The organism is Caulobacter sp. (assembly GCF_049283275.1).
Classification (GTDB): Bacteria; Pseudomonadota; Alphaproteobacteria; order Caulobacterales; family Caulobacteraceae; genus Caulobacter.
In genome coordinates, this window is sequence record NZ_JBAPVS010000180.1 from 1 (window position 1) to 43,673 (window position 43,673).

The window sequence follows — 43,673 nt, forward strand, 5'->3', positions numbered from 1 at the left end:
ACTCCGGGCTGGGCGTTTGTTGGCGAAGCGGAGTCGGCGACCCTCAGGGTGACGCGGCCGGCGGCGCCGGAGAGCCGCACAGCGCCGGGGCCGACCGAGGTCACGCGCCATCCGGCGAAGGTCTGGCCCGGTCGGGCGACGGCGGTGGCGCCGTCGGCGGCGCGCAGCACCGCGCTGGGAAAGCGACCGCCGGTCGTGACGCCCACCAGGGTCAAGGCGCCGGAGGTCACCCCGCCGTTTCCGCCGCCGGGCGCATTGTCATGGTTGATCCGGTCCGGCGAAAAGACCGGCGCGGCGAGTATGGCGGCGTAGTCCGGTGTGGGCGTCGCGACGAGAGGACGGCTCCGGCGAGGGGCGAGACCAGCCGCTTCGGCCGGCATGTCGCCGCCCGGCAGGGCCAGTTGCAAGGCGATGGCCGCAACGAGCGCCAGACAGGTCAAGGCGGGCACGATCTCGCCGCTATCGCGGCGGAGCGGCGCGAACCAGCGCCGAGACTTGGAGGCGGACGTCGAGCGACCCGTATTGCGATTGGGGTCGGTCCGCGCCGACCAGCGTGTATTCGACGACGAGGTAGGGCTTGTCATTCTGTAGTCGCCTTAAGCTATCGTCCAACTGGGTCAGGGTGATGCGTGCGTCCGCGCGTGCGCTGACCCAGCCGGCGGGGATGTCCGCCCGAACCTCCTGCAGTCCGCTGACCTGGCCCCCCGAGGCCGTGAGCGTCGCATTCAGCCTTTGCTTCAGCGCCTCGGCGGCCTGGCTCGCGCTCGGCGCGCTGATCTTGAAGTCACGGCCGGTCCGGCGTTGATCCAACGCCTCGGCGCGCAGCAGGGGGATCGCCTGAAGCAGGTGTTGGTCTCGCCGCCAGGCGCCGACCAGCGCCTCGCGCTCGTCCCGCCGCGCCTGGAAGCCGGCGAGGACGGGCGCGGCGATCAGCAGCCAGGCAAGGCCGACCACCAGGACCAAGAGGCCCACGGCGATCAGCTTGCGTTCACGGGGCGCCAGCGTCCTCATGATGGCTTTCGGGCGTCGACCATCACGTCGAACGGCTCCTTGCCGGTGGGCGTGCGGGTGGGCATGTCGGAGAGCAGCGAGCGCGGATTGGCCAGCCGTGTGGAGCCGCGCAGGGCCTCGATCAGGTCGAAGCCAGGGTCCTTGAAGCCCACCAGCCGCGCCGAGCGTCCGTTCCATTCCAGGCGTTGGAGCCATTGGCCCGACGGCAAGGCGCGGGTGACCGTGTCGATCAGGGCCAACGGGTCGTTGGCGCCCCGCCGGTCGAGAAGGTGCGTGCGCGTGGCGCGCTCGGCCCGAACGGCGCCCTGCAGTCGGGCCGCCAGGGCCGCCGTCGGACGCTGAGCTTCGACCCGCTGACGCAGGCGTGCGGTCTCGCTGATGTCGCGGCCGATGGCCACGCCGAGATTGGCCGCCGCCAGGACGCCGCAGGCCGTCCACCACATCGCCCGCCGGCGACGCGCCGGATCGCCGCCTTGGAGCGCCTGGATCGGCTTCAGGAGGTCCAGGACCGGCGCCGCGTCGCTGGGCGGGCGGTCGACCAGACGTTCGACAACCAGGCCCAGCGCCTGGGCTTCGGCGAGCAGGGCCGTGGCCTTGGCGCGAAGCATCACGCCCAGCCGGGCCGGCCTGGGGCTCTCCGCGCCTTGCGCCTGGAGGAACACCACGTCGTAGAAGACCTGATCGGCGGTGAAGGGCGTGTAGCGGTCGAGATTGAGCGCCAGCATGCGCCGCAGGTCGGGGAGGGCCAGCGGCGGTGCGTCGAAGTCCCGGATCAGGATGAGATCGTTGGGTATCAGCAGGTCGACGGCGCGCGGGCGCACCGAGGTGGTGTCGATCAGGGCGGAGACCTGGCCGGCGCGCAAGAGGCGTGCGGAAGGCGGCGTCTGGCGCAGGAGTTCGGCGAGCGGGCGTCCTCGATCCGAGCGTCCGCGAAGGGGCGCCGGGACGAGTTCGACCAGCTCGCGCCCCCACCAGGCCAGGCCCTCGCCCAGCCATCGCCCGATCGTGGAGAGATCGGCGTTCAGGACTTGCTGCGGCGTCATCGGCCCCGGCACCCGCCGCCGGGCTGCAGGACGCATTCGGTATCGACGTCCGCGAGCGGGCGAACCAGCAGGTCGGGCCAAGTCCGGGGGGCGCCATCGGCGAAGCCCACGCGGACGCGGACCAGTTCCGGCGGCGTGGCGTGCTGGCTCCAGCGCGGCCGCCAGCGCCGCACCCCGTCGGGCGGCGCGGCGCCGTAGTAGGCCAGATCCAGGGATCGAACGTTGCGCAGCAAGGGCTCGGGCGACGACCAGGCGTTCGGATCGATCGCCAGGTCGCTGACCCATTGGAAGGCCAGGGTCTCGTCGCTGGTCAGCGCCAGCCGGTATCGACGCAATCCACCGTGCTGGCCCGAGCGCTTCGGCGGCGCGAAGAAGACCAGGCTGGACGTCTCGCCGTCAAACTGCGCGCCGGGCGTGGTCTGGGCGTATCGGGTGACGGGCCAGACGTGTTCCAGGCGATCGCGCAGCGCGGTCTGGGCCGCTTCGACGGCCTCGCCGCGCATCGTTCTCGCATCGCTCGCCAGCCACGCCCTGCGGGGGGCGTCCAGGCCCAGCAGCAACATGGCGCTGAGCAGGCCCAGGACCATGAGGCTGACGAGCGCCTCGATCAGGGTGAAGCCGCCGTCGCTCTTCATGTCAGCCGCCCGCAACCAGTCGCCGGCTGGCGAGAGTGACGAGCGGACGCTCGCCGTCCGTCCGACGGACGGACACGGTCGCGCAGCGCAGGGCTCCGGCGGCGCTTTCACCGTCCTCCGGGCAGTCTTCCACCTTGAGCGACCAGACATAGTCGCCATCGACGCCGCCAATGCGGCCCGGCGTGGCGGGAAGCGCCGCGCCCACGGCGGTTAGCTGACTGCGTGCGACCATCAGCGCCGTCCGCCGATCCTCGATCCCGCGCTGGCGCATCGCGCTGTCGGCCATGACACGGAACGCCGCCGTCAAGATCAGGGCGACCAAGGCGGCGGCCACCAGGGCCTCCACCAGGATCGATCCTTCCTCCCGGTTCATGATCCGCCCCGCAGCAGGCCCGTGGCCGGATCGATCGCGAAGACCTTGCCGCGCCGGCCGTCCGTCAACCGCACGGACGCGTCCGTCGCCGAGGAGGTGGCCAGTGATCCATCGGACAGGAAGGCGACGCCGGCCCCGGCCGCGATCCGGAGATCGCCCACCAGGACCCTGCGGGGACCATTCGCCCAGCCGTAATGACGTTCGTCCTGCTCGACCTGCAAGGTCACCGGCCGGTCCGTCCGCAAGGCTTGGGCGCGCGCCATGCGCAAGTCCGCGCGCAGGCCGGCCGCAGCCTGTTCGAACATCGCCCTTTGCCCTCCCGATCTCAGGTTCGGGAAGACGATGGCGCCGATCATGGCCGTCAAAGCGACCACCACCAGGGCCTCGATCAGGGTCGCGCCGGCTTGGGGGTCACCAGTTGCCGACATCGCGCGCCTCCCCGGCGCCGCCTTCGGCCTTGTCCGAGCCCAGGCTGTAGACATCGGCCTCGCCGTGCTGGCCAGGGATCCTGTAGCCGTACTCCTGGCCCCAGGGATCGATCAGGGCGGTGGGCTTCTGCAGATAGGGGCCGTTCCAGCCGCCCGCGGTGGAGGGCGCGGCGACCAGCCCCTTCAGGCCCTCCTCCTGGGTCGGGAAGCGGCTGACGTCGAGGCGGTAGAGGTCCAGGGCCGCGCTGATGTTCTGGATCTGCACCTTGGCGGTCTGGCTGCGCGACGTGCCGAGATATTTCAGCACCTGCGGCGCGACGATGGCGGCCAGCAGGCCGATGATCGCCAGGACCACCAGGAGCTCCAGCAGGGTGAAGCCCTCTTCGCCCGGGCGGGCGAGGGCGTGATCGGTTCGGGTCTTGGTCATGAGGGGAGCGCCAGATCGTTGAAGCCAAGGATGGCGGACATCACGGAGGCGATGATGCCGGCGACGGCGGCCCCCAGGACGATGGTGATGGCGGGCGTCAGCAAGGCGATGAACCGGTCGAGCGCGACCCGCACGTCGCGGTCCAGCACGTCGGCCAGACGGTTGAGCATCAGCGCCAGTTGGGCGGTCTCTTCGCCGGTCCGCAGGAAGCTGATCGCGATCGGCGGCAGAAGGCCGGTGGCCGCGAGGGGGCGGGTCAATCCGCCGCCTTCCTTGAGGCCGGCGTTCACGCGGGCGACAGCCTGGGCCATGTGGCTGTTGGTGAGGGAGCGCTGGGCGATGCCGAGGGCGGTGGGCAGCGGCACGCCGCCCTCGACCAAGCTGCCCAAGACGCGCGCGAGCCGGGCCGTCTCCGCCGCCTTGATCAGGTCGCCCAGGCGCGGGACGGCCAGCAGGTTGCGATCCAGCACCAGGCGCGTGGCGGGCCTCTGCAGCCAGCGCAAACCCGCGAAGCCGCCGACGGTCAGCCCCACCAGCGCAGCCCAGCCGAACCGCCGCACCAGATGGCTGGCGCCCAGCACGACCTGGGTCGCGGCCGGCAGCTTCGCCTTCTGATCGGAGAACAGGCCTTCGAACTGCGGCACCACGAACAGCAGCATCATCAGGATGACGCCGGCGGCGACCGTGGCGAGCAGCACCGGATAGATCATCGCCGAGGCCACGGCGCGCCGCAGGGCCTCGGCGCGCTCGAGGGTTTCGGCCAGGCGCGTCAGGGACTGGTCGAGGCGACCGTTCGCCTCGCCGGCTTCGGCCATGGCCGAGGCCATCGGCGGGAAGAAACCCTTAACCTCGCTCAGGGCGCGCGACAGCGGAGCGCCCTCCTTGACCCGCTTGAGCAGGCGAACCAGTTCGGCCTTCAGCGCCGGCTCCGCTGCGTTCTCGACGCAGACGGCCAGGGCGCGGTCCAGCGGCAGACCCGCGCCCAGCAGCACCGCCAGTTCGCCCATGGCGTTGACTGTGGCCGCGCGCGGGGCGGCGCCGTGTGAAGCCTTGACCCGGGGCTCGGCGCTGGGCGTGGCCTCGATGGGGATCAGGCCCGATTGGCGCAGCCGCTCCATCGCCTCGTGCCGCGACGCGACGTCCAGGACGCCGGTTCGAACCTGGCCGGAGGGCGTGGCGGCGCGATAGGCGAAGGCGGCCATGCTCAGCCCTCCCTCGTCACGCGCAGGACTTCCTCGAAGGTGGTGAGGCCGGCCCGCGCCTTTTCCAGGCCGTCCTGCAGCATGGTCCGCATGCCCGCGCCGACCGCGGCGCGCTCGATGTCGCGGGCCTCGGTCTGGGAGAGCACCAGCCGCGCGATCGTGTCGTCGACCGGCAGAAGTTCGAGGATCGCCAGGCGTCCCTTGAACCCCGCGCCGCCGCAGGCCGCGCAGCCCTTCGCGCGCCATAGCCGCACCGCCCCCCCGTCACCGGCGCCCGGAAGTCCGACGGCGGCCAGTTCGTGCGGGGCGGCGTCATAGGACTGGCGGCAGTGGGGACAGAGGCGGCGGACGAGGCGCTGGGCCAGCACGCCGTTCAGGGTCGAGGTGATCAGGAACGGCTCGACGCCCATGTCGATCAGGCGCGTGATCGCCGCCGCCGCGCTGTTGGTGTGCAGGGTCGAAAGGATCATGTGGCCGGTCAGGGCCGCCTGGACGGCGACCTGGGCCGTTTCCAGGTCGCGGATCTCGCCGACCATCACCACGTCGGGATCCTGGCGCAGGAAGGACCGCAGAGCGGCGGCGAAGGTCAGCCCGATCTGCGGACTGACCTGGGTCTGGTTGACGCCGGCCAGACGGTATTCGATCGGGTCCTCGACGGTCAGGATCTTGCGCTCGGCGCTGTTGAGCGAGGCCAGCGCCGCATACAGCGTTGTGGTCTTGCCGCTGCCGGTGGGACCCGTGACCAGGACGACGCCGTGCGGCCGCGACAGGATTTGCTGAAACGGCGACAGGATGCGGTCGTCGAAACCCAGCGAGGCGAAGTCCAGGGCGAGGTTCGAGCGGTCCAGCAGGCGCAGCACAACGCTTTCGCCGTGCAGGGTGGGGGAGGTGGCCACCCGCAGGTCGATTTCATGGCCACGCACGGCCAGCCGCATGCGGCCGTCCAGCGGCAGGCGGCGCTCGGCGATGTTGAGATTGGCCAACACCTTGATGCGCGAGACAAAAGCGGCCTTCATCTGGGCGGGCAGCGACGTCTGTTCGACCAACGCCCCGTCGATGCGAAAGCGAACCTTCAGCGCGTCTTCGGTCGGCTCCACGTGGATGTCCGAGGCTCGCAGCTCGGCGGCCTGGGCGATCAGGGCGTTGACCGCGCGGACCACAGGTGCGTCGCTGGCCATATCCTTCAGGCGTTCCAGGTCGGCCTCGTCGGCGCCGTCGTCAGTCTCATCCGCAACCTGGCCGGCGATGGGGCCATAGAGGCGATCCAGCGCCGCCTCGACGTCGCCAAGACGGCCGACCAGCGGGCGCACAGGCCGCCCGAAAGCGAAGCCGAGCGCATGGACGGCGTAGGGGTCCAGCGGATTGACGAACGCGACCTCCACCTCGTCATCGACCTCGCGCAGCGGCGTGGCCTTGATCTCGTGAAGGAAGCGCGGAGAGGTTGGAACGCGCAGGGGCTCAGCCGGAAAATCGTCGATCGAGGCCAGACGCAGGCCGGACGCGTTCGAAATCGCCTCGGCCAGAGCGCTTTCGGACACCAGGCCCAGGCGTGTCAGGACGGCGTCCAGGCGTTCGCCGCTCTCGTCCTGCACCAGGATCGCGCGGGCCAAGGTTTCGCCACCGACCAGCCCGCGGTCCTGGAGCACCTCGGATAGAGTGGGATGTCGAACGCTCACAGCGATCTTCGCCTTCAGTACAATTGAAGTCGTTACTGCAATCGCCGACGCGCCGGCTGATCAAGTAATCGTCGCCAGCAAGCACTAAATATATATCTTTCGAAAGATAAAATTATAAGAATATTTTGTTACGGTGATTATATATTCAGGTAATAGAAATCTAACTCCAGTTATATGGAGCGCCAGCGTGAGTTTCTATTTTGGCTTCTAATCTGCCGTATCGTGAATGGTTAGGCAGTGTGCTTAAGCACAGGGCATGCGCCGTTTCCGCTTTCACCTGAGCCTCCGCGACGTTGAGGAACGGCTGGCTCAGCGGGGATCGAGGTCAGCTACGAGACATCCGCTGCCGGACGATCAACCTCGGCCCGCAGATCGCTCGGAACCTCAAACGGCGGCGGTGCCGCGGCGAAGCTAGGCGCGCCTGAGCCGGGTGTATCGCGCCGACGCGGGTAATCTGACGATGTCGGCATGATGCTGGCCAGGCGTTGCGGGTCATCCACCCCGTTTGCCCTGCCGCTCGTCCCGGCTCACCCGATTCGCGCGAGAAGCGGATTCACCTTCAAAATCGAAAGTGGGACCGTCGATGTCGTCAATATAAATTCTTGAATAAAAGCAACGCAATGCTTGGGGCGATGGCGGTGAGAGAGGGATTCGAACCCTCGATAGAGTTTCCCCTATACACGCGTTCCAGGCGTGCGCCTTCAACCACTCGGCCACCTCACCATGCGCATCAGATGCGGAAGGCGGTTGAGGCCCCCGACGCAGGAAGGGGCGCAATATACTCAGGAAGGTTGAGGTAGCAAGCGGCCATACGAGGTGAAACGAGATCGCGAACACCTTAGTATCGGCGGTTCAATTTCGATCCCGAGATCCCGCCATGGCTTCCGTCCCTAAAACCCTCGAAATGCCGACCGTCGACACCGCCCTGCCGGGACGTGCGGCGGCGATCCCGACGGCTCGGATCAGGGGTGGCGCTTTCAGGATTGAGCCATGACCCCCGAGGCCTTTGACGCCGCCGCCCTGGCCCTGCCGGGGGCGACCATGACGATCCAGTGGGGTGATGACCACGTCTACAAGGTGGGCGGCAAGATGTTCGCCGTGCTGGGTGGGGCGGTCGGCCGCAACGGCTTTTCGCTAAAGGCCTCGGACGTGGCGTTCGAGGTGCTGAGCGAAAGCGGCCGCGCCGTCCCTGCGCCCTATCTGGCCAGGGCTCAGTGGTTGTACTTCTCCGACCTGGCCGCCGAGGACGCGGACGAGGTCGCCGACTGGCTGAAGACGGCGCACCGCTTGATCGCCGCCAAGCTGACCAAGAAGGCGCGCGCCGAGATTGGGCTCTAGGCCTGTTCGTTGCTCTTGCCCGCCATATGCGGGCCGATGACCACCGGCTGGCGTTCCAGGATCTGGCGCACCTTGCGCACGGCGGCCGAGGCCGGGCTGCGGCGCTGGCGCCAGAGCAGCAGCATCATCGCCCCGCCGGTCGCCAAGGCGAAGGCGATGGGACCCAGCAGCCAGGCCGCCGCCGCCAGGGCGAAATAGTAGCCGCGAACCCCGGCGTTGAAGGCCGACAGGGCAGGATTGAGCATCGCGCCAGCCGCCTCGGCGTATTCCTCCAGCACCGCGCGCGGCGCCCACATCGGCGTCGCGCCGATGGCGGCCAGGCAGTAGTTCATCTGGCGGATGGCCCAGATGAAGTCGAGCAGGCCGCGCGCCAGGGCGATCAGCACGACGCCCAGCTTGATCTGGAAGACCAGGGCCGAGGCCGGAGCCAGGACGGCCAAGCCCTCGATGCTCTTGAGCGCGTTGTCGCCGCCGAACAGCACACCGGCCGCCGCGGCGATCAGGATCAGGTTGGACGAGGCGAAGAACGAGGCTGAATTGATCGCGTGGCCCAGCAGCTGGCCGTCCAGCAGGGCGATCTCGCGCACCGCCATCTCGGCCATCCAACGACGGCGGATCACCGTCATGTCGGTGTTGATGACGTTCTTCTCCTTGCCCAGCCGCTTGAGCATCGGTTCGTAGAACAGCCAGCAGAACAGGAAGAAGCCCAAGACCGCCAGATCGATGATCGGCAGGGCCAGGAACTGCTTGGACAGGGCGTGGGAGAGCGTGGAGGGCATGGAGCGAACTTAAGGCCGTAACGAGAGTCGGTGAAAGGGGGCGGTGTCAGTCCTCGAGGATCAGGCTGTGCTTGCCGGTGTCGCGCAGCAGCAGCGAGACGGTCAGGCCCACGGCCATGATCGCCGACACATACAGGTAGAAGCCGCTCTCCAGGCCTTCGTGCTTGAACCACAGGGCGACATATTCAGCCGTGCCGCCGAACGCGGCGTTGCCGATGGCGTAGGGCAGGGCCACGCCCAGGGCGCGCACATGGGTGGGGAACAGCTCGGCCTTCACCACGGCGCTAATCGAGGTGTAGCCCGACTGCACGAACAGAGCCGCGAAGATCAGGCCGAAGGCGACGGCGGGGCTGGTCGCCTTGGCGGTCAGGCTGAACACCGGCCAGGCGATCAGCGCGCCCACCCCGAAGGCGAAGACCAGCATGGTCTTGCGGCCCAGGCGGTCCGACGCCCAGCCGAACAGGGGTTGGATCAGCATGAAGCCGGCCAGGGTGGCCAGGTTGATCGCCCCGGCCGTGGCCTTGTCGAAGCCCGCCGTGTTGACCAGGAACTTCAGCATGTAGGTGGTGTAGGCGTAGAAGGCCAAGGAGCCGGCGGCGGTCAGGCCGATGATCGCCAGGGTCTGCTTGGGATGGCGCGAGACCAGCGGCGCGGCCAGGGCCGCATAGGTCGCCACCAGCAGCGCCACCGCCCCGTACTGCGCCGTCGCGGCGAACGGCGCTTGCGTGAAGCCCACGACCATGGACCCCACGGTCGCCAGCAACAGGCCGCCCACCCAGGCGATCTGCCGGCGGCTGACCGGGTCGTGGGCGGTCGTGACGTTCTGGTGGGAGACGCTTTCCTCGATGCCGGTGCGGATCCAGAACACCACCACGGCCAGGACCGCGCCCACGAAGAACGGGATGCGCCAGCCCCAATCGGCCAGGTCCTCCTTGCTGAGGGTGTTCTGCAGGATCACCAGCACCAGGGCGGCGACAAGCTGGCCCATGATCAGGGTCACGTACTGGAAGCTGGACCAGAAGCCGCGCCGCTTTCGGCCGGCCATCTCGCTCATATAGGTGGCGCTGGCTCCATACTCGCCGCCGACCGACAGGCCTTGCAGCAGGCGCGCGAGCAGCAGGATCATCGGGGCGGCGTCGCCGATCCTGGCGTGGCCGGGCGTGAGGGCGATGATCAGCGAGCCGACGCACATCAGGCCGACGGCCAGGGTCAGGCCGGCTTTGCGGCCCTTACGGTCGGCGTACAGCCCCATCAACCACGCCCCGACGGGACGCGCGCCGAAACCGACCGCGAAGATGGCGGCGGTCTGCATCAACTGGGCTGTCTGGTCGCCCTTGGGAAAGAAGACCTTGGCGAAATAGATCGAGAAGGCGGCGTAGGCGAACCAGTCGTACCACTCGACCAGATTTCCCGCCGAGCCGCCTAGGATGGCGCGGGTGCGGCGCCAGGCGCTCATAGGCGCGATGGGGGGCGGCGTCGCCGTAGCGGTGTCGGTCATGTCGCCCCCCTATCGCCCCGTGGGGCGTTGCGGGGACCTTAGGCGAACATGGGTCTTGGAGGAAAGGGCGCGCGAGCGGTCAGGGACGCACGCGGGCGTGCGTCCCTCGGATCCGTTCGGGCGCTGCTAGATCCTGCCCATCAGCACCAGGACGATCAGGATGACCAGGATCAGACCCAGGCCGCCGGAAGGATAGTAGCCCCACGAGCGGCTGTGGCCCCAGGTCGGCAGGGCGCCGACCAGGGCCAGGATCAGGATGATGATGAGGATCGTGCCGAGCATGTCCGTCTCCGTTGCATCCGAGCGCCCTGCGCGTCGGGGTTAGGCGGAGGGAATGCGAGAAGTGCGGCCAAGGTTCCGTGACGGACCGTGGCCTCCCCCTATCCGCCCGGGCAGTCCTCGGACTTGCGCAGGCCCACGGACCACAGGGCGCCGATCACCGCGCCCTTGACGCGGGGCAGCAGCAGCAGCGTCAGGGCGGCCAGCGGCAGCACCGTCAGCGGCACCACCAGCACCGGCGACATCTTCCAGATGAACGGGAACAGCAGCAGCGGGGCCACGACCAGGTGGCCGATGATCAGGATCGTGAAATAGGCCGGGCCGTCGTCGGCCGGATAGCGCGCCAGATCGTGACCGCAGACTTCGCAGTCCAGATCGACCTTCAGATAGCGCGTGTACAGCCGTCCCTCGCCGCAGTTGGGGCAACGATGGCGGACGCCGCGTTTCATGCCCGTCAGCATGCTGGCGGGCTCCGGGCTGCAGGAGGACGGCTGCTCGTTCATGGACGTGGATATGCCTCCGAGAGGGGCCTGGCGAAAGGGGGCGCTCGGTCGCATGCGCCATTTTGAACCAGTTTTCGTTGAGACGAACATTGATCGGTTAAAGAGTTCGCCTGAAAGGCGAGCCCTCAAAAGCGCCGTTGCTCGACCCGATTAACCACAACTGTCTCGTGACCTTAGCGGTAAGTCGTGATCAGCCTTGAGAAAAGCGCCGCGCAGCCGTTGTGGTGAGGCGCGGCAGCTTAACTTGTACCAAGGTTCATGGATTCCGGTCGTCTGAAGTCCGCAACCGTTGATCCTGCGACTATTTGGCGTCCTTGGCGGTGTGGGTGACGGCGCGGCCGGCGGCCGAGACGTCCTGGCCGACGCCGGCGACGGTGTTGCAGGCCGAAACCACCAGGGCGGCGGCCACGGCGGTCAGGATCACGATCTTGCGCATGGGAGGGTCCGGAAAGAGGGAGGAAACAGCGCCGAAGCTTAGCCTTGTAGAGCTTAAGCATTCAAGCGGCGGCCTATGTTTCCCGCCAAAATCGGGCCGCTTCATGGCCGGGCGATCGCTAGCGCTTTCCTGGCCGGTAGTCCTCCTTCACATGCCCGCGCAACTGGGCCTCCGTGAACAGCACCGGCTTTGTGCGCATGGCCGCGAACAGCGGGGTCTGGTCGGCATAGTGCGGGGAGGCGGCGTCCAGGGTGGCCGAGCCGAACTGGTGGATGCTGTCGGAATGCACCACGCCGCCCGCGTCCCAACGCACGAACATGATCAAGGTGTCGCCGGCGTCGGCGGTGAGCGTGCCGTCCTTCTGCGGTATGCCCCAGACCGAGCGATAGGTGTCGGCCCCGCCGTCGATCGGCAGGTCGACCTTGCCGCGCCGGATGCGGTTGACCTGGCCCCACTCGGGATCCAGGCGACCGAAGTTCGTCTTCAAGGTCACAATCGCCGCCTGCAGGCTTTCGAGCGGCGTGGGGACCGGATCGCCGTTCATCTGGGCCACCAGGATCGGCTGGATCGTCAGCGAGGCCAGGGCGGCGGCGCGGTTGTGGACATCGGTGCGCCGGTCCCAGCCGCGCAGGATCGCCTGGGCGTTCTTCAGGTCGGCGTCGGTCCCCGGATCGAGCGCCGTCAGCGTCTTGATCATCGCCACTTCGGACGAGTGCTCGCTATAGGTCAGGTCGAACTTGTAGCGACGGAAGGCCTCGTCGGTGATCGCGCGATCGGCGCCCACCCGTTCCTGGACGCGCAGGGCGCGGTTGGTGACGTTGGTCTGCAAGCCTTGGCTGGCCGGGAAGTCGGCGGGTTTCAGATTGTCGGCCGGGTCGCTGGCCAGGAACGGGCTGTTGTTGGAGTTGTAGACGTAGCCCGAGCTGGGATTCCACAGCTGGGGAATGGCGTCGACCGGGCGATAGCCGTGCCAGATCAGGTCGGAGCGGTCGCCAGGCAGCACGCCCTGCCAGTCCACGCCCTCGCGACGGTTGGGATACTGGCCGTTATGGACGAAGCCGATGTTCCCGGCGGCGTCGGCATAGATGTAGTTCAGGCTGGGCAGGGCGTGGGTGGCGATGCCGGCCCGCCATTCCTCGACGTTCCGCGCCTTGTTCAGCCGCCAGTACTGCAGCGGCTGGCGGTATTCGCCCATGCCGGCGTAGCGCAGGGCGAACAGGCCGTGCTTGGTCTCCAGCACGGGGCCGTGGACCGTGCGCAGGGCCTGTTTGGTCACCGGGATGACGATCGGTCCCCACAGCTTGACCCGCATCTTGACATCATGCCGCTGGAAGTCGCGCCAGGCGCCGTCCAGCCTGTACTGGTTCTTGTTCTGGGGGTTGATCGTCAGGCGATAGGCGTCGAACAGGTCGGGCTTGGAGACGGTGTTGGCCCAGCCCAGATGGGCGTTATGGCCGTGCAGCATGAACGGCGCGCCGGGAAAGAAGCCGCCGGCCACGTGCCAGCCGTCGCCGCTTTCGACCACGGCCTCGTACCAGGCCACCGGGCCGGTATAGGGCTGGTGCGAATTGACCAGCAGGCGGGGCAGGTGGTCGGCGGTGCGCGAGGGCGCCAGGGCCAGGCCGTTGGAGCCCTTGGGCGGTTCCTTCTGGGGCGTCTGCGGCGCGTTCAGCCGCTTCAACTCGCCGTCCAGGCCGTAGAAGAACGGCTGCTTGAACACGAAGCCGGCCAGGGCGTCCTTGCCGGTCAGCGGCAGCAGGCCGGGCGTCACGACGCCGGGATGGGTCGCGGCGTAATAGTTCACGCCGTCGGCATAGGCCTCGAGCACGGCGCGCAGGTCGGCCGGCAGCTTGGGATATCCCATCTCGACCGTCGGCCAGACCTCCAGCAGGCCGACCAGATAGTCGGTGACCGCAGCCTTGGGGCCGTCCCTGCGAGCCAGGGTTCCACGCGTGGCCAGCACCACCGATTGCAGGGTGGCGAAGTCGTCCTCGGATTGGGCGTAGGCCAGACCGAAGGCCGCGTCGGCGTCGCGCCTGCCCAGGATATGCGGCACGCCCCATTCATCGCGGCGGATGCGCACGTCATAGGTCGCGGCGCGGGCGATCAGGGCCTGGGTGTCGGGTTTGGGCGGCCGGGCGGCGAGGTCCAGCCCGATTAAGGCCAGCACGGCGACCAGCGCCAGGCAGACGACGGCCGACAGGCCTCGCAGGATCCAACGCATGATGTTCCGCCCCTATCGCTCTTTTGGCGCGATGATGGGCGCGGATCGCCCTGGGCGAAAGGTTGACCTTGGGGAAGGGGTTTGCCGGTAGGCGGCGAGGTCTAGCTTTCGCCGTCGCCCGAAGCGCTTGAGCGCAGGGGACCGTCAACGACGCCAAAATCGCGCGAGCGCATCTTGCCGTCGGCCAATTGGATGCCTTCGGCGTCCAGGCCGCGCTTGAGCAGTTCGCGCACGGCGGCGGCTCGGCTGGGCATGCGGCGAGCGAAGCGCCAATCATCCAACGCGGCGAGCTCATCCTGCGTGAGCATGATCTGCAGGCGTTCGGGGCGGGTCAGGTCGTTCATCGTGGTCTCTGCCCCCGGAAAAGGGGCTGCTCTCCTACTATCCGGTGGAGCTAACGCGCGAGCGTCGCCATCGGGTTCCATCAAAGCGCAAACACTGCATTTGAGGTAAAATGCGCTGCTTACTCATTATGAGCATTGCGAGTGTTTCGCTAAACGGGCGTCAAGTGATTGAAATCATAATTTAGGTAACTCGTCAGTCGAGATCCCGACGTATCGTATTTTTAACAAGGTAGGCAAATAAAGTTTGGACTCTGTTTTAAACAAAATTATCGCGCTTCTGTTTTACTTGTGCTTCTATGGCTCGACGGAATATCCTACCGCCTTACCGAAAGCCCCTGAGCCATGGACGTCGAGCACCGAGACTTCGGTGGTGCGGCCGTTCGCCATGTCGGGTCTGACGACCGGCTAAGCGAAGCCCAGCATCGCATCGCCAATAATCTGGCCCTGATCGCGGGCTATACCCGCCTGCAGGCCACCCGCGTGAACAAGGCCGGCAGGCCGTTGTCGGCGCGCGAAGCCTGCATCGTGCTGGAAGAAGTGGCCGCCCGGATCGAGACGGTCGGCGAACTGCACCGCCTGCTGTCGGGCGAGCCCGGCGACGTCAAGGGCGGCATCGACCTGGGACGCTTCCTGGCCAAGCTGTGCACCAGTCTGATGGAGACGGTCAGCTTCGCCGGCGACACCACCATCGCCCACAGGGATATGGGCGGCTGCATGGTGCGGCCCGATCAGGCCACCCCGGTGGCCCTGATCGTCAGCGAGCTGGTCACCAACGCGCTGAAATACGCCCATCCCACCGGCGTGGCCGGCCGGATCCTGGTGTCGTGCCGCTCGACGGGCCGCGGTCTGGTGGTCGAGGTGATCGACGACGGCGTGGGGCTCAGCGAGGATTTCGATCCGCTCAGGGACGGCGGCCTGGGCTTCCGCGTGGTTCGCGGCCTGGCCCGCCAACTGGGTGCCGACCTGGTCTATGAATCCGGCGACATCGGCCTGACCGTGCGGCTGATTTTGGGCTCCGACGAGGAGGAGCACCGAGTCATTCCCCTGCGGCCTGGTCGGGACTAAACGATCGGTTCTAGGGTTTTACCGGATGGCGGCCGTTACGCGGATGCTGCAACCTGAGCTGGCTTGCAGACGTCGAGGAGGCCTCCCCCGATTCCCCTCGACGCGCCGGGCCGCCTGCTTCCAACGGGGCGCGTCCTGCCGCAGGCCGAGAGCCGGCCGGGGTGTCCCGACGCACGAATTCGGCCGGCTCTCCTCCTGTCCTTCATCCCCCGGTCTTGCTCCGAAGGTCGGCGCCCGTTCGTTCAGGGTGTGGTCTTGGCGACGTCCGGCGCTTCCTCGACCGGCATGTCCAGGCCGCCCAGGCCCGCGGCCTTGATGGCGTCGCGCAGCTTGGTGACGGGCTCGCCGGCGCCGGTGGTGAAGGTCAGGGTGCTGGGCTCGGCGCGGTTTTCGGCCAGGTTGCTGAAGGCCGGGCCGCCGGGCGCGCTCGGGTTCAGGGCGACCGCGTAGGTCTTGCCCGGCAGCGTCGTGCACAGCAGGACGAAGGTCTTGTTGTCGTTCAGCAGGCGCGGGGTCTTCAGGCAGCCCAGCTTGTCGCCGTCGGCCCCCAAGCCGTAGGCGAAGTCGCGCGGCGTCATCTGCTGATCGAACACCACCTTCAGGACCAGCACCCCCGGCGCGATCGTCTCGCCGCTGGCCGGCCAGGTGGCGACCACCTTGGGCTTGTCGGTCGGCGGCATGACGGTGACGGGTGAGACCGGAGTCGGCGTTTCGGCCGACGGCCGGGCCGGCGACTTGACCGCCTGGGCCGACACCGGGCCGGCCAGAAGGCAGAGGGGCAGGGCGAGGCCTAGGAACCGGCCGGGGAACAGGTGGCGCATGGGGTCCACCTTGTGGTCAAAGCGCGGCGTTCTCAAGGCTTGGCTTGAGCCAAACGCACGTGGCCGGCCTTACCGTGTCATCCAGGGCTTGTTCTTGCTATTCGAGGCGGCCGCGGCGGCCTGCTCGCGCTGGAAGCGGCCGCCGCGCGGCGGTTTCGGCTTGGCGGCGAGCGCGGCCTTCTTCAGACGCAGGGCGCGCTGGATCGGGGTCTCGCCGGGAATCTCGGGGTGGTCTTCGGGCTTGTCGGTCATGGTCGGGCTTCTAGCATGGTTGACGGCGACGCGTCCCGTCCCTGGCGTCGGGCCTTCGCTTGGGGCATCGTCGCGCCGTGGGCGACTCGGCGATCAACGGCAAGACCTGGAACGAGGCCGAGCAGGACCTGGTGGTCGGCGACTATCTGGGCATGCTCGACAAGGTGATGACCGGCCGCGCCTACGACCCGGCCAATCACCAGCGCGCCCTGCGCTTCGTCACCAACCGCTCGGGCGGGGCGATCACCTTCCTGCAGGGCGAGATCTCGGCGGTGCTGACCCTGATCGGCCTGCCCACCCTGAAGGATCATCCGCCGCGCTGGGATTTCGGCGACAGCCTGGTCGACTCGATCGACCGCTGCCTGACCGCCAAGCCCGGCGTCCTCAAGGACCTGGTCCAGCCGCCGGCCCTGCTGGGCTGCGCGACCGCCCCCGTCCTGGCCGAGGGCGCTCCTTCGCGAGCCCATCACACGCCGCCCAGCGAACGGGCCGAGCGGCTGGTCGCCAAGTACGACCCCGCCGCCCGTGACCTGGAGGCCCGCATGCTGGCCCGGATCGGCGTCGCCGCCGCCCTGGTCTACGAGCAGCGCCGGCTGGAGGAACGCGGCCGCCAGGACCTGGCCGACCAGGTCCGCCTGGCCCTGCCGACCGATGACGAGGGCTGCGACCTGATCAGCTTCAGTCGCACCGGCGCCGCCCGCCGCATCGCCGTCAAGACCACCACCGGCGGCCCGGCCACGCCGTTCCGGCTGACCCCCGCCGAGGAAGCGCTTCGCGAGGCCCAGCCAGGGGCGTTCATCGTCTATCGCCTATACGATGTGGCGCGCGAGGCGCGGGTGTTCCGGGTGCGGGCGCAGTCCCACGTCCAGGCCGCCCAGGATCAGGCGTCCGAAAGTCAGGCGTCCCAGGATCAGGCGTCCGAAATTCAGGCGTCGATGTCCCAGCCCAGCGCGACCCTGCCCGAATAGCGCCGCTGCGGCGCGTCCTGCAGGGGATGGAAGCGCGCGCCCTGGATGTCGCGGAACGCCCGCTCCAGGCCGGTGTCGCGATAGAACGACGCCCCGCCGACCGCCTCCATGGCCCGCTCGACCGTGGTGATCGCGCCGTGGGCCAGCAGGGTGCGGCAGATCATGGCGCGGTTGGTGCTGTCCGGACCCGGCGCGCCGGTCTGCGCGGTGTCGACCATCCGCTCCCAGGCCATCTCGGCGCCGGCGAAGGCGTTCTCCATCGACCCGACCAGTTCGGCCACGTGCGGGTCCGGCGACTTGCGGCGCGTGATCTCCAGCGCTCGGGTCCGCGCCCCCTCGGCCACGCCCAGATAGGCCGAATAGATCAGGGCGAAGGCGATCATGCTGATGATGTGGAACAGCGGGTGCCACGGTCCGCTGGGCCGACGACCCGAGATCGCCGCGTCGGGCACGAAGACCTGCGTCAGGACCACGTCGTGCGAGCCGGTGCCGCGCATGCCCAGGGCGCGCCAGGTCTCGATGATCTCGACGTCCGGCGCCTTCAGCGGCACGGCGAAGTGCAGCACGGTGGGGCCGCCTTCTGGATCCTCCCAGACCGCGCTGGTCACCAGCAGATCACCGGCCAGGCAGCCGCTGGAGAACGCCTTGCGGGCGGTGATCGAAAAGCCGCCCTCGACCTTGACCGCCTGGCCGCCGCTGGCCAGCCAGTCCGATCCGCCGCTGGACACCAGCACCAGGTCCTCGGCGGCCACGCGCTTCAGCAGGCCCTCGGTCGGCGCGCCCTGCGTGCGCCAGCGCCAGGCGGCCACGGCGACCAGGTGGCTGTGCATGGCGAAGGCCAGGGCGGTCGAGCCGCAGGCCGCGCCCAGTCGGCGGATCACCTGGCAGATCTCGGCGATCTCGGCTCCGCCGCCGCCGAACTCGGCGGGGACCAGAGCCTTGAAGAAACCTTCGGCCTTCAGCTGGGCGTAGGCGTCGGCCACGAAGCTGTCGTCGGCGTCGTGAGCGGCGGCCTGGGCGGCGATGGTCTGGGCCAAGGCGTCGGCGCGGGCCGGCCAGTCGGTCTTGGCCGTGGCGGGGGCGACGGCGGTTTCGGGAAGGGCGGTGTCGAGCGGCATGTCCTGAACCTTGTTGTCGGAGGCGGGACCTGTCCCCGCCGGTTCGATGACCTTGCCCAAGGCGCGCGCCCTCCAGCTAGTTCAGCAACTGAACCTGGCCGGTACAGTCACTGAACTGGTCCGCCCGGCCCGGCGGGCCTAATCTAACATCGTTATGTCTTTCGGAGGTGGCGATGTCTCAGCGCAGCTATGGGCAATTCTGCCCTGTCGCGATGGCGGCCGAGGTGCTGTGCACGCGGTGGACCGTGGTGCTGCTGCGCGAGATGGTCGCCGGCTCGACCCGGTTCAACGACCTGCGCCGCGGCGTGCCCAGGATGTCGCCGGCCCTGCTGGTCCAGCGCCTGCGCGACCTGGAGGACGCCGGCGTCGTGCGCCGCGTCGCCGGCCGCGACAGCGGGGTGCTGGAATATCACCTGACCCCGGCCGGCCGCGAGCTGGAGACCATGGTCGAGGCCATGGGCCACTGGGGCCAGCGCTGGGTGACCAGCGAGCTGTCGCTGCAGCAGCTCGACGCCTCCCTGCTGATGTGGGACATGCGCCGCAAGCTGAACCTGGAGCCGATGCCCCGGCGGCGCAGCGTCATCCAGTTTCTCTACGCCGAGCAGGCGCCGGTCGACCGCTCCTGGTGGCTGATCGTCGAGCCTGACGCGGGCCCCCATGCGAGCAGGGCCGGCGCCCCGGTCGACCTGTGCTCGGTCGATCCCGGCTTCGACGTCGACCTTTATGTCGCCAGCGACCTGCGGACCATGACCGCCATCTGGATGGGCCTGGACACCGTCCGCGCGGCGCTGGACAGCGGGCGGATGCTGCTGACCGGCGACGCGGGTCTGGCGTCGGACATGCAGTCCTGGCTCGGCCTCAGCCCGTTCGCCAAGACGCGGAAGATGGCGAGCTGATCTTTGAGATCCGCTCATCCCGGCATTCGCCGGGAGTGGAGCTATGGAACCGCGTCCAGCGCCCACCGCCCGAACTCCGGCCGTTCCTTCAGCCGTGCGTAGTAAGCCTCCACCGCCGGCAGGTCGGCATGCTCCATCGGCGTGGCCTTCCAGCGGTGCACCGACACGCCCAGCACCACGTCGGCCAGGGTGAAGTCATGGCCGGCGATGTGGGCGCCGGTGTCGGCCAGGCGCTGGTCGAGGATGGCCATGGCCTTGTTCCAGGCCTGGACGCTGGCGGCGATCTTGGCGGGGTCGTCATAGCCCGGCGTCGGGCGGCCCAGGGCCAGGAAGGCGTAGCCCCATGTCGGGTTCAGGGTGGTGGCCTGCCAGTCCATCCACTGCTCGACCCCGGCGCGGGCGCGGGGCTCGACCGGCAGCAGGTGGCCGTGACCGTAGCGGGCGGCCAGATAGCGGCAGATGGTGTTGCTCTCGTAGAGCGCGCCTTGCTCGTCGATCAGCACCGGCACCAGGCCATTGGGATTGAGGGCCAGGAACTCGGGGCTGCGGGTCGAGGCAAAACCCGTGCCCCAGTCCTCGCGCTCATAGGCCAAGCCCAGCTCGTCGCAAGCCCACAGCACCTTGCGGACGTTCAGCGAAGAGGTGCGGCCGAGGATCTTGAGCATGGGGGGACTCCTAGGTTATCGCCGGCGCCGCGACGGGAGCAGCACGGCGAGGCTTGGGACGCTCGGGCGGCACAAACCTGTAGAGCGTTTCGAAATCCGCAGGCAGGGAAGCGCCGTCAACCGCCTCGTAGGTCGTCCCGGTCAGGGCGTGAGCGACGGCCCTATCGAAGACGGCGGGCGGCGAGGCGTCGACGATCCGGTGCGCGCGATAGGCGCCGTCGGGTGTGATCTCTACGGCGACGTGGACCCACCCGGTTTGACCGCGCATGCACGCCCAGAGGGGATAACGCGTCGGGCCCGTCGCCTTGCGGCGGACCCTGTCGTCGCTCGCGAGAGCGGGCGGCTCGCGCACCGGAATGAGCGGCCAGGCCTTGCGCAGGGCCCACGACACCAACACGCTGATGAGCCAGAGGGCGAGGCTCCCGCCCCAGATGAAGGGCCAGAACGGCGTCAGCGGCAACATGAACCAATGCCGCCAGGTCGTGGGATGCCGCGCCCGAGACTTAGCTCCGCGCGCCCGGTCGTTCAGGAAAACCGCCAGGCGATAGATTCCGATGATGCCGCCCAGGGCCAGCAGCCAACGCCAGGTCTCATCCCAGTTATGCGGCATCGTGACCGATCACCCCGTCTTCATGTCTTGGTCGTGGCCAACATAGGCCGCCGCCACCGCCTCGGCGATCTTGATGCCGTCGATGGCGGCCGAGAGGATGCCGCCGGCATAGCCCGCGCCTTCGCCGGCCGGGAACAGGCCCGCGACATTGAGGCTCTGGAAGTCCTTGCCGCGGGTGATGCGGATCGGCGAGGAGGTGCGGGTCTCCACGCCCGTCAGCAGCACGTCGGGATGGTCGTATCCGGCGATCTGGCGGCCGAACACCGGCAGGGCCTCGCGCATGGCGTCGATCACGAAGGCCGGCAGGCACTGGGCCAGGTCGGTCATCTTGACGCCCGGCTTGTAGGAGGGCTCGACCACGCCCAGCTCTTCCGACGATTTGCCCGCCAGGAAGTCGCCGACCTTCTGGGCCGGGGCGGCGTAGGTCGAGCCGCCGGCGGTGTAGGCCAGGCTCTCCCATTTGCGCTGGAATTCGATGCCGGCCAGCGGGTGGCCCGGATAGTCGCGCTCCGGATCGATGCCGACCACGAAACCGGAGTTGGCGTTGCGCTCGTTGCGCGAATACTGGCTCATGCCGTTGGTCACGACGCGCTCGGGCTCGGAGGTCGCCGCCACCACCGTGCCGCCCGGGCACATGCAGAAGCTGTAGACCGCGCGGCCGTTGGCGCAGTGATGCACCAGGCTGTAGTCGGCCGCGCCCAGGTCCGGATGACCGGCGCAGGCCCCGAACCGCGCCTTGTCCATCCACGACTGCGGATGCTCGATCCGCACCCCGATCGAGAACGGCTTGGCCTCGATGTGGACGCCCCGGTCGTACAGCGTCTGGAAGGTGTCGCGGGCGCTGTGGCCGACGGCCAGCACCACGTGGTCGGCCGCCAGATAGTCGCCGGTCGACAGATGCAGGCCCTTCAGCTTGCGTGAGCCGTCGGCGGCGGTCTCGATGTCGAAGTCGTCGACCCGGCGCTGCCAGCGATATTCGCCGCCCAGGGCCTCGATGGTCTCGCGCATGCTTTCCACCATGGTCACCAGGCGGAAGGTGCCGATGTGCGGGTGGGCTTCGGTCAGGATCTCCTCGGGCGCGCCGGCCTTGACGAACTCCTCCAGCACCTTGCGGCCCAGGTGGCGGGGGTCCTTGACCTGGCTGTAGAGCTTGCCGTCCGAGAAGGTGCCCGCGCCGCCCTCGCCGAACTGGACGTTGGACTCCGGGTTCAGCTCGCCGCGCCGCCACAGGCCCCAGGTGTCCTTGGTCCGCTCGCGCACCACCTTGCCCCGGTCCAGGATGATCGGCTTGAAGCCCATCTGGGCCAGGATCAGCCCGGCGAACAGGCCGCAGGGGCCGGCGCCGATGACGACGGGGCGCTGGAAGTCCTTGGGCGCCTGGGCCACGAGCCGATAGTCGGTGTCGGGCCTGACCCGCACCTGGCTGTCTCCCGCGAACCGCGCCAGCACGGCGGCCTCGTCGCGCAGCGCGACGTCGACCGTATAGACCATCAGGATCGCTGCCTTCTTGCGCGCGTCATGGGCGCGGCGAGCGATCGTGTGGCTGAGGAGGTCGTCGGCGGGGATGCCCAGGCGGTTGCAGATCGCCGGGGCGAAGGCTTCAGGCGGATGGTCGAGGGGAAGCGATAGGTTGGAGAGGCGGAGCATGGCGTGGGTTTAACTCTGGTGGGCTCTATGCGCCACCGGGCGGTAAGAGTGTGCGATGGGAGATGGCTACTCGACCAATTTTTTGTTGGTCAGATAAGAAGCCGGATGATGGAACGCGATCGCTAACGTCGAATAATAGCGAGCGGAATCGACCAGGAGACGATGGAATGCGAAAGGCGCGGATCCTTCACCAAGGCGCTCCAGTAACGAGAATGGGCGTTCATCGCGAAACCACCGAAGTCATAATGGCGGGCGATTTCTCGATTTTCGCTCTAATGTTGGAAGAATACATCGCAACCGGTGCCGTTCAGGTGGTCATCGCCAAATCCAATCCGGAACAGAAGCTAGTCAAGACACTACCAAGGCTTCTCAGGGATAGGATCGACGTCGTTGACGATAACCGGGAAGTTACAACTGTTGCGCGGCTTCTATATGGCGTTAGGCGGTCTCTCGATCTTGGTTTTGACGAAGAAGTCTGCCGTCCGACGTTTCCGAAGGATTTTCCAAACGACTTGCGTCTGGCCGTCTGTGACGTGCACACAGATCTCCATCGCCTCGCGCTTGGGTTCAATCACCGGCTTCAGGTGGATGTTCGCGCCCCAGTCTCGACGGCTCGGCTTGAAAATCTGCGAGACCAAGTCAGCGATGACAACGGTCGAGTCGTTTTAGCCCAAATGCAAGGCCTACTAAGTTGCTATGAGCGCGTCGAGTTTCTGGCAACGGTACCAAACACTACGGGATCTGAAGATCTGATCCGTATGTTCGACTTGCTGGTCAATGATCCAAAATACCTCAGTTACTCCGACGCGGTTACCCGTCTCTACGGTCCGTCAACGCGACGGAGCGCAACACTTGAGTTGAAGCACATTAGCCGTGAGCTAGTCGCCGGAAAATGGTTGGGGTTAGGTTGGAATTTGCTCAGTCGCGGGGTCACCGCGTGGTCAGGCTTGCCGCTTCCAGAAGCGTCTGAACTTAAAGATCTTATGGGGGAAGGCCGTGCGCTCCCACCGCTTGTGGACCTATTCCCGGCACGAAAGAAGGCGGTCGAGATTTGGAAGCGAGGCAACACGCAAACGCCGGTGACCCCATTTGATCTGGATCGGAGTCAGTACGACTGGCTGCCCCCGCTCCCATCAATGGAGGCGAGGTTGGGCGACTTTGAGATGTTGGGCACTGTGGGCGAAATGTTGGTAGCGCTAGAGCGCTATCGCGACACGAGTCCCCGTAAAGTGGATTGAGCGGGCGGTGGTAGTTGGGAAGGCCGATGCGCACTGGGCGCATTGCAAGCCAGAGTAGCTCAGAAGCCGATCAATCCCCGTCCATCTTCAGCGCCGCAATGAACGCTTCCTGCGGGATCTCGACCTTGCCGAACTGGCGCATGCGCTTCTTGCCGGCCTTTTGCTTGTCCAGCAGCTTGCGTTTGCGCGAGGCGTCGCCGCCGTAGCACTTGGCGGTGACGTCCTTGCGCAGGGCGCGGACGGTCTCGCGGGCGATGATCTTGCCGCCGATCGCCGCCTGGATGGGGATGACGAACATGTGCTGGGGGATGAGCTCCTTCATCTTTTCGCACATGCCCCGGCCGCGGCTTTCGGCGCGGTCGCGGTGGACCAGCATCGACAGGGCGTCGACGGGCTCGGCATTGACCAGGATCGACATCTTCACCAGGTCGCCGGTCCGGTAGTCCTCGACCTGATAGTCGAAGCTGGCATAGCCCTTCGAGATCGATTTGAGGCGGTCGTAGAAGTCGAACACCACCTCGTTCAGGGGCAGGTCGTAGATCACCATGGCGCGGTTGCCGACGTAGCTGAGCTCGCGCTGGGCGCCGCGGCGGTCCTGGCACAGCTTGATCACGCCGCCCAGATATTCGTCGGGGGTGAAGATCGTGGCCTTGATCCAGGGCTCGCTGATGCTCTCGATGTGCATCGGGTCGGGCAGGTCGGCGGGGTTGTGCAGCTCGACTTCCGAGCCGTCGCGCATGTGGATCTTGTAGACCACCGAGGGGGCGGTCGCGATCAGGTCCAGGTCGAACTCGCGGGAGAGGCGCTCCTGGATGATCTCCAGGTGCAGCAGGCCGAGGAAGCCGCAGCGGAAGCCGAAGCCCAGGGCGGCGCTGGATTCCATCTCGTAGGTGAAGCTGCCGTCGTTGAGGCGCAGCTTGCCGACCGCGGCGCGCAGGTCCTCGAAGTCGGCGGCGTCCACCGGGAACAGGCCGCAGAACACCACCGGCTGGACGTCCTTGAAGCCGGGCAGGGCCTTTTCGGTGGGCCTCTTCTCGTCGGTCAGGGTGTCGCCGACGGCGGCGTCGGCCACTTCCTTGATCTGGGCGGTGAAGAAGCCGATCTCGCCGGGGCCGAGGCTCTCGACGGGGGTGTTCTTGGGCTTGAAGACCCCGACGCGGTCGACCAGGTGGGTCGAGCCGTGCTGCATCATCTTGATCTTCTGGCCGGCCCGCAGGCGGCCGTCGATCACGCGGACCAGCACGACCACGCCCAGATAGGCGTCGTACCAGGCGTCGACCAGCAGGGCCTTCAGCGGCGCGTTCTCATCGCCCTTGGGCGGCGGCAGGCGGGTGACGATGGCCTCCAGCACCTCGTGGATGCCGACGCCCGACTTGGCGCTGGCCAGGACGGCGTCGCTGGCGTCCAGGCCGATCAGGTCCTCGATCTGGGCGCGCACCCGTTCGGGCTCGGCGGCCGGCAGGTCGATCTTGTTGAGGACCGGGACGATCTCGTGATTGTTGTCGATGGCCGAATAGACGTTGGCCAGGGTCTGGGCTTCCACGCCCTGGCTGGCGTCGACGACCAGGATCGAGCCTTCGCACGCGGCCAGGCTGCGGCTGACCTCGTAGGCGAAGTCGACGTGGCCGGGAGTGTCCATCAGATTGAGGATGTAGGTCAGGCCGTCGTCGGCCTTGTACTCCAGACGCACGGTCTGGGCCTTGATGGTGATCCCGCGTTCCTTCTCGATGTCCATGTTGTCCAGGACCTGGGCGGTCATCTCACGCGCGGTGAGGCCCCCGGTCTCCTGGATCAGCCGATCGGAGAGGGTCGATTTGCCATGGTCGATGTGGGCGACGATGGAGAAATTGCGAATGCGGTCGAGAGGCGTCGAAGTCATGGGGCTGCCTCTAGCATATTTGCGCGCTTTCGCGAGTGTCGTTCCTCCCTCACGGCGGAGGAACGGTCATGGTTAACCCGGCTTTAAGCTTCAAGCCGCAAACCCGACTCAAAGGGTTGAGACAGTCTAGGCTGTTGGAATCGCGAGAGAGCATATGGACCGCCGCAAGCTGATCCTTTCGGGCATCGCCACCGCCACCGCCACGGTTTCCACCGGCCTGGGCGCCTGCGCCAGCACGGCCCAGGATCGGCCGGGCGACCCGCCGCGTCAGTCGCAGTACGACACCGGCGCGGCCCAGACCTATTCGGCCGACGAGATGATCCGCAGCGGCTCGGACTTCCTCGGCGTCACCGCCGAGAGCATTGGGGCGGTGATCGAGCGCGCCTTCCGCGACAACGGCCGGCCCACCGGCTACATCGCCGGCGAAGAGGGCTCGGGCGCCATCGGCGTGGGCCTCCGCTACGGCCGGGGCCTTCTGTACATGAAGGAAAAGGACACCCAGGAGGTGTTCTGGCAGGGCCCGTCGGTGGGCTGGGATTGGGGCGGCAACGCCAGCCGGGTCTTCACCCTGTGCTATAATCTGCAATATCCGGACGCCATCTTCCGTCGCTTCCCCGGCGTGGAGGGCACGGCCTATCTGGTCGGCGGCCTGGGCGTGAACTACCAGCGCGCCGACACCATCACCCTGGCCCCGATCCGCGCCGGCGTCGGCCTGCGCCTGGGGGCCAATGTCGGCTACCTGGCCTACAGCCGCAAACGCAACATCCTGCCGTTCTAGGCCGGATCGCCACACGCCCGTCATGAGGCGGCTGGATCCTAGGCGTGGATCCAGTAGGCGCTCTCGGCGAACTGGTCCCCCGTCCACCAGTTCGCGGTAGTGAGGTAGCGGGCGTTCTTGGTTCCGGCCTGGCTTTGCAGGGGACCGGTCACCTCGCCCGCGCCGTTGCGCGCGGCGCGATGCGCGCCGCTTTCGGGAACCACGGCGACGATATGCCCTGAGCGGCCGTCTTCCTTGCGGCGCGCGACGATCAGCGCCAGCCCGCCCTGGTTCGCATGCGCCTGCAGCTTGTCCAGCGTTCCGGTCTGGCGCCAGCCGAACACCGCGCCGAAGTCGCGAAGCCAGCGAAACAGGGCGTTGGCGCGCATCTCCTCGATCGTGGATCCGTATTTCGGCTCCACCGTCTGGCCCCGGCCGATCGCCAGGATCGCGCCCGGCGTCCACCAGACACGGGCCAGATAGGCGCCGGCCAGATGCATGTAGTCGTGGGCGTAGATGTTGCAGAACGTCAGGCCGTCGTGCGGCTGGTATCGCAGGTGGGTCGGATCGTCGACCGCCAGCCAATCGATGATCGCGGCCAGATCGGCGCACCGCTGGGCGGGCGTGGCGCCCTTGCGCGAGGGCGCGTTCGGCTCGTTCAGGGAATGGGCGCTGGCCGGGGCGGATCGCCGCGTGACCGTCCCTGGCCGTCGCGGCATCTGGACGGCCGTCAGGCCCGCCGGCGGCGTGACGATCGGCTGCAGCGGCGGCGCGGCCTTGGCGGTCCTCTTCTTCAAGAACCGCTCGGCGGCGTAGCCCCTGTAGTGGGCGCCGGCCAGGTCGGTCTCGACCTCCACAAAGCCGTTCTGCGCCGGGGAGCCCGTCGCGCGGACGATCTGGCCGTCCGGCAGCCCCACCCTGAAATTCTCCAGCGGCGCGGCGGGATTGATCTTCGGGGTCTTGCGCAGGTTCAGGAGACCCTCGCGGACATCGACCTCGTAGGTCTGGCCGACGGCCTCGACGGGCGTGGACGGCGGCGACAAGGCTTCGCCCGGCGGGAGCGTCTCGACCGGCAGGGTCACCGCTCGCGCCTTCAGCAGATAGTCGTAGAAGATCTCGCCGTAGTAGCGTCCCGCATCGTCCTTGAAGCCCTGTTTCAGGCCCTTGGCCGGCTTGAAGCCGCCGGTGTTGTAGGCGATCGCCACATGGGCCATTTCCAGCGCGGTGAGGCTGGTGCGGTTCTGAAAATTCAGCGTGGCCAAGCCCCGCTTCAACTCGGCCACGCAGAGCGCGGCGCAGGCGTCGAAGTCAGCATAGCGCTTCTGCAGGAAGTGCTGCGGATTGGTCCGGAAGAACTGCAGGTCGTACTGGAAGATCCCGTAGCCGTGGCAGAACTTCTTGGGCTTCTTGGCCACGGCCTTATAGCCGTCGATGTGGGCGGCCATGTCCACCAGGGCCTGGTGGGCGATCTGGAACATCTGCTGGCCGTTCGGTGCGGCGACCAGGGCGTCGTAGTCGCGTGGAAAGGCCGAGCGTCCGGCAGTGTCGTCGAGCGTGTCGCCGACGCAAAGCGCCAGGATCTCCGGGATCGACAGGCCCTTCGCGCGCAGCACGCTCCAGATGTAGCCGGTTTCCTGGGAAGCCAGCGCCGTCAACATGTCCAGGTCGAACGGCGTGCCCGCCACCGCGCGCGCGATCTGCGGGCCGAACTGGATCTTGAACCAGAGCATGTCCTTGGCGGTCGGCATGATGTCGTTCCGAAGAGGGCGACCGGGCGCGCATTGCGCGTCGCCGGAGCCTTGAGGACGTGAACGCGCCGCTCAACTTTGAGGGATGATCGAATTTAACCCTACTATAGGATGCGCATCAATCGTGGAAATCGGTCGCGGCCCTTTTCACGGTCACGCTCTGGGCCACCATGGTGGCCCGGCCGAAGATCGTCAGGAACGCCACGTCGGCCGCGTCGCGGCCGTAGGCGATACGGACTAGGCCGTCGATGGGCGCCAGGCCCGTGGGGTCCAGCAGCCGCCAGCGGCCGCCGACGAACACCTCGACGACGGCGTGGAAATCCGGCGGGTCCAGCGTCAGGGCGTAGACGCTGGCCACGCGGGCGGGGATGTCGCTGGCCCGGCACAGGGTGACGGCCAGATGGGCGAAGTCGCGGCAGACGCCGGCGCGCTGGACGTAGGTCTCCAGGGCGGTGGTCCGCCAGTCGCTGACCGGGCTGTAGTCCAGGTGGCCGATGATCCAGGCGGCGACGGCCGCCACCCGTTCGCCGCCGCGCAGGGACCCGAACTTCTGATCGGCGATGGTCTCGAAGATATCGGACGGACAGTAACGGCTGCCGCGCAGATAGGGCAGGGTGTCGATCGGCAGCGCGGCGACCCGGTGCTGGACGGCGCCGGCCAGATCCATCTCGCGATCGGCGATCTCGACGGTGGCGGTGTAGGCGATGGCCAACCGACCCTGGTGCTCGAAGGCCACCCGCCGTTCGCCGCTGACCGGATCGTCGCGGCGAACGAAGGTCAGGGGCGGATCGAAGGTCAGCTGTTCGTCCAGCACGGTCTGGTCGTCGGCGACCGCCGCCTCGATCTGCAGCAGGGATTCCACCCGTTCGGGGAAGTCGTAGTCCAGCCGCGCCTCGACATGTACGCGCATGGTCGTTCCCCCGGGGTGAGCCGTGACAACGGCCTGCCCGGGTGAAGGTTCACGCCGGCGTCAGGGCTTGGACGCCTTGATGCCGGCATAGTCCATCATGGTGGAAATTGGGGCCGCCTATCCGCCCCAGACCTGCTTCAGCCGCAGGTCGCGGCCGCAGCCCATGCGGTAGGCGTGGTACTCGATGGCGTGGTTCCTGGCGTAGTCGCGGTGATAGGCCTCGGCCGGCCAGAAGGTCTGCGCGGGCAGGATCTGGGCTTTCATCGTGCCGGTCTTCAGGCGCTTGGCGGCTTCGGCGCGCGACTTCTCGGCGATCGGGCGTTGTTCCGGGGTGACGAACACGGCCGGGCGGTAGGATGGGCCGCGGTCGCAGAACTGGCCGCCGTCGTCGGTGGGGTCGACCAGCTTCCAGTACTTGTAGAGCAGAAAGCCGTAGTCGAGCTTGGCGGGGTCGTAGGTGACGCGCACCGCCTCGTAGTGGCCGCTGCGCTCGCTGGTCACGTCGCGATAGGTGGGCTTGGCGACGTGACCGCCGGTGTAGCCGCTCTCGACCTTCAGCACGCCCGGAATGCCGCGCATGTCGTTCTCCATGCACCAGAAGCAGCCGCCGGCGAACACGGCGGTCGCGGTGGGGGGCTTGGGCGCGGCCAGCACGTCGGCCGGCAGCAGGATGGCGGCGAAACTGGCGAGGAGTACGAACAGACGGCGGATCATCGGGCGGCTCCGGGAGGGTGTGCCTCTAGATACGGATCAGGCGTCCGAAAGGTTACACCTAACGCCAGCCGAATCCGACGCCGCGCACCGAAGGACAGGCCGACAGGCGGGCGGCCAGGATCTGGGCCCGCTCGTCGCCCTGGTCGTCCAGCTCGAGCCGGATGCTCAGGCCCGCGCCGTCCGGCTGGGCGCTCAGGGCCCGCAGGCGGGTCTGCTGGACGGTGGCCACGCCCAACACCCGCATCAGGGCGTCGGGCGTGTCGTCGGCGATCACCAGGAACAGCCGGCGTTTGTCGTCCTCGGGCTTGAGGTCGCTCATGGTCGAACCCACTGATGCTCGACGCTGGCCGAGGTGACGCCCGGCCAGGCGGCCAGGTCGCGGGCCAGCAGGCGGGCGGCCTGTTCGCTGAGGTGGCGCACGCGCAGGGAGCCCTCGACGATCTGGCCGACCGGCTTCATCGACAGGGCGCACAGCTCGGCCCCGCTGTCGGCCAGGCCCTGGCGGACGGCTTCCAGCGCCGAGGGCGCATCCTGAGCGGCCAGCAGCAACTGGTGGACGGTGACGCCTTCGTGGTCGGAGTTGAAGGCGGGTAGGGAAGGCAGGTAGCTCATGGTTCAAGGTCCTTTGGGTTTGAGGACCGATGACCGCACAGCAAAAACCCCGCTCCTTGTGGGAAGCGGGGCTTTGCGGATCTTGCGATCTTCGGCTGTGGTGGTCGTCTAGTCGACCGCGCGCCTGCGTTGCCCCGTTCGCACACGAACGGTTTTAATCTTGGCCTGCATCATAATGGCGCGCGCGCACGAGATCGCGACGCCGGCGGTGAGGCCGGTCGCGATCAGAACATTCATGGCCAGCTGCGTAAGCATGATGGCGGCAAAACTCCGTGTGCGATTACATAGTTAGCGTGGGGGTGGGGCCAGCGCAAGGCTTTGCCGTGCAGGTGCGGCGTTTGGGGCGGGGTGCGCAAGAAATATGCGGTGAAGCTCATGCGGCTAGCACTTGCCCCCTACGGACCGCTTCGCGGTCGTCTTCCCCCACAGGGGGAAGAGCCGCGCCATGAAAGCTCCGCCCCCTATGGGGGCGGACAGACCGCGAAGCGGTCAGGTGGGGGCAAGTGGGTGAGCCACTAGCCCCGCAGCTTGCCGCCCGCCTTCTCGACCGCCGCCACGATCCGGCCCGACAAGGCCTCGATCTCGGCCTCGGTCAGGGTCTTGTCGCGCGGTTGGACGACCACCTCCAGGGCGACCGACTTCGAACCGTCCGGCACGCCGGGGCCCTCATAGACGTCGAACACCTGCACCGCCTCGATCAGCGCCTTGTCGGCGCCGGCCGCGGCCTTGACCAGGTCGCCCGCCGCCTTGGCCTTGTCGGCCACGAAGGCGAAGTCGCGGGTCAGGGGCATCAGCGGCGAGGGCGTGAAGGCCGGCTTGGTCTTGACCGACTTCTTCTTCGGCTCGGGCACGGCTTCCAGGGTGATCTCGAAGCCATAGACCGGCCCGGCCACGTCCAAGGCCTTCAGCACCGCCGGATGCAGCTCGCCGAACTCGGCCAGCACCGCCTTGGGACCCAGCTGCAGGCGCGCCGAGCGGCCTGGGTGCCACCACGACGAAGCCGAACCCTGAGCGGTCTGCAGCGAGGCGACCGGCGCGCCGATCTCCTCCAGCAGGGCCATCAGGTCGGCCTTGACCGTGAACACGCCCTCCGCGCTCGCCTTGTCCCAGCCGCGCGGGGCGTGGGGGGCCAGGATGGCGGCGATCGTGGTCTTCTGGTCCTGCGGGCGGTCGCCGAAGAACACCGGGCCCACCTCGAACAGGGCGACGTCCGGGAAGCCCTGACGGGCGTTGCGGCCGGCCGCCTCGATCAGGTTGGGCAGGATGGACGGGCGCATGCAGTCCAGTTCCGAGGCGATAGGATTGGCCAGCACCAGCTCGGGCGAACCGCCGCCGAACAGGGCCGCGATCTTCTGGTTGGTGAAGCTCCAGGTCACCGCCTCGTTGTAACCGGCCGCGGCCAGGGCGCGGCGGGCGATGCGGGCCCGGGCCTGGCGGGCGGTCAGCACGCCGCCGACCGCCCGCGCCGTTTCCGGCAGCGGGGTGGAGGGCAGGGCGGCGTAGCCGGCGATGCGGGCCACTTCCTCGACCAGGTCGGCCTTGCCCTGCACGTCGCGACGGAAGGTCGGCGGGGTGACGCAGACCAGGCTCTCGGCGTTCATGGCGAAGGCGGTCGACGACACGTCCTTGGGCGGCTCGATCGTGAAGCCAAGGTCCGCCAGGATCTTCAGCGTGCGGGTCGGCTCGATGGCCAGGCCCGACAGCTGCTGGACATAGGCCGGGTCGAACAGGATCGGGCCGGGCGCGGCCGGAGCCTCGCCCGCCACCACGATCTCGGAGGCCTCGCCGCCGCACAGCTCCAGGATCAGCCTGGTGGCCAGCTCCAGGCCAGGGACCAGCGAGCCGGTGTCGACCGTGCGGGCGAACCGGTACTGGGCGTCGCTGTTGATGCCGGTGGTGCGGCCGGTCTGGGCCGTGCGGATCGGATCGAACCAGGCGCTTTCCAGGAAGACGTCGGTGGTGTCGTCCGAGCAGCCGGTGCTCTCGCCGCCCATCACGCCGCCGATGCCGATCGGACGCTCGCCGGCGGCGTCGGAGATCACCGACATGTCCGGGGTCAGGTCATAGGTCTTGCCGTCCAGGGCGATCAGGTGCTCGTCGCCGTTGACGCCGTGATGACCCAGGCGCGCCTCGATCACCGTCCCGACCAGCTTGGCCGCGTCATAGACGTGCAGCGGGCGGGCGCGGTCGTAGGTGATCAGGTTGGTGATGTCGACCAGGGTGTTGATCGGACGCAGGCCGATGGCCTTCAGGCGGTCCGCCAGCCACTTGGGCGAGGGGCCGTTCTTGACGCCCTTGATCAGGCGGCCGCTGAACACCGGACAGGCGTCGCCGTCGACCTTGATGGTGATCGGGCAGGGGAAGGTCCCCGGCACGGGGAGGATCGACAGGTCCTTCAGCGTGCCCACGCCCGCCGCCGCTAGGTCGCGGGCGATGCCGGCCACGCCCAGCCAGTCGGGGCGGTTGGGGGTGACCTCGAAGTCGATCACCGCTTCCAGGCCCAGGGCCTGGCTGGCCGGCGTGCCGACGGCCAGATCGTCGGACAGTTCCAGGATGCCCTCGGAGCCGTCGTCGGCCTCCAACTCGGAGCCCGAGCACAGCATGCCGTTGGAGACGACGCCGCGCACCGGCTTCTCGACCAGGGTCACGCCCAGGCCCGGCACATAGGCGCCGATCGGGGCGTAGACGGTGGTCAGGCCCGGACGGGCGTTGGGCGCGCCGCAGACGATCTCCTTGCGGCCGTCGACAGTATCGACCTGGCAGACCCGCAGGCGGTCGGCGTTGGGGTGCTGCACGGCCTCGACGATCTTGGCGACCGTGAAGGCGGCCAGCTTGGTGGCCGGATCGGTGACGTGCTCGACCTCGAGGCCGGCCATGGTCATGGCGGCGACGACGGTGGTGGCGGACGCCTCGGTGTCGAGGTGGTCCTTGAGCCAGGAGAGGGTGAATTTCATCGTTGGAACTCACGGTTCCTTCTCCCCTTGCGGGAGAAGGTGGCCTGCGAAGCAGGTCGGATGAGGGGTTTCTCGGCGGATCCGGCGCGCTCTCTCCACGGGAAGACGAGGAGCGCGGCGCGCATCAGCTGAGACCGGAAGCCGCGTTCGGCGCGGCGAACGCGCTGAAGCCGTAGTGGTCCAGCCAGCGGCCGTCCGAGCTGAACATGTCGCGCAGGTCGGGCATGCCGTATTTCAGCATCCCCAGGCGATCGACGCCCATGCCGAACGCGAAGCCCTGGTACTCGTCCGGATCGATGCCGCAGGCGCGCAGGACATTGGGGTGAACCATGCCGCAGCCCAGAATCTCGAGCCACGACGTGCCCTGGCCGATCTTGATCTCGCCGCCCGAGCGATCGCACTGCACGTCCATCTCGGCCGAGGGCTCGGTGAACGGGAAGTGGTGGGGCCGGAACTGCGTCGTCACCGCGTCGGTTTCGAAGAACCGGGCGATGAAGGTCTCCAGGGTCCACTTCAGGTGGCCCATGTGGATGCCCTTGTCGATCACCAGGCCCTCGACCTGGTGGAACATCGGCGTGTGGGTGGCGTCGCTGTCGCAGCGATAGGTGCGGCCAGGCGCGATGATGCGGATCGGCGGCTTTTGCGACACCATCGTCCGCACCTGCACGGGGCTGGTGTGGGTGCGCAGCAGCATGCGTTCACCGGACTCCTTCGGATGGAAGAAGAAGGTGTCGTGCATTTCGCGAGCCGGGTGCTTCTCGGGGAAGTTCAGGGCCGTGAAGTTGTGAAAGTCGTCCTCGATGTCGGGACCTTCGGCGACCGCGAAGCCCATCTCGGCGAAGATGGCGATCATCTCGTCCATGGTCTGCATGGTCGGGTGGACGCTGCCGCGGCGACGGTGCGGGGCGGGCAGGGTCAGGTCCAGGGTCTCGCCGGCCAGGCGCGCGTCGAGGGCGGCGGCTTCCAGCGCGGCCTTCTTGTCGTTCAGCGCGGTCTGGACGCGGTCGCGCAGGACGTTGATCGCCGCGCCGCGCTCCTTGCGCTCGTCGGGGCTCATGGTCCCCAGCGTCTTGAGCAGGCCCGAGATCGAGCCGGTCTTGCCCAAGGCGGACACGCGCACGGCGTCCAGGGCGGCGAGATCGCCGGCGGCGGCCACTTGGGCCAGCACGTCGGCTTCGAGAGTGGTGAGATCGGTCATGACGGGGTTCCGTCTAGAGCATTCGTGGGACGGGGAGTAGGGGAGCGCGCAGCAAAAAGCCCTCCGGCTCGCACCGAAGGGCTTTTCAGATCGCAATCGGGTCGGAACCCGAAAAAGACCTTAAGCGGCCAGGGCGGCGCGGACCTTGTCAGCGATGGCCTTGAACGCAGCCGGGTCTTGACCCGCGATATCCGAGAGGACCTTGCGGTCCATCACGATACCCGCCACGTCCAGGCCGTGGATAAACTGCGAGTAGGTGAAACCCTCGACGCGAGCGCCGGCGTTGATGCGTTGGATCCACAGCGAGCGGAAGGCGCGCTTGCGCACCTTGCGGTCGCGGTACGCGTATTGACCGGCCTTGTCGACGGCGGCCTTGGCGGTGCGGATGGTGTTCTTGCGGCGGCCGTAGAAGCCTTTCGCCTGCTCAAGAACCTTCTTGTGCTTGGCGTGGGCGGTGACGCCCCGTTTGACGCGAGCCATGTGTCAGCGCTCCTTAAAGGCCGTAGGGCATGTACGAACGAATGGTCTTGGTGTCCGAAGCACTCATGACCTTCGTTCCGCGGTTTTGGCGGATGTACTTGCCGTTGTGGCCGATCAGACGGTGACGCTTGCCGGCGACGCCGGCTTTCAGCAGGCCCGTGGCCGTGATCTTGAAGCGCTTCTTGGCGCCAGACTTCGTCTTCAACTTAGGCATTTCGCGTCGGAGCGTTTAACGGCTCCGTCCTCTAGAGAAGCATGACGAACCGCCATGGCATGCCATTAGCCAGGCGGTTCCGGAAAGGCGGGGTTAGTACGGGAAAGGGGCGAAGAACGCAAGCGCCTTACGCGGCGGCCTTGACCCGATGCTCGATGGTCAGGGCGAAGGCGACCGCCGGGATCATCAGCACCGCGCCCAGCCAGTAGGGGCCGCCGATCGCCAGGCCGAACAGCGGGCCGGCCAGCATCGGGCCGATCATGCGGGCCAGCGAGCCGGCGGCCATGTTCAGGCCCAGAATCGCGCCCTGCTTGTCGGGCGGGGTGGCGCGCGAGATCAGGGCCGCGACGCAGGGGAAAACCAGCGATTGGCCGAACGCGGTGCAGCCCACCGCCAGCGGCACGAAGGCCGAAGACGGGACGAAGGGCGTCAAGCTCAGGCTGACGGCGATGATCGCCAGGCCGGCGGTCAGCACCTTGGCCTCGCCGAACCGCCGCGCCAGCCGGCCGGTGATCAGGCCTTGGCCGACCGAGGCGATGATGCCGATCACCGCGAAGCACAAGCCGACCTGGCGCGGACCCCAGTCGAAGCGGGCCTGGGTCCACAGGCCGAAGACCGATTCCATGCCGGCGAAGGCGGCGGTCGAGATCAGGGTGACCAGCAGTACGCGCGACAGCACCGGATGGGCGGAGGCCGCCGCCAGATGTTCGCGGCGGCGGACCACCGGGGCGTCCTTGTGGCTGGGCGCGCGGCTCTCGACCACGAACAGGAAGACGCCGAGCGCGGCGATGGCCGCCAGGACGGCGGCGGCCAGCAGCGGGATCTGGAAGGCCAGGCGCCCGGTTTCGGAATGACCGAAAGCCTTGGCCACGCCCGGCAGCAGCCCGCCCAGGGTGGGGCCGACCACGAAGCCCATGCCGAACGCCGCGCCCAGCAGGCCCATGCGGCCCGCGCGCTTCTCGGGCGGGGTGACGTCGGCCATGTAGCCTTGGATCGTCGAGATGTTGCCGCTGCCGAAGCCGCTGGCCAGGCGAATGGCGAAGGCCCAGGCGATGTTGGGCGCGAAGGCCAGGGCGACATAGCTGAGGGTGTTGGCCAGGATGGTGACGATCAGCACCGGCCGCCGGCCGATGCGGTCGGACAGGCGTCCCCAGAACGGCTCGGCGATGAACTGGCCCAGCGAATAGGCCGAGAACATCGCCGTCACCTGCCAGGGGCTGGCGTTCAGCGACTTGGCGTAGAAGGGCAGCAGCGGGATCACCAGCCCAAAGCCCACCAGGTTGATGAACACCACCAGCAGCAGCACGTAGAGCGCGCGCGGACTGGCGTCCGGCGTCTTCACGGCGGCGGGGGATGGCGGTGCGGAGAGCGTAGTCATCAGGCCGCGGGGTTTACGCTCGTTCCGCCGAGATGGCGACAGCTGTCTGAAGGTTCAATTCTAAGTCATGTGCGATGGGCCCGGCCGCGCCAGGCGACCGGGCCCACGGCTTCTAGTTCGGCGGGTTGTGCTTTTCGATGAACTCGATTGTAGCCTTCAGCATCTGGATGCGCGTGGGTTCTCGCGACAGCCAATGGTCTTCGGCCGCCAGCGTCACCAGGTCGACGGGCTTGCCCGCCGCCTTCAGCGCCTTGATCATGACGTCCGTCTGCTCGAACGGCACGACCGTATCGTCGCGGCCATGGACCATCAGGATCGGAGCATCGGCCTTGGAGGCCTGGCGGGCTGGCGAGATCGTGTCCAACATCGGGTCCGCGGCCGAGGTCGCGCCGGTGAAGCGCTTCCAATAACTCACGGTGACGCCCTTGGAGCCGCCCGTGGAGATCGCTTCGGATGTCATCATACGGCCCCAATCGCTGACGGGGGCGACCGCCACAGCGCAACGATACAGGCCCTGTTCGATGGTCACGCCGGCCAGAGCGGCGTAGCCGCCGTAGCTGGCCCCGGCGATGCAGGCGCGCTTGGGGTCGATCATGCCTGTGCGGGCAAGCACCTTCACGCCGTCGGAGATGTCGGTCTGCATCTTGCGGCCGATCTGGCCATGACCGGCTTCAACAAAGTCGTTTCCGAAGCCGCTGGAGCCTCGGAACTGTGGCTGGAACACCGCGTAGCCGCGAGACGCCAGGGCCTGGGACCACCAGTCAAAGCCGACGGGGTCGTTCCTTTGGGGACCGCCGTGCGGCAGGACCACCAGCGGCAGCTTCTTGGGATCCTTGCCGGAGGGCAGGGTCAGGTAGCCGGTCAGCGCCAGGCCGTCGGCGGCCTTGTAGCGGACCAGGCGAACTTCGGCGACGTCGGTCGGGGTGATGCCGGGATAGGTGGCGCCGATCCGCTTGGCCGACTTGGCGGCCGGATCGATCACATACCAGCTGCCCGCGTCGCCGGTGCCCTCGACATTGATCACCAGTTTGCCGAAATCGGCCGACCAGCTCGAAAGACGAACCGCCTTGCCATCGAAGGCCTGGCTTACCAGCGCCCAGGCGGCCGTCAGCTTGGGATCGTAGAACTCGTAGACCGGGTAGGTGTCGGTATAGGAGATGCCCACCAGGCGCCCGTCCTGCGCGTGGATCAGGTTGCCGGTGCGATGATCAGGATTCACGATTTCGCCGGCCTTGCCTGTGGCGCGATCGATTTCAACCAGATTCCAGTCGTCGTTGTTTTCGCCTTTGGCGTAGGTGAGGACGGTGTCAAGCGTGCGTCCAAAACCATGCAGACTGGTTCCGTCGATCGTTCCGGTCGCCAGGGTTCCGGCCGGGACCCAAGGCTTACCCGGCGCGGCCACTTCCATTCGCCAACGGCCTGCGGAACTTTCGAACGTTCGCGCCGCGACCTGGCCGTTTTGCGAGATGACGAAGTCGTGGAACTCGTCGCTGCCCATCTGGTGGATGACGCCGACCCCGGTGTCGAGATCCACGCGATAGATGTCCCGGCGCCCCTCGCCCCCTATGGTGTAGCCCATAAGATAGCCGACCGACTTGCCCTTGTAGGTTCCGGGCACGACGTCGCTGAGGGCGGCGTTGAGGGCTTCTTCAGTCGAGCGATCCATCAAGCGCGCGGTCTTCTTCGTGCGAATGTTGAAGCTGTAGATGATGTACCGCTCGCCCTTGATGGCGACGAAATCGCGGTTGTCGATCGCTCCGGCGACCGATGTCGTGATCAGCACGTGGTCGGCGTCGCCCCAGTCGACCGAGCGCACCTTGGCCAGGCCGACATCGGTCATGGCGATGAGATCGCCGCCCACCGTCTGGACCACGACGTAGCGCTTGCCTTCGCTCCCGCGAATATAGGCCAGCGACTGGCCGTCATCGGAAATTTCGACGGAATCGATCGCCGGCAATTGGCCGAAGGCCTCTATCGGTGTCGCCGCATCGGCAGCGAAGGTGAGCGTGCAGGCCAGCGCGGCCGCAGCAAGCGCGGTTCTCAGCATGAAAGTCCCCCAACTTATACTGCCGAAGCTCTACCGTGGGAGGGGGCGGCGTGTCGATGCTCCGTTGCGTCTCGTCACACGCGTCACACGACGATCGGCCGCTCGGCTAATTCGGCGGGTTGTTCTTCTCCAGGAAGCCGCCCCGGCCTTCAGGCCGGGGCGTTCTGCGGGTTGGGCGAGCAGGGACACGCGCTCTCTTCCATCGCTGCAGTCTTGCGGCGGTTTAGGCTTCAAACTCCCGGTATCTGCCCGGACGCGGCGGGCGGCCGTCGTTCCACAGGATCTCCAGTCGCGCGCGCGCGAGCGGGCCGCCGCAGGCCGCGTCGGCCTGCCGTGATCGCCGCATTCGCGCGAGCGCATCGACGCAACGATCGACCCTGCCGGCTTCGGTGAAGCTGAGGTCGTAACGCGGGACCTGAATGATCGCGACCCGGCCGGGCTTGCCCCGCAGGCCGGCGATATAGGTGGTGATCGATGTGAAGCCCCGAGGGGCCAGCGCCTTGGCGCGCAAGGCGGCGGCGAGGTCGGCATCCCGCTTCACACCGCGCTTGCCATGGGCGGTGAGGATGGACATCGCGTACTGGGCGTTGGCCTCGCCGGCGTCGGCGTCCGCGCGCAGACTCTCCATCGGCCGACCCAGGGCGGCGTCGAGAGGGGCCAGGTCCGCGGGGCCGGTTGGCAGGGTGGTGCAACTGGTGACCGCCAGGCATAGGACGGCCAAGGCCAGGCGGCGCGTAGGCAAGAGCATCATGGCGGCGCGCCCCTAACCGCGTCGTTGTCCAGCTTCGCCAGCACGGTATCGGACCGCGCCAGTGGGCGCCAAAGAAAACGCCCCGGCCTTGCGGGCCGGGGCGTTTGTCGTGTCGTGGCTGGAAACCCGAGCCTTAGCGCGGAGCCAGGATCATAATCATCTGGCGGCCTTCCATGCGCGGCTCGTATTCGACCTTGGCGATCTCGTCGAAGTCGGCCTTGACCTTGAGCAGCAGCTTCATGCCCAGTTCCGGGTGCGCCATTTCACGGCCGCGGAAGCGCAGGGTCACCTTGACCTTGTCGCCTTCCTCGAAGAACCGGGTCATCGACTTGGCCTTCACGTCGTAGTCGTGAATGTCGATGTTGGGGCGCAGCTTGATTTCCTTGAGCTCGACAATCTTCTGCCGCTTGCGAGCCTCGTTCTTCTTCTTCTGCTCCTGGAACTTGAACTTGCCATAGTCCAGGATCTTGCAGACCGGAGGGTTCGCGTTGGGAACGATCTCGACCAGGTCCAGGCCTGCTTCCTCGGCCGCTTCCAGGGCGGCGGAAATCGGCATCTCGCCTTGCTTCTCGCCGTTCTGGTCGATCAGCAGGACGCGAGGGACGCGGATGTCATCGTTGATACGCGGACCATCCTTGACGGGCGGCGTTTGCATAGGACGGCGAATAGGGCGGCTCCGGTGTTGTTAAAGGGCTTTTGCCGTCGGACCGACCGATCCCCAGGCGTTTCGTTAGAGTGGCGTATCTTTGAGCGCATTCGCGCGGAGTCCGGGGGACGCCGCGTTCGCAAGTGATATATGACGAAGGAGTCCCGCGCTATCAAGGCGCATGCGCGTTACAGCCCCCTTTTAGGGGTTGGACACGCCAAGAGAGGGCCCGGAAGGGATTTGGGGGAGCGAAGCGCCGAGGTCGGGTCGACCGCCATTTCCAAAAGTGACCCGTTTTACGCCCTCATGAGCACGCCGACTTCCGCCGCCCGCCACACCCCGATCGAGGATGTCCACGCCCTGCTGATCGGCTCCAGCTTCATCGCCGTGGGCTTGACCCTGCTGAAATCCGCCGGTCTGGCGACGGGCGGGATCGCGGGCGTGGCCCTGATCGTCTCGTACCTGACCCACTGGCCGGTCGGCGTGCTGTTCTTTCTGCTGAACATCCCGTTCTACGTACTGGCCCAGCGCACCCTGGGCTGGGTGTTCACCGGCAAGACCCTGGTCACCAACCTGTTGCTGGCGAGCCTGGCCCTGGGCATGCCGGCCTGGCTGAAGATCACCACGGTCGATCCGGTCTTCGCCGCGGTCTTCGGCGGCACGATCATCGGCATGGGGATCCTGGCCCTGGCTCGACACAAGTCCAGCGTTGGCGGCATCGGGGTGCTGGCGCTGTGGCTCTACGAAAAGCGCGGCATCAGCGCCGGCAAGGTGCAGATGGCGTCCGACGTGGTGATCGTGGGGGCGGCCTTCGCGGTGATGTCGTGGGACAAGCTTCTGCTGTCGATCCTCTCGGCTGTGGCGTTGAGCGTGGTGATCATCGCCAACCACAAGCCGGGACGGTACGAGGGGTATTGATAAATCCCCCCACCGTCGCTGTGCCACCGCCTCCCCCAAAGGGGTAGGACCTATCGCGGCAGCAAGGCCACCGCCGCGCTGGCCACGGTGCTGACCGGCAGGGCCTTCAGGTCCGGCGAGCGGATCACCGCCACGTGGCCGCGCGGACCGCACAGTTCAGGATCCGAGGCGTCGGAGAACAGGGCGATGGTCGGGGCTCCGGCCGCCGCCAGCAGGTGGGTCGGGCCGGTGTCGTTGCCGACGGCCAGGGCCGCCTTGGCGCCCAGGACGGCCAACTGGGCGAAGTCGGTGCGGCCGGTCAGGTCGCGGGCCTGACCCACGGCTTTCTGGATCTGGCGCGCCATGGCGCTTTCCTGCGGGCCGCCGATGATCACGATGTCCAGCCCGCGCGCCTTCAGCATCGCCGCCAGTTGGGCGTAGCTTTCCACCGGCCACCGCTTTTCGGGACGATGGGCCGAGCCGCCGGGCACCAGCAGCACATAGGGCTTGGACGTACGCGCGCCGGTCGCCGCCTTGGGGCGACGCAGGATCCACGTCAGGTCAGGGGCGGGGGCGCCGCCGGGCTCGGTCGGGGCGTCGGGCCAGATGCCCGCCTGCTTGAGCTGGTCGGCCTGACGCTCCAGCGTGTGCATCTGTTCGCGGGCCTTGCCGCGCTGGGGCAGGGCGCAGCCCGCCGCGATGCCCGACCATTGCGGCGGGAACGGCCGCAGGGCCTGGAAATACCAGTTGGTGCGGCTGTTGGTCTGCAGGTCGTAGACCCTGTCGTAGCGGGCCTTGCGCAAGCGGCCGAGCATGGCGGTCAGCTCGCCGAAGTCGCTGGGACGCCCGTCGGTTTCGACGTTGTTGAAGTAGGGCGACAGCTTGGCCAGGGCTTCGAAGGGCGGGGTGGTCAGCAGGGTGATCTTGGCGCGCGGATGGGCTTCGCGGATCTTCTTCATCGCCGCCAGGGCCAGCACGAAATCGCCGAGGGCGCCCAGCTTGATGACCAGGACCTTCTTGATTTCCTTGCTCAACTTTTCGTCTCCAGAACGCGCGCGTAGACCTTGAGCGTTGCTTCGACCATCGCGTCAACAGAATACAATTTTCGGGCGCGGGCCCGGGCCGCCATGCCCATGATCTGGCGTCGCGCCGCCCCCGCCTCGCAGGCGCTGGCCAGGGCCTGAGCCCAGGCCTCGACGTCGCCCGGGGCGACCAGCCAGCCGGTTTCGCCATGGACCACGGTCTCGCGCGCCGCGCCGTGATCGGACGCCAGAACCGGCCTGCCCATCACCTGCGGCTCGACCGCCGTCCGCCCGAACGCCTCGGGCTCCAGCGACGGGGCGATGGCCAGATCCGCCAACAGATAGGCGGCCGGCATGTCGTCGCAATGGCCGACCAGCTTGACGCTGTCCTGCAGCCCCGCCTGGACGATCATGTGCTCCAGCTCCGCGCGATAGGATTTGCGTCCCTGGTCGTCGCCGACCAGCAGCAGCAGGAAGCGGTCGTCGGAAACCGCCTTCAGCCGCGCCATCGCCTCGATGACCAGGGCCTGGCCCTTCCAGCGGGTCAGGCGGCCGGCCAGCAGCACCTTCAGCCGGCGGTCCTCGGGTGACACGCCCCAGGCGTCGCGCAGCGCCCTGATCCGTTCGGCCGAGACCAGGCCGGGCTCGAAGCGGGTCAGGTCGACGCCGCGCGGGATGGCCACCACGCGGTCGGCCGGAATGCCGTGTTCGGCGACGATGTGGGCGCGGGTGTATTCCGAATTGGCGATCACCAGGTCGCCCTTGGTCATCACCGCATTGTACCAGCGCTTGAGGCTGGACTTGGCGTTGTAGACGCCGTGATAGGTGGCCACGAACGGGACCTTGGTGGCGTGCGCGGCCCACAGGGCGCTGAAGGCTGGCGCGCGCGAGCGGGCGTGGACCAGGGTCACCTTCTCGCGGCGGATCAGGTCGATCATCCGCGCGGCGTTGCCCAGCATGATCAGCGGATTCTTGGACTGGGCCGGCATCTGGGCCAGCCGACCGCCGTCGGCCTCCAGCCGCGCGGCCATGCGGCCGCCCTTGGTGGCGACCAGGGCCTTGCCGCCCTCGGCGATCACGCCGTGGGCCACGTCGATCGTCGTCTGTTCGGCGCCGCCGGTTTCGAGCTCGGGGGTCACCTGCAGAAGCGTGAAATCGTCGGGAAGGATGGACACGCGTTGCTCTAACGAGGTTTGAGAGGTCGTAGTTATCGAAATGAACAAGGCCGCGCCATGACCGATTCCCTTCAGCACCTCGTTCGGAACGACAATCTGCGGGTGGCGTACCGCATCGTCCAGGGCGCAAACCCCACAGTTGTATGGCTGGGCGGTTTCCATTCGGACATGACCGGGACCAAGGCCGAGGTCCTGGCCGACCAGGCCAGGGCGACCGGCGGCGGCTATTTGCGGTTCGACTATTTCGGTCACGGCGAGTCTGACGGCGATTTCGCCGACGGAACGATCACCCGCTGGCGCGAGGACGCCCTGGCGGTGATCGACGACCTGACCGAGGGGCCTCTGGTGCTGGTGGGCTCGTCGATGGGCGGCTGGCTGGCCTGCCTGGCCGCCATCGCCCGTCCCGACCGGGTCAAGGCCTTGGTGCTGATCGCCCCGGCGCCCGACTTCACCGAGAAGCTGATGGAGCCCGAGCTGTCGGCCGAGGCCAAGGCGGCGATCGCCCGCGACGGGCGCTGGATCCGGCCTTCGGAATACGACGACGGCGGCTATCCGATCACCCGCCAATTGCTGGAGGACGGCGCCCGCTGGTCGATCCTGTCCGGTCCCGTGCCGATCGACATGCCGGTGCGCGTCCTGCAAGGCGGCGCCGATCCCGACGTGCCCTGGACCCATGCGCTGGAGCTGGCCAACAGCCTGACCTCGGATGACGTGGTCTTCACCCTGATCAAGGACGGCGATCACCGCCTGTCGCGCCCGCAGGACCTGGAGCGGCTGATCGCGGCGGTGGGCGAGGCACGGGTGCTGGCCGAGCC

Annotated in this window: 46 protein-coding genes, 1 tRNA gene and 1 pseudogene; 8 read left to right on the plus strand and 40 right to left on the minus strand. The window is 67.7% G+C overall.

Annotated elements, in window-relative coordinates; all coding sequences use genetic code 11:
* From WAL33_RS09760 to WAL33_RS09805, 10 genes are all read right to left on the minus strand, one after another.
* The coding region (locus WAL33_RS09760) for a hypothetical protein (protein WP_422180852.1) at positions 1–449 on the minus strand (449 nt) is incomplete at its 3' end.
* 10 nt (positions 450–459) lie between these two features.
* Positions 460–1,011, minus strand: coding sequence for a type II secretion system protein GspM (gspM, locus tag WAL33_RS09765; protein WP_422180854.1), 552 nt, complete (start codon positions 1,009–1,011; stop codon positions 460–462).
* Positions 1,008–2,054, minus strand: coding sequence for a hypothetical protein (locus WAL33_RS09770; RefSeq protein ID WP_422180856.1), 1,047 nt, complete (start codon positions 2,052–2,054; stop codon positions 1,008–1,010). The genes gspM and WAL33_RS09770 overlap by 4 nt, the downstream gene beginning before the upstream one ends.
* Positions 2,051–2,689 carry a prepilin-type N-terminal cleavage/methylation domain-containing protein gene (locus tag WAL33_RS09775; protein ID WP_422180858.1) on the minus strand — a complete coding sequence of 213 codons (639 nt, stop codon included), beginning with the start codon at positions 2,687–2,689 and terminating at the stop codon, positions 2,051–2,053. Before WAL33_RS09775 ends, WAL33_RS09770 begins: the two co-directional genes overlap by 4 nt.
* Position 2,690: 1 nt before the next feature.
* Positions 2,691–3,062 carry a hypothetical protein gene (locus WAL33_RS09780; RefSeq protein ID WP_422180860.1) on the minus strand — a complete coding sequence of 124 codons (372 nt, stop codon included), beginning with the start codon at positions 3,060–3,062 and terminating at the stop codon, positions 2,691–2,693.
* On the minus strand, positions 3,059–3,490 hold the full coding sequence (locus tag WAL33_RS09785; protein ID WP_422180862.1) for a pilus assembly FimT family protein: 432 nt from the start codon (positions 3,488–3,490) through the stop codon (positions 3,059–3,061). The genes WAL33_RS09780 and WAL33_RS09785 overlap by 4 nt, the downstream gene beginning before the upstream one ends.
* Positions 3,474–3,917 (minus strand): type II secretion system major pseudopilin GspG, encoded by a 444-nt coding sequence (gspG, locus tag WAL33_RS09790; protein WP_422180864.1) that lies wholly within the window; start codon positions 3,915–3,917, stop codon positions 3,474–3,476. The genes WAL33_RS09785 and gspG overlap by 17 nt, the downstream gene beginning before the upstream one ends.
* Complete coding sequence (locus WAL33_RS09795; protein WP_422180866.1) at positions 3,914–5,119, minus strand: type II secretion system F family protein; 1,206 nt, start codon at positions 5,117–5,119, stop codon at positions 3,914–3,916. Before WAL33_RS09795 ends, gspG begins: the two co-directional genes overlap by 4 nt.
* A gap of 2 nt (positions 5,120–5,121) precedes the next feature.
* The gene (locus WAL33_RS09800) at positions 5,122–6,795 is read right to left on the minus strand and encodes a GspE/PulE family protein (RefSeq protein ID WP_422180868.1); all 1,674 of its coding nucleotides are present in this window, start codon (positions 6,793–6,795) and stop codon (positions 5,122–5,124) included.
* Between the two features lie 633 nt (positions 6,796–7,428).
* A tRNA-Ser gene (locus tag WAL33_RS09805) sits at positions 7,429–7,518 on the minus strand.
* Positions 7,519–7,785: 267 nt separating this feature from the next.
* Between WAL33_RS09805 and WAL33_RS09810 the strand changes: the two genes are divergently transcribed.
* Positions 7,786–8,133 (plus strand): MmcQ/YjbR family DNA-binding protein, encoded by a 348-nt coding sequence (locus WAL33_RS09810; protein WP_422180870.1) that lies wholly within the window; start codon positions 7,786–7,788, stop codon positions 8,131–8,133.
* Here the strand turns inward: WAL33_RS09810 and WAL33_RS09815 are convergent.
* The 7 genes from WAL33_RS09815 to WAL33_RS09845 form a co-directional block, all read right to left on the minus strand.
* On the minus strand, positions 8,130–8,912 hold the full coding sequence (locus tag WAL33_RS09815; protein WP_422180872.1) for a DUF599 domain-containing protein: 783 nt from the start codon (positions 8,910–8,912) through the stop codon (positions 8,130–8,132). The genes WAL33_RS09810 and WAL33_RS09815 overlap by 4 nt on opposite strands.
* Before the next feature lie 46 nt (positions 8,913–8,958).
* On the minus strand, positions 8,959–10,410 hold the full coding sequence (locus WAL33_RS09820) for an MFS transporter (RefSeq protein ID WP_422180874.1): 1,452 nt from the start codon (positions 10,408–10,410) through the stop codon (positions 8,959–8,961).
* Positions 10,411–10,536: 126 nt separating this feature from the next.
* Positions 10,537–10,692 (minus strand): DUF3309 family protein, encoded by a 156-nt coding sequence (locus WAL33_RS09825; protein WP_422180876.1) that lies wholly within the window; start codon positions 10,690–10,692, stop codon positions 10,537–10,539.
* A 98-nt stretch (positions 10,693–10,790) separates the two neighbouring features.
* A complete protein-coding gene (locus tag WAL33_RS09830) occupies positions 10,791–11,192 on the minus strand; it encodes a DUF983 domain-containing protein (RefSeq protein ID WP_422180878.1) in 402 nt (133 codons plus the stop codon).
* Between the two features lie 301 nt (positions 11,193–11,493).
* Positions 11,494–11,628 (minus strand): entericidin A/B family lipoprotein, encoded by a 135-nt coding sequence (locus WAL33_RS09835; protein WP_422180880.1) that lies wholly within the window; start codon positions 11,626–11,628, stop codon positions 11,494–11,496.
* 118 nt (positions 11,629–11,746) lie between these two features.
* Complete coding sequence (locus tag WAL33_RS09840) at positions 11,747–13,852, minus strand: acylase (protein ID WP_422180882.1); 2,106 nt, start codon at positions 13,850–13,852, stop codon at positions 11,747–11,749.
* Positions 13,853–13,953: 101 nt separating this feature from the next.
* Complete coding sequence (locus tag WAL33_RS09845; RefSeq protein WP_422180884.1) at positions 13,954–14,196, minus strand: hypothetical protein; 243 nt, start codon at positions 14,194–14,196, stop codon at positions 13,954–13,956.
* A gap of 342 nt (positions 14,197–14,538) precedes the next feature.
* On the opposite strand from WAL33_RS09845, the gene WAL33_RS09850 reads away from it, so the two are divergent.
* Entirely contained in the window at positions 14,539–15,261 is a 723-nt protein-coding gene (locus WAL33_RS09850) for a sensor histidine kinase (RefSeq protein WP_422180886.1), read from the plus strand.
* Between the two features lie 242 nt (positions 15,262–15,503).
* Here WAL33_RS09850 and WAL33_RS09855 read toward each other — a convergent pair whose 3' ends face one another.
* Together WAL33_RS09855 and WAL33_RS09860 are read right to left on the minus strand one after the other, a co-directional pair.
* Positions 15,504–16,082 carry a hypothetical protein gene (locus tag WAL33_RS09855; RefSeq protein WP_422180888.1) on the minus strand — a complete coding sequence of 193 codons (579 nt, stop codon included), beginning with the start codon at positions 16,080–16,082 and terminating at the stop codon, positions 15,504–15,506.
* Positions 16,083–16,151: 69 nt separating this feature from the next.
* Positions 16,152–16,334: a hypothetical protein gene (locus WAL33_RS09860; RefSeq protein WP_422180890.1), complete on the minus strand. Its 183-nt coding sequence runs from the start codon at positions 16,332–16,334 to the stop codon at positions 16,152–16,154.
* A gap of 59 nt (positions 16,335–16,393) precedes the next feature.
* On the opposite strand from WAL33_RS09860, the gene WAL33_RS09865 reads away from it, so the two are divergent.
* Positions 16,394–17,302: a protein NO VEIN domain-containing protein gene (locus WAL33_RS09865; RefSeq protein WP_422180892.1), complete on the plus strand. Its 909-nt coding sequence runs from the start codon at positions 16,394–16,396 to the stop codon at positions 17,300–17,302.
* Here WAL33_RS09865 and WAL33_RS09870 read toward each other — a convergent pair.
* Positions 17,260–18,480, minus strand: a complete 1,221-nt coding sequence (locus tag WAL33_RS09870) for an acyl-CoA dehydrogenase family protein (RefSeq protein ID WP_422180894.1) — start codon at positions 18,478–18,480, stop codon at positions 17,260–17,262. The genes WAL33_RS09865 and WAL33_RS09870 overlap by 43 nt on opposite strands.
* Positions 18,481–18,593: 113 nt before the next feature.
* Here WAL33_RS09870 and WAL33_RS09875 point away from each other — a divergent pair, with 113 nt between their 5' ends.
* Complete coding sequence (locus WAL33_RS09875; protein ID WP_422180896.1) at positions 18,594–19,316, plus strand: winged helix-turn-helix transcriptional regulator; 723 nt, start codon at positions 18,594–18,596, stop codon at positions 19,314–19,316.
* A gap of 41 nt (positions 19,317–19,357) precedes the next feature.
* Here WAL33_RS09875 and WAL33_RS09880 read toward each other — a convergent pair whose 3' ends face one another.
* The 3 genes from WAL33_RS09880 to WAL33_RS09890 are packed head-to-tail and all read right to left on the minus strand — an operon-like array spanning position 19,358 to position 22,238.
* Complete coding sequence (locus WAL33_RS09880) at positions 19,358–19,981, minus strand: glutathione S-transferase family protein (protein ID WP_422180898.1); 624 nt, start codon at positions 19,979–19,981, stop codon at positions 19,358–19,360.
* A gap of 10 nt (positions 19,982–19,991) precedes the next feature.
* Positions 19,992–20,591: an energy transducer TonB gene (locus WAL33_RS09885; RefSeq protein ID WP_422180900.1), complete on the minus strand. Its 600-nt coding sequence runs from the start codon at positions 20,589–20,591 to the stop codon at positions 19,992–19,994.
* 9 nt (positions 20,592–20,600) lie between these two features.
* Positions 20,601–22,238 (minus strand): NAD(P)/FAD-dependent oxidoreductase, encoded by a 1,638-nt coding sequence (locus WAL33_RS09890; protein ID WP_422180902.1) that lies wholly within the window; start codon positions 22,236–22,238, stop codon positions 20,601–20,603.
* A 212-nt stretch (positions 22,239–22,450) separates the two neighbouring features.
* Here WAL33_RS09890 and WAL33_RS09895 point away from each other — a divergent pair, with 212 nt between their 5' ends.
* Positions 22,451–23,476, plus strand: coding sequence for a hypothetical protein (locus tag WAL33_RS09895; protein ID WP_422180904.1), 1,026 nt, complete (start codon positions 22,451–22,453; stop codon positions 23,474–23,476).
* Positions 23,477–23,546: 70 nt separating this feature from the next.
* On the opposite strand, the gene lepA is transcribed toward WAL33_RS09895, so the two are convergent.
* A complete protein-coding gene (lepA, locus tag WAL33_RS09900) occupies positions 23,547–25,355 on the minus strand; it encodes a translation elongation factor 4 (protein WP_422180906.1) in 1,809 nt (602 codons plus the stop codon).
* Between the two features lie 185 nt (positions 25,356–25,540).
* Between lepA and WAL33_RS09905 the strand changes: the two are divergent.
* Positions 25,541–26,133, plus strand: a pseudogene (locus WAL33_RS09905) (DUF1134 domain-containing protein); the annotation flags it as partial.
* A gap of 38 nt (positions 26,134–26,171) precedes the next feature.
* On the opposite strand, the gene WAL33_RS09910 reads toward WAL33_RS09905, so the two are convergent.
* The 14 genes from WAL33_RS09910 to infC all read right to left on the minus strand — a co-directional run bounded on the left by WAL33_RS09910 (position 26,172) and on the right by infC (position 39,773).
* Positions 26,172–27,860, minus strand: a complete 1,689-nt coding sequence (locus WAL33_RS09910; RefSeq protein ID WP_422180908.1) for a hypothetical protein — start codon at positions 27,858–27,860, stop codon at positions 26,172–26,174.
* 118 nt (positions 27,861–27,978) lie between these two features.
* Positions 27,979–28,770, minus strand: a complete 792-nt coding sequence (locus tag WAL33_RS09915; protein WP_422180910.1) for a transglutaminase-like domain-containing protein — start codon at positions 28,768–28,770, stop codon at positions 27,979–27,981.
* A gap of 117 nt (positions 28,771–28,887) precedes the next feature.
* Entirely contained in the window at positions 28,888–29,481 is a 594-nt protein-coding gene (gene msrA, locus WAL33_RS09920; RefSeq protein ID WP_422180938.1) for a peptide-methionine (S)-S-oxide reductase MsrA, read from the minus strand.
* A gap of 61 nt (positions 29,482–29,542) precedes the next feature.
* Positions 29,543–29,803 carry a hypothetical protein gene (locus WAL33_RS09925; RefSeq protein WP_422180912.1) on the minus strand — a complete coding sequence of 87 codons (261 nt, stop codon included), beginning with the start codon at positions 29,801–29,803 and terminating at the stop codon, positions 29,543–29,545.
* Positions 29,800–30,096, minus strand: coding sequence for a hypothetical protein (locus WAL33_RS09930; protein ID WP_422180914.1), 297 nt, complete (start codon positions 30,094–30,096; stop codon positions 29,800–29,802). Before WAL33_RS09930 ends, WAL33_RS09925 begins: the two co-directional genes overlap by 4 nt.
* Before the next feature lie 108 nt (positions 30,097–30,204).
* The gene (locus WAL33_RS09935; protein ID WP_422180916.1) at positions 30,205–30,351 is read right to left on the minus strand and encodes a hypothetical protein; all 147 of its coding nucleotides are present in this window, start codon (positions 30,349–30,351) and stop codon (positions 30,205–30,207) included.
* Between the two features lie 260 nt (positions 30,352–30,611).
* Positions 30,612–33,050, minus strand: coding sequence for a phenylalanine--tRNA ligase subunit beta (pheT, locus tag WAL33_RS09940; RefSeq protein ID WP_422180918.1), 2,439 nt, complete (start codon positions 33,048–33,050; stop codon positions 30,612–30,614).
* A gap of 124 nt (positions 33,051–33,174) precedes the next feature.
* On the minus strand, positions 33,175–34,248 hold the full coding sequence (pheS, locus tag WAL33_RS09945) for a phenylalanine--tRNA ligase subunit alpha (protein WP_422180920.1): 1,074 nt from the start codon (positions 34,246–34,248) through the stop codon (positions 33,175–33,177).
* A 120-nt stretch (positions 34,249–34,368) separates the two neighbouring features.
* Complete coding sequence (gene rplT, locus WAL33_RS09950) at positions 34,369–34,728, minus strand: 50S ribosomal protein L20 (protein ID WP_422180922.1); 360 nt, start codon at positions 34,726–34,728, stop codon at positions 34,369–34,371.
* Between the two features lie 13 nt (positions 34,729–34,741).
* Positions 34,742–34,942 carry a 50S ribosomal protein L35 gene (gene rpmI, locus WAL33_RS09955; RefSeq protein WP_012285249.1) on the minus strand — a complete coding sequence of 67 codons (201 nt, stop codon included), beginning with the start codon at positions 34,940–34,942 and terminating at the stop codon, positions 34,742–34,744.
* Positions 34,943–35,069: 127 nt separating this feature from the next.
* Complete coding sequence (locus WAL33_RS09960) at positions 35,070–36,320, minus strand: MFS transporter (protein ID WP_422180924.1); 1,251 nt, start codon at positions 36,318–36,320, stop codon at positions 35,070–35,072.
* A gap of 112 nt (positions 36,321–36,432) precedes the next feature.
* Positions 36,433–38,367: an alpha/beta hydrolase family protein gene (locus WAL33_RS09965; RefSeq protein ID WP_422180926.1), complete on the minus strand. Its 1,935-nt coding sequence runs from the start codon at positions 38,365–38,367 to the stop codon at positions 36,433–36,435.
* A 223-nt stretch (positions 38,368–38,590) separates the two neighbouring features.
* Positions 38,591–39,118 carry a hypothetical protein gene (locus tag WAL33_RS09970; RefSeq protein ID WP_422180928.1) on the minus strand — a complete coding sequence of 176 codons (528 nt, stop codon included), beginning with the start codon at positions 39,116–39,118 and terminating at the stop codon, positions 38,591–38,593.
* Between the two features lie 133 nt (positions 39,119–39,251).
* Complete coding sequence (gene infC, locus WAL33_RS09975) at positions 39,252–39,773, minus strand: translation initiation factor IF-3 (protein ID WP_007672122.1); 522 nt, start codon at positions 39,771–39,773, stop codon at positions 39,252–39,254.
* 297 nt (positions 39,774–40,070) lie between these two features.
* Between infC and WAL33_RS09980 the strand changes: the two genes are divergently transcribed.
* Complete coding sequence (locus tag WAL33_RS09980) at positions 40,071–40,682, plus strand: YitT family protein (protein WP_422180930.1); 612 nt, start codon at positions 40,071–40,073, stop codon at positions 40,680–40,682.
* A 50-nt stretch (positions 40,683–40,732) separates the two neighbouring features.
* Here the strand turns inward: WAL33_RS09980 and WAL33_RS09985 are convergent, their stop codons facing one another.
* Complete coding sequence (locus WAL33_RS09985) at positions 40,733–41,695, minus strand: glycosyltransferase family 9 protein (RefSeq protein WP_422180932.1); 963 nt, start codon at positions 41,693–41,695, stop codon at positions 40,733–40,735.
* Positions 41,692–42,858: a glycosyltransferase family 4 protein gene (locus tag WAL33_RS09990; protein ID WP_422180934.1), complete on the minus strand. Its 1,167-nt coding sequence runs from the start codon at positions 42,856–42,858 to the stop codon at positions 41,692–41,694. The genes WAL33_RS09985 and WAL33_RS09990 overlap by 4 nt, the downstream gene beginning before the upstream one ends.
* Positions 42,859–42,915: 57 nt before the next feature.
* On the opposite strand from WAL33_RS09990, the gene WAL33_RS09995 reads away from it, so the two are divergent.
* Positions 42,916–43,673, plus strand: a 758-nt coding sequence (locus tag WAL33_RS09995) for an alpha/beta hydrolase (protein WP_422180936.1), incomplete at its 3' end; no start/stop codon positions are given.

Coding starts and splice junctions, on each gene's coding strand:
- gspM (WP_422180854.1), bottom strand. CDS start 1,011: ATGAGGACGCTGGCGCCCCGTGAACGCAAGCTGATCGCCGTGGGCCTC.
- WAL33_RS09770 (WP_422180856.1), bottom strand. CDS start 2,054: ATGACGCCGCAGCAAGTCCTGAACGCCGATCTCTCCACGATCGGGCGA.
- WAL33_RS09775 (WP_422180858.1), bottom strand. CDS start 2,689: ATGAAGAGCGACGGCGGCTTCACCCTGATCGAGGCGCTCGTCAGCCTC.
- WAL33_RS09780 (WP_422180860.1), bottom strand. CDS start 3,062: ATGAACCGGGAGGAAGGATCGATCCTGGTGGAGGCCCTGGTGGCCGCC.
- WAL33_RS09785 (WP_422180862.1), bottom strand. CDS start 3,490: ATGTCGGCAACTGGTGACCCCCAAGCCGGCGCGACCCTGATCGAGGCC.
- gspG (WP_422180864.1), bottom strand. CDS start 3,917: ATGACCAAGACCCGAACCGATCACGCCCTCGCCCGCCCGGGCGAAGAG.
- WAL33_RS09795 (WP_422180866.1), bottom strand. CDS start 5,119: ATGGCCGCCTTCGCCTATCGCGCCGCCACGCCCTCCGGCCAGGTTCGA.
- WAL33_RS09810 (WP_422180870.1), top strand. CDS start 7,786: ATGACCCCCGAGGCCTTTGACGCCGCCGCCCTGGCCCTGCCGGGGGCG.
- WAL33_RS09815 (WP_422180872.1), bottom strand. CDS start 8,912: ATGCCCTCCACGCTCTCCCACGCCCTGTCCAAGCAGTTCCTGGCCCTG.
- WAL33_RS09820 (WP_422180874.1), bottom strand. CDS start 10,410: ATGACCGACACCGCTACGGCGACGCCGCCCCCCATCGCGCCTATGAGC.
- WAL33_RS09825 (WP_422180876.1), bottom strand. CDS start 10,692: ATGCTCGGCACGATCCTCATCATCATCCTGATCCTGGCCCTGGTCGGC.
- WAL33_RS09830 (WP_422180878.1), bottom strand. CDS start 11,192: ATGAACGAGCAGCCGTCCTCCTGCAGCCCGGAGCCCGCCAGCATGCTG.
- WAL33_RS09835 (WP_422180880.1), bottom strand. CDS start 11,628: ATGCGCAAGATCGTGATCCTGACCGCCGTGGCCGCCGCCCTGGTGGTT.
- WAL33_RS09840 (WP_422180882.1), bottom strand. CDS start 13,852: ATGCGTTGGATCCTGCGAGGCCTGTCGGCCGTCGTCTGCCTGGCGCTG.
- WAL33_RS09845 (WP_422180884.1), bottom strand. CDS start 14,196: ATGAACGACCTGACCCGCCCCGAACGCCTGCAGATCATGCTCACGCAG.
- WAL33_RS09850 (WP_422180886.1), top strand. CDS start 14,539: ATGGACGTCGAGCACCGAGACTTCGGTGGTGCGGCCGTTCGCCATGTC.
- WAL33_RS09855 (WP_422180888.1), bottom strand. CDS start 16,082: ATGCGCCACCTGTTCCCCGGCCGGTTCCTAGGCCTCGCCCTGCCCCTC.
- WAL33_RS09860 (WP_422180890.1), bottom strand. CDS start 16,334: ATGACCGACAAGCCCGAAGACCACCCCGAGATTCCCGGCGAGACCCCG.
- WAL33_RS09875 (WP_422180896.1), top strand. CDS start 18,594: ATGTCTCAGCGCAGCTATGGGCAATTCTGCCCTGTCGCGATGGCGGCC.
- WAL33_RS09880 (WP_422180898.1), bottom strand. CDS start 19,981: ATGCTCAAGATCCTCGGCCGCACCTCTTCGCTGAACGTCCGCAAGGTG.
- WAL33_RS09885 (WP_422180900.1), bottom strand. CDS start 20,591: ATGCCGCATAACTGGGATGAGACCTGGCGTTGGCTGCTGGCCCTGGGC.
- WAL33_RS09890 (WP_422180902.1), bottom strand. CDS start 22,238: ATGCTCCGCCTCTCCAACCTATCGCTTCCCCTCGACCATCCGCCTGAA.
- WAL33_RS09895 (WP_422180904.1), top strand. CDS start 22,451: ATGGGCGTTCATCGCGAAACCACCGAAGTCATAATGGCGGGCGATTTC.
- lepA (WP_422180906.1), bottom strand. CDS start 25,355: ATGACTTCGACGCCTCTCGACCGCATTCGCAATTTCTCCATCGTCGCC.
- WAL33_RS09910 (WP_422180908.1), bottom strand. CDS start 27,860: ATGCCGACCGCCAAGGACATGCTCTGGTTCAAGATCCAGTTCGGCCCG.
- WAL33_RS09915 (WP_422180910.1), bottom strand. CDS start 28,770: ATGCGCGTACATGTCGAGGCGCGGCTGGACTACGACTTCCCCGAACGG.
- WAL33_RS09925 (WP_422180912.1), bottom strand. CDS start 29,803: ATGAGCGACCTCAAGCCCGAGGACGACAAACGCCGGCTGTTCCTGGTG.
- WAL33_RS09930 (WP_422180914.1), bottom strand. CDS start 30,096: ATGAGCTACCTGCCTTCCCTACCCGCCTTCAACTCCGACCACGAAGGC.
- WAL33_RS09935 (WP_422180916.1), bottom strand. CDS start 30,351: ATGCTTACGCAGCTGGCCATGAATGTTCTGATCGCGACCGGCCTCACC.
- pheT (WP_422180918.1), bottom strand. CDS start 33,050: ATGAAATTCACCCTCTCCTGGCTCAAGGACCACCTCGACACCGAGGCG.
- pheS (WP_422180920.1), bottom strand. CDS start 34,248: ATGACCGATCTCACCACTCTCGAAGCCGACGTGCTGGCCCAAGTGGCC.
- rplT (WP_422180922.1), bottom strand. CDS start 34,728: ATGGCTCGCGTCAAACGGGGCGTCACCGCCCACGCCAAGCACAAGAAG.
- rpmI (WP_012285249.1), bottom strand. CDS start 34,942: ATGCCTAAGTTGAAGACGAAGTCTGGCGCCAAGAAGCGCTTCAAGATC.
- WAL33_RS09960 (WP_422180924.1), bottom strand. CDS start 36,320: ATGACTACGCTCTCCGCACCGCCATCCCCCGCCGCCGTGAAGACGCCG.
- WAL33_RS09965 (WP_422180926.1), bottom strand. CDS start 38,367: ATGCTGAGAACCGCGCTTGCTGCGGCCGCGCTGGCCTGCACGCTCACC.
- WAL33_RS09970 (WP_422180928.1), bottom strand. CDS start 39,118: ATGATGCTCTTGCCTACGCGCCGCCTGGCCTTGGCCGTCCTATGCCTG.
- infC (WP_007672122.1), bottom strand. CDS start 39,773: ATGCAAACGCCGCCCGTCAAGGATGGTCCGCGTATCAACGATGACATC.
- WAL33_RS09980 (WP_422180930.1), top strand. CDS start 40,071: ATGAGCACGCCGACTTCCGCCGCCCGCCACACCCCGATCGAGGATGTC.